Origin of the sequence: Stenotrophomonas sp. FR024, assembly GCF_047500745.2 — a bacterium.
Lineage (GTDB): Bacteria > Pseudomonadota > Gammaproteobacteria > Xanthomonadales > Xanthomonadaceae > Stenotrophomonas > Stenotrophomonas maltophilia_A.
On record NZ_JAXAXM020000012.1, the window covers coordinates 1 to 55,738 of the forward strand.

A 55,738-nucleotide genomic window follows, 5' to 3' on the forward strand; every position below is an offset into this window, starting at 1 on the left:
CTTGGCAGCCGCATCCATGCGGCTGCCAAGCCTACAAGGACGTACTTGCGGCGTCCCCGCACTCCGACACCGCCCCACCACCCCACAGGAAACCCGCCGTTGCTGTTGCTGTTGCTGTTGCTGTTGCTCCAGCTTCCAGCAGGTGCAGGGCTGCAAGCCCTGCCGAACACCATCCTTACCTCAAACGCAGCAGCAGGCTGCCACCCGCGCACACCACCGCCAGCCAGGCCACGCCGTTCCAACCCCACTGCGCCAGCGCCAGGCTGCCCAGCGCACCACCGGCGGCCATGCCGATGAACATGCCCGTGAACAGCAACGCATTGAGCCGGCTGCGTGCCGGCGGCACCAGTCCGTAGACCAACGTCTGGTGCGCCACCAGCGCCGACTGGAAGCCGAAGTCGAACAGCAGCGCGCTCACCACCAGCAGCGGTAGCAGCGCAGCGGCCGGCAGCCACGACTCGGTCAACAGCAGGCCAAAGCCCAGCAGCGCCACCGCGATCGCCAGCCGCGCCACGGCGTGGCAACCCAAGCGATCGGCGAATCGACCCGCAAACGGCGCGGCCAATGCGCCGGCCGCACCGGCAATGCCGAATGCACCCGCTGCGGCACTACCCAGCCCCAACCGTGCATGCAGCATCAGCGCGAGGGTTGACCAGAACGCGCTGAAGCCCACCGCCAGCAGCGACTGGCTGGCCACCGCACGGCGCAGCTGTGGCTGCTCCCGCCACAACGCCAGCAACGAACCCAACAACGCCGGATAGCGCAGTGTGCTGGTCGGTGCGAAGCGCGGCAGCGCACGCGCCATCACCGCGCCCATCGACGCCACTGATACCGCGGCCAGCACGAACTGCGTGCGCCAACCCCACGCTTCGGCCACTACGCCACTGACCACCCGTGACAACAGGATGCCGAGCAGCAGGCCGGTCATCACCCGGCCGACGATCTGGCCGCGCTGCACATCCGGCGCCAGCACCGCTGCAGCCGGCACGATGTCCTGCGCCAGCGTGGCCATCAGCCCGACCAGCAGGCTGGCCATCAGCAGGCCCGGCAGGTGCCCGGCCATCGCTGCGGCGCCCAGTGCCAGCGCCAGCAATGCGGACTTCAGCAGAATGAGGTTGCGGCGGTCGAAGCGGTCGCCCAGCGGTGCCAGCAGCAGGATACCCAGCGCATAGCCGAGCTGGGTCAGGGTCGGCACCAGGCCGGCGGCGCGCTCACCTGCGCCGAGGCCCTGGGCGATCAGGCCCAGCATCGGCTGGCTGTAGTACAGCGAGGCGACCGAGAAGCCGGCGCCGGCCGCCATCGCCAGCACCAACGGGGTGGAAGGCGCGGTCGTTGGTGCCGCAGCGACGGACAGCGAGGGGGTAGACATGGGAGAGTCCGGTGGGGGAAGTGGGCGTATCCTGCCGGTATTCGCGAGGCGTCTGTAGTAGGCTTCCGCACATACACTTCATACGTAAAGCGCATGAATGACCTCGCCACCGGCGCCGATCGTCTGGATCTGCTTCGCACCTTCCTGCGCATCGTCGATGCCGGCAGCCTGTCTGCTGCGGCCGTGCAGCTGGGCACCACCCAGCCGACGGTCAGCCGCCGCCTTCAGGCCCTGGAGCGGCAGTTAGGCCTGCGCCTTCTGCAGCGCTCCACCCACGGCCTGCAGCTGACCGAGGATGGCCTGCGCTGCCAGCGCCATGCGCAACGCGTGGTCGACGAATGGGAGTCGCTACAGGCCGAACTGCACGGCGAACCGGAAACGCTGCGTGGACGCCTGCGGGTGATGGTGCCGCACGCGTTCGGCCAGGCGCAGCTGCTGCCGACCATGCTCGCGTTCCTTGCCCAGCACCCGCAGCTGAGCCTTGAGTGGATCCTTGAAGATCGTCGCCCGGATTTCATCGCAGAAGGCATCGACTGCGCGGTGCGGGTGGGTCCGGTCGACGAACCGCGCATGGTCGCACTGCCGCTCGCCGAAGTGCCGCGCATCGTCGTGGCAGCGCCCTCGTTGGTGGACGCCACAGCAGTCAGTACGCCGGAACAGGCGCAGACACTGCCGTGGATCTCGCTGGTCACCTACTACCGCGAACGCCTGCTGCTGCATGACGCACAGGGCCGCGCGCATACGCTGTCGATCAGCCCGCGCCTGCTCAGCGACAACCTGTTCGTGGTGCAGCAGGCCGCATGTGCGGGGCTGGGCGCAGCGGTGGTCTCGGCCTGGCTGGTGGCCGACGATCTCGCACAAGGGCGGCTGGTGCAGCTGCTGCCGGACTGGCAGGCGCCGGCACTGCCGGTACACGTGGTGTTTCCCGCCGCGCGCCAGCAGCCGCCGCGGCTGCGCGCCTTCATCGATGCGATGAAGGCCGCGCTGCCGCAATTGCATGGAATGCGGCCGGCGCCGCGTTAGGTCATCGGCCGCATCATCCACGCATGGCGTGGATCTACTGATGGTACGGGTAGATCCACGCCATGCGTGGATTCTGCCCCGCCCCGCAATCAGTTGGCCTTGGCCGCCTCGGCATTCCACGCTGCGACCCTGGCCTTGGTGTCGGCCAGCATCTTGTCCAGCGCGGCGCGGTCATACACGTTGCCGCGCAGGATCACGCTGTCGATCTTTTCGGTGGCAGCAATGTCCTGCAGCGGGTTGGCGGTCAGCAGCACCAGATCGGCGGCCTTGCCCTGCGCGACACCCCCGTAACGGTCCATCTGGCCGAACCAGGCCGGGCCGGAACGGGTTGCGGCCGACAGCGCCTGCGGTGCGCTCAAGCCTTCCTTCACGAACAACTGCAGTTCCTGATGCAGGGCGATGCCCGGGAAGTTGAACGAGTTGAGGAAGCCCGCATCGGTGCCCGCAATGATCGTCACACCGGCTTCCTGCAGCATCGGCAGCACCGCCGCGACCTGGTGGTACTGCGCGTGACGCGCTTCGATCTGTGCCGGCGTGGCCTTCGCCGCGCGGTCCACGCGCCACTGGTAGGTCTCGCGCAGGCCAGGGCCGATGTAGGCCAGGTACGGATCGTTGGCGTGGTCATCCTGGTCAAGGAAATCGAGGATGCGGCCACCGTTGAGGGTCGGGGTCACGAACACGCCGCGCTTGGCGAAATCGCGGTAGGCGTGCATCGCCGTGTCACGATCGAAGCTGGCGTCGAGGCGGCGGTTGGCTTCGGCGCGGTCGATGCGACCGGCACCGAAGTCGGCGGCGATCTGCGCTTCGTCCTTGCTGCCGGCCTTGAATGCGTAGTCCAGATGCTCGATCGAGGCCAGGCCCGCATCGACCGCCTGCTCCACGGTCAGTGCCATCGGAATATGCCCCGAGGCCTTGAAGCCGGCCTTGCGCGCAGCACTGGCCGAGTACAGGAACAGCTCCGGCTTCAGCGTGCTGTCGGTGATCTTCACGAAATCAACCTTGTCGTGCTGCAGGCGGGCGATCGCCTTGTCGGCGTCGGCCTCGCTGCCCACTTCGATCGTACCCTTCCAGACCGGCTTGATGCCTTCGATCTTCGCGCCCGAACTGAGCAGGCGCGGACCAAACAGCGTGCCCTTGGCGATCTCGCCGCGCCACTGCAGCACCTGCTCGGGCAGGTCACCGGAACAGTCGCGCACGGTGGTGATGCCGTGCGCGATATATAGCGGCAGCAGCGCCTTGTTCTCTTCGATCAGCGCCGGGCCACCACCGAAGTGCACGTGCATGTCCCACAGCCCCGGAATCAGGTACTTGCCCTTGGCATCGATCTGGCGGGCCACGCTCCATTGGCTGCGCAGCTGCGCGTCCGGGCCGACGGCCACGATATCCTCGCCACGGATCACCACGCTCTGTCCGGCCAGGGTGCTGGCGTGCTCGACATCGACCACGGTGGCATTGCGGATCAGCAGGTCGGCGCGCTCGGCAGCAGACGCCGACAGCGGGGCCACTGCAAGGAGGATGGCAAGGGACAACGGACGGGAACGGAACATGGACAGCATCCTGATGGGCACGACCAGCGTGCGGGGTGGAAGGGAACAGTCTTCAGCGCACCGCGCCGTGCTGGCGCAGCAGGGTTTCAATTCCGGTATAGCCGCGCTGGCGCGCGTGCGCCAGCGGCGTCACACCGTCGCCGTCGGCCAGCTCGGGGTCGGCGCCGGCCTCCAGCAGCAGCTGCACGATCTGCACGTGGCGCGCGCCGCCGTCACCGAGCAGGATCGCTTCCAGCAGCGCGGTCCAGTGCAGGCGGTTGACATGGTCTACAGCGACGCCGGCACGCAGCAGCGTGCGCACGGTGGCGACGTGGCCGCGCTCGGCGGCGGGAATCAAGGCGGTGCCGCCGTAGCGGTTGGTGCTGCGCAGGTCGGCGCCATGCGCCAGGGTCATCGCCAGGATCTCGTCCAGTCCACGCGCGCCGGCGTACAGGTAGGCGCTGTCCTGCATGGCGTCCTTGGCATTGACGTCGGCGCCGGCTTCGATCAGTTCACGCGCGGCGTCTACATTGTTGCCATGCGTGGCCAGCAGCAGCGCGGTACGGCCCTGGCCATCACGCGCCTCCAGCGTGGCGCCATCCTCGATCGCCTGTCGCACCGCATCGGCATCGCCGCGGCTGGCAGCATCGCGCAGGCGGCCATCGACGTCGGCTTTGGACGTTGCGGTGCAGGCCGGGGAGACCATGGCCAGCAGGAACAACAGCAGCACGCGCGCGAACGGCGCAGGCCAGCCAGGGGAACGATGGACGCGCATGACGGTGTCTCCTCATGACCGTCGCCACGGAACGCCGTGCGACGGTAGCAACAGCCGGGCATTGCCGGCCCCTGCCCTGCATGGTAGAAGTCGGCATTGGTATCCAGAAGTGAAATGTTCAAATGCAAGACAGTGCCAAATCGAATAGAACCCTGTTCGAACTGGACCTGCTGCGGGCGCTGGTGATGGTGGCCGACTGCGGCAGCTTCACCACTGCGGCCACGCGCCTGCATTCGACCCAGTCCACGGTCAGTCAGAAGGTGCGCCGGCTGGAGGAACTGGCCGGGCATCGCCTGCTCGAACGCGGCCACCGCGACGTACACCCCACCGATGCCGGCCACACCCTGCTCGGCTACGCGCGGCGCATGCTCGACCTGAACGAGGAAATGGCACAGGCGCTGGCCGGCGCCACCGTGGAAACCGCGGTGCGCATCGGTGTGCCCGAGGACTTCGTCAACGCGCAGACCACACGCATGCTGGCCGCTTTCAGCCGTCGCCACCCGCAGGTGAAGCTGGAGATCAGCAGCGGCCTCAGCCGTGACCTCGCGCAGGGCTTCGACCACGGCGAGCTGGACCTGGTGCTGGTCAAGCAACGCCGCAACAGCCGCCAGGCGGTGCATTGCCGGCGCGAGCCGATGCACTGGATCGACAGCCTGCGCAGCAGCTGCCTGCAGCTGGACCCGCTGCCGCTGGTCACCTTCCCGCCACGCGGGCTGTACCGCGACGAGATGATCCACGCCGTGGAAGCGCTGGGCCTGCGCTGGCGCATCGCCTTCACCAGTTCGTCGCTGAGTGGCATCCAGGGTGCGGTGGCCGATGGCATCGGCATCAGCCTGCTGCCGCGCCGCGCGGTCACCCGCGAACACCGCATCATCGATGGCGAGCGCGAGCTGCCGGTGATCGACAATTACGAGATCGGCCTGCTGCATCGCTCCGATGCCGATGATGCCGTGCGAGCGCTGGCCAGCGAACTGTGGCGGCAGGTGCAGCGCGAACCGGATTGACCACGGTAGATCCACGCCATGCGTGGATGGAAACGAGCATCCGGCATCGAAAAGGGCACTGGTGCGCCAGCAAATACATGCTTGTCGCAAACGGCCCACTGATGGCGTACCCAAAGTCTGGGCGATAGGGTGGTGAACGCCCTTCTCCGGATTACCCCGCCTATGACCAGCACGTACCAGGTTACTTTGACCCCTGCTCCGAAGGACGAAGCCGACATGCGGTTCGATCCGCTGCCACCTGCACTCATCGCGCACATGCAGCAGCAGCGTGCACAGGTTGCTGCCCTCGTCGCATCTGCGTTCCCCACCGTTCCTGTTCAATGGCCGCTGCTGCCGAGCACGCTGCAACGCGTAGTCGATGCAGAACTGATCGATCGCGATGATTGTGACGGTTGGGAAGCACTAGGGGTCGCATTCGGTGACTGTCTAGCACAGCGTGTACCGGAACTTGCCTGGGCCCAGGTAACCGATGCCTGGGGCGTCGATGCGGTTCTCCGCTATGGCGACGCCAATATCATGGTCAGCGCCGGCACCCTGTTGATCAAACGCGTCGAAGAAGGCAAGACCATCGAGATCAACCATCTGCTTGAAGCTCTGGAGGAGTTCGTCATCCAGCAAGCGCGCAAGTCCGGCTGAGCCCATGAGAGAACGATTGAATCGCGCAGAATGACGTATTCGCACATTGATGCTGCGCATGCGGAAGCAATCACAGTTCGCGCACTGATCATCGATATCTGATCAGACCTGCCGCACCAAGGCACTACATCGCAGGCTACAGTCGCCCTAGTTTCCGTGCCCCACGGCGCCTCGCCATGTCCGATGAAATCCCCACCCGCTTCGATCCCCTGCCCGCTGCACTGCAGACGCATCTGCAGCACCAGCGCTTGCTGATCGCTGCGCGCGTGGCCGCCGGCTTTCCGACGTTGCCGGTGCAGTGGCCGCTGGCGGCCACCACGCTGCAGCGCGTGGTCGATGCCGAGCTGATCGACCGCGACGACTGCGATGGCTGGGAAGCACTGGGCGTGGCGTTCGGTGACACCCTGGCCCAGCGCGTGCCGGGCCTGGCCTGGATGCAGGTGACCGATGCCTGGGGCATCGACGCGGTGCTGCGCTATGCCGACAGCAGCCTGCAGATCGGCGCCAGCACGCTGCTGCTCAAGCGCGTCGAGCAGGGCGAGATCATCGACATCGCCCATCTGCTGGCGTGGCTTGAGGAATTTGTCGCCACCCGCGCCGACGATTACGCCTGATTGGTAGATCCACGCCATGCGTGGATGATTGAGACCACGCGATGGTGCCATCCACGCCATGACGTGGATCTACAGCCAACGGCCATCAACTACCACGCGGCGCTCCACCGGCACCCCGGCCACAGCGGCCGGGCCGTGGTCGGCACGCACCGCCACGAAAGTGGCCGGATGCCCTTCCACAAGACCGTACTGCGGCAGCCCGATCACCTGCGCGGCATGGGTGGTCACCATGTCCAGCGCCAGCATCAGGTCGGCATCGGTATGGAAGCCGGAGCGGTAGCCCAGCAGCATCGCCCGCTGCAACAGATCGCCGTTGCCATACGGCCACCAGCAGTCACGGATGTTGTCGTTGCCCGCGAACACGCGCACACCGGCATCATGCAGCGCGCGCAGCGGCGGGAATGGATGATCGCCCGGCGCGTTGCTCATGATCGCCACACCCGCCGTCGCCAGCGCCTCGCCCACCTGCAGCGCGCGTGCCAGCGGCACCTCGCCCAGCGAATAAGCATGACTGACCGCCACCCTTCCCTGCAGGCCGGCGGCCCGCGTCCGCGCTGCGATGCGCAGCAGCTGGGCCAGGCCGGTTTCGCCGGGCTCGTGCAGATGGATGTCCAGCTGCACGCCGTAACGCTCGGCCAGGCCGAACAGCAGCGCCAGCTGGCCTTCGGCATCACCATCGAGCGTGGTCGGGTCGATGCCGCCGAGCACCTCCACGCCCGCGGCAAGCGCCTGCTCCAGTACGGCGGCGGTGCCGGGACAGGACATCACCCCGGCCTGCGGAAACGCCACCAGCTGGATGCGCATGATGCCGGCGCAGCGCAGCGCGGCCTCGCGCACCGCTTCCAGGTGGCCCAGGCCGGTGCTGCCATCGATATCAACATGACAGCGCATCGCCACTGTGCCGAAGCCGCTGCACTGGCGAATCAGCGCCTCGGCGCGATCGACCATCGGCGCCGCAGCCGCCACTGCCGCCTTTTCCACCGCCAGCCGCTCACGCAGGCTGTTCACTGGCTGATGCGGGTGCCAACGGTCACCGACGAAGCTCTTGTCGAGGTGAATGTGGCCGTCGACCAGCCCGGGCAGCACCGAGAAGCCCTTCAGATCGACGCATTCCGCCCCATCGTCGGGCGTGGCATGGCCGTTGAGCCCGCTGATGCGGCCATCACGGATGTGGAAATGCAGTTGCGCGCCGTCGCGGTCGACACCGCCGTGGATGAACTGGAGGGTCATCGGGAACTCCCGAAATGCCAAGAATGGCGCCATCGTGCGCCTCGCCGCAGCCATCGGCCAACGAAATATCTGGATGGCACGCATTCACCAGAACGATGATTCCCCCTGCGACAACCGGTCGCAGCCACGCCGTGCACACCCCTGAACGGGTAACATGGGCGCCTGTTTCCGCTGTGATGCCACATGGGCCCGTCCGACCGCCACGATCGTCTCCGCCGCTGGCAGGCCGCGTCCCTGCTTGCCGCCGCTCCGATCGCCAGCCTGTCCGCCACTGATGCTGCGGCCGCTGCGCCGCTGCAGTCGCCGCCGGGCCAGCAGCGGATCGCCCCGGCTGCGCTGGTCGAGCGCCTGCACCAGCGCGTGCTGTCCGGGCAGAGCGCCACCGCCACGCTGGAACACTGGTGCGCCGAGCACGGCCTGGCCGAACAGGCGCGGGTGCGCGCCGTGCGCATACACGGCCAGGACAAGCCTGCCCCCGCCGACGTGCTGCAGGCGCTGGGCGTGAAGCCGGGTACCGACCTGCGCTATCGCCGCGTGCAGCTGGTCTGCGGCAGCCGCGTGCTGTCCGAGGCCGACAACTGGTACCTGCCTGGTCACCTCAGCCCGGCCATGAACCAGGTGCTGGACAGCACCGACGAACCGTTCGGTCGCGTGGTCGGCCCGCTCGGCTTCCAGCGCCAGACCCTGGCTGACCAGACGTTCTGGCCGCCGCGGGGCGAAGGCGATCACGGCGTGATCCTGGAAGTGCGTGCCCTGCTGCGCGACCGCCAGCAGCAGCCTTTCAGCTACGTCATCGAGTCGTACCTGCAGCAGGCGCTTCCGTAACGCGCCGCGGCGCCGGGCATCCGCCGGCTACGGGCCAGTGATGGCGTTGGCTGCAGGATCCACCGAGAACACGAAGCGCCCACCACGCTGGTCCCTGCCCCATGTCATCGGCGCCGTGGTCAGACTGTAGACCGGGGCCGCCTTGTCCGTGCCGATCGCCTCGGACCAGGCACTGAAATCCTCATCGGTACGGCTTCGGATCTCGCCAACACACAGGCTGTAGCCACAGGCGAAAGACACCAGCGTGCCGTCGCTGCCGATGAGCCGGGTCGCGGCCGTCCTGTAGAGCCGGGTCAGGTCCTGCACTTCCGGGTGGCCAGCCGCATCGCGCTCGAACTGGCTGATCGCCTGCGCGAAAGCCTTGTCGGAACCCAGCAGCGCCTCGCTCTTCTGCACGGACACCGCACCCTCGCTCAGCAGCATGCGCTCGCCCTCGAGGAAGTGCCCCTCCGGTTGCGCGAGCCCAGCGGCAGCCGTCGTGGCACTCGATGCCGTTGCCGCGCGCGATGGCCCAGCGTGCTCCGCTGGCTGCGCGTGAGACTGCGCAGGCGCGGCATTGGCCACCTCCGCGGCATCCTCCACGCTGGCCGCCTGCCTGCCACTGCAACCTGCAATGGCCACCACTGCAATCACACTCCACACCCTGACATCCATGCGCATCCTCCTCCGGGTAGCGCCACAGCATGCCACGCGCGCAGCGGCAACACGGGTGCACTGCACAAAGAAAAGCCCAGCAATGCTGGGCCTTTCGTTCGCCTGCGGGATCAGCGGAACCGGTAGTCCAGCTGCACCCAGTACTGGCGGCCATACGGGTCGTAGTTGCCGACCGGGTAGAACGGCCAGCCGCCACCGTTCTTGTCCGCCGGCGGGCGGCTGTCACGCAGGTTGTTGACGATCACACCCACCGACAGGTTCTCGCCGAACTGGCGGAACACGCTGGCGTTGTACGTCATGTACGGCGCGATGCGGCCACTGCCATCGGTCTTCGGCAGCGAGCCGAAGCGGTTGCCGTACAGCGTGGTGGTCCAGTCACCCTGGTTCCAGGTGATGCTGCCGTTGGCCTTGCTGCGCCACTGGTAGTCATCCAGCGAATTGCGGATGTCACGCTCCGGATCATCGGAGAACTGTCGGTATTTGTGCTCCAGCACCACGGTGTAGGCCAGGCGCGTGGTGAAGCGGCCATAGCTGCCGGCATCGAAACGCCAGTTGCCCTTCAGGTCCAGGCCGCGAACCGATTCGGAGGCCGCGTTGATCGGATTGATCAGCACACGGGTCACCTGGTCCGGCTGCACCGTGGCATTGGACGGATTGCGGATCACCCGCGACAGCGCGTCCTGGCACAGCGGCGAACCGATATCGCGCGCTTCGCCGCCCAGCGTCCGGCCCAGGCGGCAATCGGCCTCATCACGCAGGATGCGGCTGGTATCGAGGCTGGTCACTTCGTTGTCGATGCGGATGTCGTAGTAGTCAGCGCTGAAATCCAGGCCGGACAGCGGCGACCAGACCACGCCGAAACCATACGACTTGGCCGATTCCGGCTGCAGCTGCGCATTGGCGCGGTTGCTGTAATCAATCGACAGGCCGTTGTAGTCGCAGTTGTCGTACGACTGGCCCGCAGTGCGGCAGCGCCAGTAATCGGTCATGCCCGGGTTGTAGCCGCGGGTTTCGGTGGCAAACACGTAGTTCATGTCCGGCGCACGGAAGCTGGTCGCCGCCGTACCACGGATCAGCAGGCTCTCGATCGGACGGAACTCGACGCCGAAACTCCAGGTGGCCTTGCCGATGTGCTCGCCACCGGCACGGTACTGGTCATAACGACCGGCCAGGGTGGTGGTCAGCGACTGCAGCAGCGGCAATTGCAGCTCCACACCTGCAGCGTAGCGGTCACGCTCGCCACCGGCGCCGACGCCTGCACTGGTGTTCCAGAACTCGCCGCTGCCCAGGCGCGGGTCCGGTCGGTTGCGATAGCCCTGGCTGCCGGCCTCGACCACCGCTGCCAACGCCGCATCGCCCCCAGGCAGCGCGAACAGGCGGCCGTTGACGCTGGCGCTGAAGGTCTGCAGCCATGCCGCGTTACGGCTTTCCTGGTAGTCGGACAGCGCCTCGTATTCGTTCGGGGTCAACGGCTGGAACAGGCGCGCCGGATCCGGCGCATAGACCTCAACGCCGTTGCGCACACCCAGCTTCGGGCCGAGCAGGTATTCGTTGATGCCGGCCAGCAGCACCGGGCGGCGGGTGCGGTTCTCGTATCGCGAGCGGCTGTAGACCGCCTCATAGTCCCAGCCGCTGTCGCCGATCTGGCCACGTGCACCGACGTTGAACGACCACGAGTTTTCCAGGAAGCGGTTGGCATTGCGCGGCAGCCCGCCGATTTCCTCCGGCGCGAAGCGGCGGTACCAGCTTTCCAGGTTGCCGGTGGTCTGGTTGTAGAAGTAGTTGCGGGCCGAGGTCCAGGTCGGCGCACGCGTGTTGTTGTAGATCCGCGCGCTGCCCACGGCGACATCGGCAAACAGGTCAGTGGTCTCGTTGACGTGGAAGGTCAGCAGGCCATAGCCATTGAGGTTGCGCTTCTGGGTCTGCACGGTCCAGTAGCTGGCGGCGGCCTCGTTGCTGCCGCAGTACCAGCCCTGGCGAGGGTTGAAGGCGCGGAACACGCTGCCGCCATAGATGTCAGACGCTCCGTCGCAGCCACTGACGCCCGGATCGATGTTGCGGCCGGTGGCGGCATTGCGGCGATAGGCGATCGCGGTCGCCTGCGGCGCCTTGCCGGCCGGATCATCATCCAGCGAATCCATGAAATCGCGCTGGCGTGCGTGGATCGCCTTGCGCACATCGAACTCGAAGCCGAACAGCGCATCCCAACGCTCGCCGGAACTACCACCGACCACCTGCGCGCGCTGGTTGTCGCCGCCGCCCTGCTGGGTGCCACCGGCGCGCACGTTCACATCCACGCCCTCAAAGCGGTCCTTGAGGATGATGTTGACCACGCCGGCGATCGCATCGGAGCCGTATACCGCCGACGCACCTGCCGCCAGGACCTCGATGCGCTCGATCAGCGCACTGGGAATGTTGGCCAGGTTGACCACGTTCACCGACCCTTCGTAGGCCAGCGGGTAGTCGGCCTGGCGGCGGCCGTTGACCAGCACCAGCGTGCGGTTCGGGCCCAGCCCGCGCAGGTTGATGGTGTTGGCGGCCGGGGTGAAGGTGTTGCCGAAGTCCTCGCCCTGTACGTTGCCGGTGTTCTCGGTCAGCGCGCTCAGTGCGTCGAAGGCATTGCGGTAGCCCTGCGCATCGATCTGCTCGCGGCTGATCACCGTCACCGGCGACGGGCCCTCGACACTGGCGCGTGGAATGCGCGAGCCGGTGACCTTCACTTCCTGCAATGTGGTGGGTGCGCTTTCCTGCGCGAAGGCCGGCATCGAGACCAGCATCAGGGACGACAGTGCGAGCACCAGCGGACGCGGGCGCAGCGCCTTGTGGGAGGCGGACATGGGCTTCCTGGGGAGTTGGGCGGGTGGTGGTACGGGGGCAGCGGCCTGTACGGCGCATAACGATCCCGTAACGAAAGTGTCCTGAATGGGGGGTTTCAACGGAAATGACCAGGCCTGATGGCCTTATGCCTGAACCGAATCAGACCCGCAGTGCCATCCACCACACTTTTGCAATGTTTTGAATGGTGCAGGGCTGCAGGCACGGCCATCGTGCCGGGGATGATGACCCCGTACCCCACCTCCCTCCTTCCCCCATTGCGCCCGGTGCTGCGCCGTCACCTGCTGCAGCTGCAGGCCGCACCGGTCACCCTGCGCCCTTTCCAGCGTGCCGACCTGCCGCGCTGGCGCCTGTTCGATGACCGCCGCCGGCGCGGCCGCCGCGATCCGTCCGTCATCGATGAGGAAGCGCGCTTCCTCGCCCACATGCATCGCTCACGCCTGGAACAGGACAACGACCAGCTGCTGCTGGGGGTGTTCGATGACGAGCACGGCAACGTACTGGACCAGCTGCACGTACGGCTGCAATCACTACACGCGCGCAGCGCCGAACTGCTGTCGCTGCAGCATTGGCACCCGCATTCCGATGCCGCGCTGCGTGCACTGTGCCCGTTCCTGTTCGAGGACGTCGGCCTGCATCGCCTGTTCGTGATGCTGCCACCGGACTGCAGTGATCCGTTCGCCACCGCGCTGCGGGCCTTCGGCTTCGAGCAGGAAGGCCTGCTGCGCGACCATCATCTGGATCTGGATGGCTGGCAGGATCGCCAGCTGCTGGCGCTGACCGCACCCATGTGGCGGAGCAAGCACAGGATGCTGGACTAGCGCACCCGCTCCAGCGCGTTGCCGGCACCGGTCAGCACCGAGCAGGCGTGGTCCTGCAGCTCTTCGGCGCTGGCCTCGTTGCCGGTGCCCGCGTCCACACGGGTGGCCAGCAGGATGAAGCCCGGGCCGCCCTGCACGGCGTCCCGGCCCGCCACAACCAGGCTCCACTGGCCGACGTCGTCCACGCCTGCGAGGTCGTAGGCCAGCAGATTGAGCGGATTGGCGGTCAGTTCTGCGCCCGGCAGCAGGCGTGCCTGGTACTGATGGCCGCGCAGCAGCACCGGCAGCGGTGTCCACTGGCTGCCCAGAGCGGCAGCATGCGTGTCCAGCGCCTGCAGCACGTCGGCACGCAGGCAATCCACGTGAATATGCAGCTGGTGCTGCGAGCGGCCATGCGGTGAATTCAGCGCCAGGCTGGCGACGTTGCGCGGCAGCGGTTGGCCCAGCGCCCGTTCGGTGTGGGTGCGGGCCAGCCAGGCCGCGCCGAAGTAGTTGGGTGCACCACGCTGGTACAGGCTGCGGCTCTCGATGCCGCTGACCTTGTCCAGCGGCATCAGCAGGAACTGGTAGTCGCCGTGCGCGTCCTTGACCAGCACATCGCGGCGGTCTGCTGCCGTCTCCACCCGCAGGCAATCGCCACGCGGGCCTTCGGCGCCCTGGCAGTCACGTTCAATCAATCGCCACAATGCATCGGAATGGGCCGGCGGCGGAGGCGCGCTGGCACAGGCAGACAACAGCAGCAGGGACGACAGCAGGAAGGGGCGCAAGGACACGGCACGACTCACGGAGCAGGCACGGCAGACAGCGCCGCGCTGCATTCTAGCCAGTGCAACGCTGCAATCAGTAGGTGCCGAACGGCACTTCAACCACGATCGGGGCGGCACCCTCGCCGGCCTGCAGGCTGTAGCGGTCCAGCGCGCCATCGTCATCGGCGTGCGGCTGGCGCTGGAAATGCAGCGGGTAGCGGCTGTCCCCCAGGCGCACGGCACTGCCGTCGGCCTCCAGCGCGGCACCTTCCGGAATCAGCAGACCGCCCAGGTCGCTGTAGGCGCCAGGTACATCGGCGAAGCTGTAGTCGGCCAGCTCGTCCACCCGCTGCATCGCATAGACGTGCGGCACATAGGGTCGTGCAGGGCTACGGCCATTGCTCAGGTCCGTCACCCAGGCCTGCGGCAGGTGGTACTCCCCGCGCAGCGCAGCGACGCCCAGCGAGGGGCTGGCCACCTGCAGGCAGCACACCGCCCGCTTGCCCTCGCGGTCGAGGATGGCGAAACGGTCGCCGCGGGTGGCCGCCTGCGGCAGCATGGCGAAGGCCAGGTTACGCTGCGCCGGCGCGTAGCCGGATTCGGTCTGCAGGTTGCGCCAGGCGCCGAATACCGGGGATTGGACCTGCTCGGGTTCCGGATCGGCAGCGGAGGCGGCAAACGCCACGCCCAGCAACGACAACATCAGGGCCGTCATTGTCTTGTCCTTGCCGCGGAAACTGCCTGCCGTCATACCGTATCCAACACCTGCGCCGGAAAGGCCCGGCCTGCCCGCTGGCGTACTGCCAGCTATTCCTCCCACTATGCAATGACCACGCTGTGCCGGCAATGACCGGGGCGCTGACGCCTTTCGCACGCTCGGTGCTATCGTTCCCGCCATCGTCCCCTGCGCAGGAGCGCTCACATGTCTGCATTCCGTCTGTCCCTGTTGCTGCCGGCCTCCGCCCTGCTGCTGTCGGCCTGCGTCAGCACCCCTGGCCCGGAAGTCAAAGGCAGTGGCCGCTGCGACGCCAGCCAGCTGGGCTGGGCGATCGGCCAGCCGGCCAACGAGCCCAACATCCGCCGCCTGTCCCGCGAGAGCGGTGCCGGCCTGGTCAACCCGATCGGCCCCAGCACCATCACCACCAAGGACATCCGCCCGGACCGCCTGCGCGTGTTCGTGGACAAGGACAACATCATCACGTCCACCCGCTGCGAGTAAGCGCGGCAGCAGGCTTTTGTAGAGTCGAGCCATGCTCGACTGGTTTTCGGATGGGTCGCGCAGAAAACCAGTCGAGCATGGCTCGACTCTACATTTCAGGGTTCGGTATACCCCGCGCAATCCGGCAGCGCCTGGTCGGGGTGGAATACCCCATCGCTGAAGCGGAACAGCCGCGTGTAGGTGCACGCCGGGTCCTGCTCGGTGCGCAGATCCTGCTTCTTCAACGGCCCCTTGGCCAGCGAATCCTCGAAGCGCGAAACACCGGCCGGGAACCGGGTCGCCACGGTCTGGTAGCGCAGCACCGGCATGCCCTCGGCGACCGTATCCAGCGCCAGCTTCGCCGAGAAGCCGTATTCGTCATGGCAGGCACCTGCGCGCTGCTTGATGTCCTGTTCGCTGAAACAGGCGCGGATCATCGCATTGCCCAGCCATGGCACGGTCAACACGTCGTCGTCCACCTGGATGTCGTCCTGCAGGTGGCGCACGCGTGCCAGTTGCAGCGTGGACGCGTCGGCACCTCCACCGGAGTACATGGCGCTGAACGTGACGATGCCACCCACCAGCACATTCTGGCGGGCGCGCTGCTGCGGGTCGGTCACCGGTTCATCGCTGCCCACGCCAGGTGCCAGCCGCACGATCCACGGCCACAGCGACAGCTCGCTTTCCTGCGGCACGTCGATGCTGACGTGGTAGGTGTGTGGCGTGCCCTGGCCCGGTTCCTTCTCAAGTACTTCCAGCACGGTCGGCCGATCACTATCTTTGGCAACCGGCTGCACGCGCACGCACCAGTTGCCGTCCCGCGTGCAGTCATAGAGCCCCGCCGGCCCCGTCTCATGGGCGATCAGCACCTGCCCCAATGGCTCCATCACGTTGCCCGCAGCGTCACGCTGCTGCGGCAGGATCGAGCCCTGCGCCAGCGCCAGCATCGGGGTGGCCAGCAGTGCAACGCACACGGTCGTGCGGGCAAGGACGGGGGGCATGGATGAGATTCCTGCTCGTGGAATCAAGATGGTAGCGCAGGAATAACGGAACGATCGCGACCAGCCCGGTCAACCGGAACCCAAGCGGCGCACTACCTGTCAGAACGGCGCTCCCAACTACGCCCCTCCAGCAGTACGGAGAATGGCCGGGGGAGCGAAGCCGTCATAAGTTGACGACTCGAGATTCTCACCATCCCAGCTTGCCTGAGTGATCCACTCCACAGCCTTCTCAGCGAAGTCAGCGAAAGTGGGAGCAAGAAGGTACTTGGTGTCTTCATCCGCACCAAAGGCAATCATCTGTCCTTCAGCACCGTCAATGTCGGGGTCGAAATCCAATCCCATGTGATTGCCGCCACCATCGTGAGTCAGCGGTATCCAACGCGCATTGGTATACATCGGCTTCACCCCCCCCCGCAGGACTGGACTTCATGAACTCCGCGCAGTCCTCGTTCATGCCGTCGGCCTCGATCTCACGCCAACCCTGCCACTGCCGTCTGACCTCCATGGACGAGAGCATCTGAGTGCCGAACAGAAGCCCGGCCCCATCCTGCCCGTCGTGAATCATCAGCAGCTGCCTGAGCAGATCTGGCAAAGCGACTCCAAGCTGAGCTTCCAGTTCAACCAACTCGCTTTCGGAAGCTCCCGGCCGCAACTGCACTTCATCCAGACAATTCTTCTCGTGAAGCGACGCTTTGATGGACGCCCATATCTGATCCGCACTCTGCATTGGTTCTGTATCCGTTTCAGCCAAGACCTCAGCCTAGTGCGAACCCGATCAGTGATGAATGCAAGAGATCCGAATTTTCAGAGAGTGCGCCGCTAATGCCCACTACAGTCGCAGCCACCCCACCCTTTCGCCTTCGACGTCTGGCCGATACCCGGGTTGAAGGTATTGCTCGGGTCCAACTGCCTGTAGAACCCGGCCAGCGCAGGCTTGGCCGGGTACAGGTGGCCGACGTTGTGCTCGGCTGGATACTCGGCGCCACGCTGGTCCAGCAACGCCCACATCGCATGCTCGATCGCCATCGGGTCTTCGCCTTTGCGCGCGATGTAGTCCTGGTGGAACACGTGGCACAGGAAGTGCCCGTAATACAGCTTGTGCAGCAGGCGGCCATCGATATCGACCGGCAACTGCTCGAACCAGTCGGCATCATCGCGGCGCAGGGCGATGTCCAGCGCGACGATGTCCTGCACCTGGTCGCGGTGTACCTCGCGGTAGCGCACCGCGGCGCCGGCCACAGCGAAGCGATGCAGGAACGCCTTGCGCCCCTCATCGGCCGTGCAGTGGAAGTAGCCGCCCTCATGGTCGGCGAAGAAGCCGCGCAGCCAGGCCTCGGTTTCCGCGGCGTCCTGCGCGGAGACCTTCAGCAACAGGTGATGCTCATAGCGCTGGCGGAACTCGCCCATGCGCTTGGGCAGGTGCGAGGGCAGCAGGCCGGTCAGCACCTGCATCACCCGGTCGGTCACCCCGCGCAGGCCCAACCGCTCGAACCAGCCATCGACGCGGCTCTTCAGTGCGAAGGCGGCCGGCACGCGGGCGGTGCCGAGGCGGTCGATCAGCAGAAAACTGTCCTTGCCGTAGCGCTCGCCGATGTCATAGGCATCGCGGTGGATGTATTCGCCGGCAATCGGCAAGCGTTCGAAGCCGGTCAGCAGCTGGCGCCGGATCGCGGTGAGGCTGTCGGTGCGGTTGCTGCCGATGTAGAAGACTTCGGCGGCCTCCTTCTCGAAGGTATCCAGGCGCACCGCGAATACTGCCAGCTTGCCGGCAGACCCCGCTGCCTCGAAGTGGCGGCTGGGGTCGGCATTGAAGCGTGCCGGCGTATCGGCATCGACCCGGCGCACTTCCTCGGCGTAGCGTGGATCGGAGGCGGCGCGGCCATCGCCGTCCCCAACGTCGGCAGCAGCATAGTCGCCGGCCTGCAGGCGCTGCAGGATCTGCTCGGGCGTATCACCCAGCGCGATGCCCAGATGGTTGACCAGCTGCAGCTGGCCCTGCGCATCGACCTGCGCGTACAGTGCCAGTTCGGTGTAGGCCGGGCCACGGCGCACCAGCGCGCCGCCGGAGTTGTTGCAGATGCCACCGAGTACCGACGCACCGATGCAGGACGAGCCGATGACCGAATGCGGTTCGCGGCCGAGCGGTGCCAGCGTCTGCTCCAGGCGGTCCAGCGTCGCGCCAGGCAGGCACAGCACCTGGCGGCCTTCGTTCAACAGCTGGATGCCGGTCAGGCGCAGCGTGCTGACCAGCACGATCGGACGCCCATAGTCGCTGCCATCCGGGGTCGAGCCACCGGTCAGGCCGGTGTTGGCCGCCTGCAGGATGATCGCCGCTCCGCCCTGCACCGCCGCCTGCAGCACACGCCACAGCTCCAGCAGCGTCCCCGGGCGCACCACCGCCAGCACCGGGCCGTCGCCGAAACGGTAGCCACGGCGAAAACGGCGGGTGGCCTTGTCGCCGGTCAATACATGGCGGTTGCCGACCGCATCGCGCAACTGCGCCAGCACGGCATCGTGGCCACTCATGGCAGGCTGACCAGCGAATCGCGACCGATGTCGGCGATGCGGCGCGCACCGGTCAGTGTCATCGCCACGCGCATTTCCTTCGCGATCAGGTCCAGCAGGTTGGCCACGCCCGCCTCACCCTGCGCTGCAAGTGCATAGACGAAGGCACGGCCCAGCAGCACGGTATCTGCACCCAACGCCAGCATGCGCACCACGTCCAGGCCAGTGCGGATGCCGGAATCGGCGAGGATCTTCAGATCGCCCTGTACCGCATCGGCAATCGCCGGCAGTGCGCGTGCGGTGGACAGCACGCCGTCCAACTGGCGGCCACCGTGATTGGAGACCACGATGCCATCGGCGCCGAACTTGACCGCATCACGTGCGTCATCCGGGTCGAGGATGCCCTTGATCACCATTGGGCCCTTCCAGAACTCGCGGATCCACTCCAGGTCCTTCCACGAAATGGAAGGATCGAAGTTGCTGCCGAGCCAGCCGATGTAATCCTCCAGCCCGGTCGGGTTGCCGCGGTAGGTGGAGATGTTGCCCAGATCATGCGGGCGGCCGAACAGGCCGACGTCCCACGCCCAGTGCGGGTGGGTGATGGCCTGGCCGATGCGGCGCAGCGAGGCGTTCGGACCGCTCATGCCGGAGTGGGCATCGCGGTAGCGCGCACCCGGCACCGGCATGTCCACGGTGAACACCAGGGTGGTCACGCCCGCAGCCTGCGCGCGCTCCAGCGCATTGCGCATGAAGCCACGATCGCGCAGCACGTACAGCTGGAACCACATCGGCCGCTGGATGGCCGGTGCCACTTCCTCGATCGGGCACACCGATACGGTGGACAGGGTGAACGGGATGCCTCGGCTGTCGGCCGCGCGCGCCGCCTGTACCTCACCGCGCCGGGCATACATGCCGGTCAGGCCGACCGGGGCGAGCGCCACCGGCATTGCCAGCGTTTCGCCGAACAGCTCGGTTTCCAGGCTCAGGTCGGACATGTTGCGCAGGATGCGCTGGCGCAGCGCGATGTCGGACAGGTCGGAAACGTTGCGCTTCAGCGTGTGCTCGGCATACGCGCCGCCATCGATGTAGTGGAACAGGAACGGCGGCAGCCGGCGTTGCGCTGCGGCACGGTAATCGGTGGAGGCGGAGATGATCATGGGGTCAACCGTGTGGGGAAGGTAGACGCGAGGCCCGCGCACGCCGGGCTTCGTTGTCATCGAGGGTGCGCAGCGTGGTGTGCACGAACTCGAGGTGGGCATGCGCGGCGGCGCGCGCGCGTTCGGGGTCGCCGGCAAGCACCGCGTCCATCATCTCGCGGTGCTGGTCAGACAACGGCGAGAAGGTCCTCGCCGAGGTGTAGAGCTTTTCGCGGCTCTGCGAGATGTTGGTCTGCAGCAGTTCGAACAGCCCGCGCATCACCTGCAGCAGCACGAGGTTGTGCGAGGCCTCCGCGATGGACAGGTGGAAGGCCGCGTCGGCCTCCGCTTCACCGGTGGGGTCGTTCTTGCCGTGCGCGTCCATCATGGTCTGGAAGGCCTGCGCGATGCGCGTGCGGTCCTCGTCGGTGGCTCGCAGCGCCGCATGCCAGGCGGTGGCACCTTCCAGCGCGTGGCGGATCTCCAGCACGTCGAAGCGGTATTCCGGGTCGCCCTGGAACAGCGGCAGGTACGGCGCCAGCGGTTCATCCAGCGCCTGCCGCGCGCGCGCCGCCGGTTCGGCCACGTAGGTGCCGCCACCGACCCGTGCGGTCAGCAGGCCCTGGCTGGCCAGCTGCGCGATGGCCTCGCGCAACGCCGTTCGCGAGACCCCCAGCTGCACCGCCAGGGTGCGTTCGGCCGGCAGCCGGTCGCCCGGCTGCAGCCGCTGTTCCTGCACCAGGCCGCGCAGCTGTGCGGCCACCTTGTCCGAAATACGTTGCGTGCTCATGGCGTCATTGTGGCCCGAAGCGCGCAGCGGGTGGTCGGCTGACCGTGCATGGCTCAGGGAATCATCCAGGTCAGCCAGTAAGCCTGGGCCAGGGTGATCAGGCCGACCATCGTGGTGAAGATCAGGCTGTGCTTGACCGTGAAACGGAACAGGTCCGATTCCTTGCCGGCCAGGCCGACCGCCGCGCAGGCAATGGCGATCGACTGCGGCGAGATCATCTTGCCGGTAACGCCACCAGTGGTATTGGCCGCCACCAGCAGCACGTCGGACACGCCGATCTGCTGCGCGGTGGTCGCCTGCAGTGCCGAGAACAAGGCATTGGACGAAGTATCCGAGCCGGTCAGGAACACGCCCAACCAGCCCAGGAACGGCGAGAAGAACGGGAACGCATCACCGGTGTGCGCCAGTGCCAGCGCCAGCGTCGCCGAAAGGCCCGAGTAATTGGCGATGAAGGCGAAGGCCAGCACCATGCCGATCGAGTAGATCGGCATGCGCAGCTCACGCACGGTCTCACCGAAGGTCTGCAGCGCCGAACGGGCCGGCATGCGCAGCGCGATGATGGCGATCACAGCGGCGAGGATGATCGAGGTGCCGGTGGCCGAGAACCAGTCGAACTTGTAGATCGCCTCGTAGCTGAGCGGTGCATCCACGATCGGCGGCATCTTCTGCACCCTCTGGTCCAGGCCCGGCACCGGGAGCTTCAGCACCCAGCTTTCCAGCGGGCCGTCCGCCGCGAACAGCGACTTGAACGGTTTGATGCTCCACAGCGTGACCATCGCGGTGAGGATCAGGAACGGCGACCATGCCTTGGCGATCTGGCCGACGCTGTAGCGCGGCGCCTCCAGCGCCTGTGCGGCCGCCTCGGCGCTGGTTTCGGTATCGAAACGGAAGATCCGCACCGGCTTCCAGCGGCGCAGGAACAGCGTCAGGCAGACCAGCGAGGCCAGCGACGCGGTGATGTCCGGCAGCTCCGGGCCGATGAAGTTGGAGGTCAGGTACTGCGCGATGGCGAACGAGCCACCGGCCACCAGCACTGCCGGCCAGGTTTCCTTGATGCCGCGCCAGCCATCCATGATCGCCATGATCCAGAACAGCACGATGATCGTAAGGAACGGCAGCTGGCGCCCAGCCATCTGGCCGATCTCGAATGCATCCAGGCCGGTGACCTGCCCGGCCACGATGATCGGAATGCCCATCGCACCAAAGGCGACCGGCGCGGTGTTGACGATCAGGCACAGGCCGGCGGCATACAGCGGTTTGAAGCCCAACCCGACCAGCAGTGCCGCGGTGATCGCCACCGGTGCACCAAAACCGGCTGCACCCTCCAGGAAGGCACCGAAGGCGAAGCCGACCATCAGCATCTGCAGGCGCTGGTCCTCGGTGACCGACAGGATCGAGGCGCGAATGATGTCGAACTGCCCGGTCTTGACCGAGACTTTGTAGAGGAATACCGCGCCGATGATGATCCAGGCGATCGGCCACAGGCCGTAGACGAAGCCGAAACCGGCCGCGCCCAGCGCCTGGCTCAGCGGCATGCGGTAGAACAGCAGGGCGACGCCGAGCGCGATGGCCACGGTGATCGTGCCGGCCAGCCAGCCCTTCATGCGCAGCACGGCCAGGGCGACGAAGAAGAACGCGATCGGCAGCAGCGCGATCAGGCTGGACAACCACAGGTTGCCGGCGGGGTCGTACAGGTGTTGCCAGGGCTGCATGGGGGCTCTCGACTGGGGCGGGATGTGCTCCACCGCAGGCGGTGGGTCGCCATGGTCGTCGATTATTGGTATTACCAATAATGATTCGATCAGACCACTTGCAGCGGATTTAACCGCCGCTCCGACGAAGCGCCTATTAGACCATAGGGCTAGATGCCATATTGGTCCGACCATTAAGGTCCCGTGATAGTGCCGACCGCTGGCCGGCAATTCGAGATTCCCTACGAAATCCGCTTCTCCAACCGCCGCATCACCGCCAGCACCAGCACGCACAGCACGCTCACCCCGATGGCAATCACGTACTTGCCGATGCCCACGGCGATGCCGATGGCCGCCGCCATGATCAGCGAGCTTGCCGTGGTCAGGCCGCTGACCTGATCCTCGCGTGACCCACGCAGAATGGTGCCGGCGGCAACGAAGCCGACGCAGGCGACCACGGCTTCGATCAGGCGCACCGGGTCGACCTGCAGCAGGTCGCGGTAACGCTCCTGCTGGAAATGCTCTGCCACTGAATCGCCGAGTCCAACAATCAGCGCAGCAGCGCCGGCAATCAGCATGTGGGTGCGCAGGCCCGCAGCGTGCTTGCCCATCTCGCGCTCGACACCGAGCACGCCGCCGAACAGCATTGCTGCGGCCACGCGCAGCAGGATCGAGACATCCTGGGTGAGTTCCATGGGCAGGCTCCGGGCGTTTCCCGGAGCGTTGCTCGGCAGCCGTGGGATGGCGGTGAAGACGATGGCACGCCCTCTTCACCGCATGCTTCACCGCATGCGCTCATCCACGCATGGCCTGGATCTACTGGCCATCGCCATGCGTAACCTTCACGCACTCGATCATTGCGCCAGATAACCACCATCGATCGCATAGTATGTGCCGGTCGCGAACGAGGCGTCGTCGCTGGCCAGCCAGGCAACCAGCGCCGCCACTTCCTCGGCGGTGCCCAGCCGCTTCAACGCGTGGCGGCCTTCCAGCGTGGCGCGCACCTTGGGGTCCATCTTCTCCAGCAGTGGTGTGCTGATGAAGCCCGGGCCGACCGCGTTGACACGGATGCCGTCGGCCGCATGCTCCCAGGCGGCGGTCTGGGTCAGCCCGACCACGCCGTGCTTGGCCGCCACGTACGCGGTGGAACCGGCATAGCCCACCTGGCCCAGGATCGAGGCCATGTTGATGATGCTGCCACCGGTTCCGGCCGTGCGCATCGCCTGGATCTGCGCACGCTGGCACAGGAACACACTGGTGAGGTTGACGTCGATTACCCGCTGCCAGCCATCGATCGGATAGTCACCGCTGCTTGCGGCCGGCCCGCCGATACCGGCGTTGTTGACTGCCACATGCAGGCCGTCGAGTTCCTTGATCGTGCGCTGCACCGCCGCCTCCACGGCCGCGTCGTCTGTAACGTCCAGCGCAATGCCGATGGCCTGTGCACCGGCACTGCGCAGCTGCGTCACGGTGGCATCGACTGCATCCTGCTTCAGGTCCCAGACCGAAATACGGGCACCGGATGCGGCCAGCGTCTGCGCCACGGCCAGGCCGATACCGGACACGCCGCCGGTCACGATCGCGGTCTTGCCGGTGAGCTGGTAGTCAATCATCTGCGTTCTCCATCAGTGGGGGTATCGATGTGACCTGCAATGGCCAACCGCCCCACCCTACGCGCCCGCTCGTGATGGCCCGGCCGACATCGCGTCTACGGGTGATCGTTCCAGCCATGAAACCTCAACTCAAGTTGATGTATGGAATTGCGTACGGATATGCATGCAAAACGCTGGCGTATGTTCGGCGGCATTTTCACTTTGGCCGTAATCGTCAATCGTTTTGACCATATTGAAATCAAAAGCGCGCGAATCAAGGCGACAATGGGAAACGTTTCCAGTTTCTTCGACACATTCCATTCAACCTGGTGTTCCCCCACCATCCAGCGTGCCCACGCCCCTGCTTCCCAGCATGTCTGCACGGGTAACGACGGGATCTGCATCTGCATTGCAGAGCGCGTGGGCGAGGTAATGCCAGCGTCCACCTCCAAAGCACGTGCCGAGCGATGTCCCGATATTTCACTTTTGCTGATTACCGCCGCTTCGGCCACCGCCATGGCTTCGATTACCGCGCCGACCCGGAACACCTGCGTGACGACCAGTGGGCCGGCCATGGCGAGGTCAACGAGCAGTTCCTGCGCGGCGGCATGAGCCTGATTGCCTCCGACGTCCATAATCGCTTCCCTTATGTCGCCACCGCCCAGCAGAGTCCCGGCCTGGCCATCCGCGTGATGCTGCAGGGCCAGGTCGATGTGCGCATTCCGCGACGTGGTGGTTTCACCCTGCGTGCTGGTACGGCGATGACCGCGCACCACCGCGAACAGGTTGAGATGACCGGTACGCATCCTGGCGAAACGCGCATGCGCGGCGTCAGCGTGATGGTGCCCGGCCAGATCGATCCGGACCTGTTCCAGCTGCCACAGTTGGAGACCGCGCTCAACACCCACCTGGAATGCCGCCACTGGGCCATTCCGCATACCCTGCTGCCGGTGCTGGGCCAGCTGTTCGAAAGCCCATGGGAGGACGGCATCGACGCGTTGTGGCGCGAAGGCGTCGCACTGCAGCTGCTGGCCGTTGGGCTGAAGGCCGAGGATCTGCAGACCGACCATGTACGAACGCTGCGGGCTGGCCAGCGCGAGCGCCTGGAGCGCGTGCGTGCCTACCTGCATGACGATCCCAGCCACGCCCATAGTCTGATCGAACTGGCCCAGCTGGCCTGCATGAGCCCAAGCTCGCTTCGCCGTCATTTCGCCCAGCAGTACGGCTGCTCGGTGTTCGACTACCTGCACGAACAACGCATGCGCCACGCCGAGCAGGGCCTGCGCGAAGACGGCTGGACTGTCGAGCAGGCTGCGGCCGCCAGTGGCTACCGTCACCCCAGCAACTTCGCGGCTGCGTTCCGCAAGCGTTTCGGCCTGGTACCCAGCCGCTGGCGCACCGGCCCATCGAAAGTGGGCTGAAGGCCTCGGTAGGTGTCGACCTTGGTCGACACGCTCTCACACCATCACGGATGCCGGCCAGCGGCCGGCACCATCGCGCACCGCCGGGTATCGCGCACCCGGCGCACCTCATCAACCTCAATACACCGGCAGATCGATGTAACTGGCCTGCGCCGCGCTGTGCCAGACCCGCTGCGTGGCCTTCTGGTAATCGCCGGGCTTGGCCAGGTAGACGTTCGGCACGTAGGTCTGCGGGTTGCGGTCATACAGCGGGAACAGACTGGACTGCACCTGCACCATCACCCGGTGCCCCTTCTGGAAAGTGTGGTTGGCGTTGGGCAGGTCGAAGCGGTACGGCAGCACCTCGTTGGCGGTCAGCGGCTTCGGATCGCTGAAGCTCTCGCGATAGCGACCACGGAAGATCGCCAGCGACACCGGCAGCTCGTAACCGCCCATCTCCGGCGTCGACGCTTCCTGGTCCGGATACACGTCGATCAGCTTCACCACCCAGTCGCTGTCGGTGCCACTGGTCGACGCCTGCAGGTGCACCACCGGTGCGCCGCCGATGCGCAGCGGCGCGGTCAGCGGCTCGGTGATGAAGGTCAGCACGTCCGGGCGGCCATCAACGAAACGCTGATCCTTGACCAGCCAGGTGGTCCACATGTCGCGGTCACCGAAACGGACCGGGCGCGGCACGAACGGCACCGGCTTGGCCGGGTCGGACACGTATTCCTCGAAGTCGCCCTCGCCCGCCGCCGGTGCCTGGAACGCCAGCTTGCCGCCAGCACGCAGGTACAGCGGCTTGCTGCTGGCAGCACAACCCTTGTCGCAGCTGCGTGGCCAGCCCTTCAGGCGATCCCAGTGGTTCTCGCCGGTGTTGTAGATCAGCACCGGCGGCGTATCCGCCTTCGGCGCACCGTCCACCAGGTACTGGTCAAAGAACGGCTTGAGCACATCACGGCGGAACTGCAGCGCGGTATCACCATCGAACTTCAGCGCGCCCAGCTCGCTGCCACTGTAGTTCACCTGGCTGTGCCGCCACGGCCCCATCACCAGATAGTTGCGATTGTTGCCGCTGTCGCGCCCTTCCATTGCCTGGTAGGCGTGGTTGGCACCCCACATGTCCTCCTGATCCCACAGACCCTGCAGCCACATGGTCGGCACCTTCAATGGCGTCTTCGCCATCACCGCGTCCAGCGCCTGGCCCTGCCAGAAGCCGTCATAGGCCGGGTGCTCCACCAGTTTCTTCCACCAGGTCAGCTGATCCACGCCGGTGAAACGCGCGTAGTCGCCAGCCGAACCGATACGCAGGAAGGTGCTGTAGTCATCGTAGCCGAGGCTGGGCAGCGGCGTGCCCTTGCCGCGCTTCTCGGTCTGCATCGCGAAGTAGTTGAAATTGACCTGGCGGAACGCGCCGTAGTTGAGCCAGTCGTCGCCCATCCAGCCATCCACCATCGGGCTCTGCGGCGCGGCCACCTTCAGCGCCGGGTGCGGGTCGGTCAGCGCCATCACCACGGTGAAGCCCTCGTACGACGAGCCGAGCATACCGACCTTGCCGTTGCTCTCCGGCACGTTCTTCACCAGCCAGTCGATGGTGTCCCAGGCGTCGGTGGAGTGGTCCACCTTGGTGTTGTTCAACGGTCCGCGCAGCGGCCGGGTCATCACGTAATCGCCCTCGGAGCCGTACTTGCCGCGGATGTCCTGGAATACGCGGATGTAACCGCCATCGACAAATACCTCGTCGCCCTGCGGCAGCAGGTCGCGCATGCGCGGCGAATCACTGCGGCTGGCGCGACCGGCAGCATCGTAAGGCGTGCGGGTGAGCAGGATCGGGGCATTGCGCGCACCCTTGGGCACCACGATCACCGTATACAGCTTGGTGCCATCGCGCATCGGCACCATCACCACGCGCTTGTCGTAGTCACGACCGACATCAGGGGCAACGAAAGGCTTGCCGCTGATATCCGGGGTCATCGGCGGGGTTTCGGCGGCCAGCACGGTGCTGGACAGGCAAAGGGCAATGGCTACAGCGACGGCACGCACACGCATGGACAACCCCTCCCGGCAGGAAAGCCTCAAGCCTACTCCTGCCTCGTGCCGTGAAGTGTGTGCGTGCTTTGCATTCTGCGGTGGATGCAGGCAGGACTGATGGCACATGTGCGACCAGCTGCTGCGCTCGTCGGCAACCGGTAGTGCCGGCCGCTGGCCGGCAACTTCATCCACCTCGGGCACGGTACGCGGTTGCCGGCCAGCGGCCGGCACTACCGATCAGGCTGCCGTTACCTCATGCAGCGCCAGCCAGCGCCAACGCCCCTCTTCCTGCCGCAGCACCGCCAGCGATTCCCGCCATACGGGCTCGCCGCCATCGATCGCATGCCCTTCGCGATAGCGCAGCACCGCCAGCGGTGAAGGTGCTTCCACCGCCTGCAGTGCGTCGATGGAAATCTGCAGCCCTGGACGCGCGCCATGACCACCCGCGAACAGTGCCTGCACGGCCTTCCGGTCCAGCCTGCGACCCGCGATGCCGACCATGCTGAAGTCCGCGCAGAAATGCGCCATCAGGTCCTCCAGCGCGTCGGTGCCGGCGTCGGCGCGGAACCAGGCCTGCAGCTTGTCGTGCAGGCGGTGGACTTCGTGTTCTGCGGTGGTATCCATCAGGTGTTCTCCGGTTGTGAAAGGGTGAGCAACTGCGGCCGGCGCAGCAGCGCCATCGGCAACAGTGTCAGTACGGCGGCCAGACCCAGCGCCACGCCGGTGGCGCGGGCCGGCAGCCACTGCATGGCCAAGGCCAGCAGCAGCGCGATGGCCGCGGTGCCCAGGCAGAAGCTGAGCTGGCGATTGAGGTTCCAGAGCGCACTGGCATCGCCCAATGCTTTGCCCTCGACCCCATGGAAGGCCAGCGTCTGCGCCGTGCTGCTGCACAGGCTGCCGCCGGCGCCCATCAAGGCAAACAGCAATGCGGCAATGACAAAGACCGGGTGTGGCAGCAGCGCCATCAACAACAGGCCGCAGGCCTGCAGGAGCATGCCCGCACGCAGCACCGAGGCTGGTCCGAAGCGAGCCAGCAGGCGCTTGCTGGCCGTGATCGCAATGGCCGAGGCCAGCGCCCACGGCAGCATCAGCGCGCCGATGCGCGCGGCACTATAGCCGGCCTGGTGCAACTGCAGGGTACTGACCAGCTGGCTGCCGATGAACACACCGGGTACGGCCAGGTAGATCAGCATCGCCAGGCGCAGCCCGCGATGGGACAGCAGCGACCAGCGCAGCAGGGGCTGCGCCTGCTGCCGTGCATGCCGCAGGTGGGCCGCCGCCAGCAGCAGTGCAATCAACAGCAGTACGGCACCGGCGGTCCGATGGCCGGGTTCGCCCAGCCAGGTCAAAGCCAGCAGCAGCGCGCCCAGCGCCAGCATCGCGGTGGACAGCGCATAGGCCTGCAGGCGTGGCGCACTACGCGCGCCGTCGGCCGGCATCCACGCCAGCACCAGTCCAATCGCCACCACGGCCAGCGGCAGGCTGGCCCAGAGCACGCCGCGCCAGGACAACCACTGCACCAGCAGCCCGCCGAGCGCAGGCGCCAGTGCCGGCACCAGCAGCGCCACCAGCAGGATGCGGCGGGTCAGCGCGCCACGCTGGTCCGGCGTGCACTGTCGGTACGCTGCCGCCTGTGCCACCGGAATCAGCAGGCCACCGGCCAGGCCCTGCAGCAGGCGCCAGCCCAACAGCCAGGCGATACCCGGTGCTGCGCCGGCCAGCGCAGCGGCAGCCGCGAACAACAGCAACGCCACCAGCAGCAGGCGACGCTCACCACAGCGCGCGGCCAGCCAGGGCGCCAGCGGAATCACCACGCTCAGGCCCAGCATGTAGGCGGTGCCCACCCAGGCCAGGGTGCTGATATCGGCGTGCATCTCCGCTGCCAATGCCGGATAGGCCACCGTGGCGATGAACATGTTGACCAGATCCAGGGCGAACACCAGCAGGAAGATCGCCTCATGGCGCAGGCGGGGGGACGGCATCGGCGGCGCTCCAGCAGGGAAGCGGCCAGCATGCCGTGCGGGCCTTGTTGGAAAAACACGACAGCAACTGCAACACTGTCAAATCTACTTTGACAATGAATTGCCATGGTCAGCCTCGATCGCTTCGATATCTTCCGCGCCGTGGTCGAGGCCGGCAGCCTGACCGCAGCAGCCGATCGGCTCGGCCTCAGCCGCGCGGTGGTCAGCTTCAACCTGAAGCGGCTGGAGCAGGAGCTCGGCGTGACCCTGCTGTCGCGCAGTACCCGCCACCTGGCCCTGACCGAGGCCGGCGAACAGTTCCTGCAGCACTGCGTGCAGGCGTTGGACGCCGCACAGGCAGCGATCGATGCCGCCCGCCGCGACCAGCACCAGCTTCAGGGCGTGCTGCGCCTGACCACCACGCCGGAGTACGCCCAGCTACGCTTGATTCCTGCGTTGGAGGCGTTCCGTGCGCGGCACCCGGCGCTGCAGCTGCACCTGTCGACCTCACCGGCACCGGCCGACCTGATTCCCGAGCGCTTCGACCTGGCGATCCGCCTCGGCCGCCTGCCGGATTCAGGGCTGCATGCCAGCGAGCTGGAACGCCATCCACTGTGCGCGGTGGCGGCTCCGTCCCTGCTGGCACGCCTGCCCTCTGCCGATGCGGCCAATGACCCGGCCCAGCTGGGCACCCTGCCCCGCCTCGGCTACCCGCGCCTGGCCGACGTGCCGGTGGTCGCGCCCGACGGCAGCGACGCCTTGTTTGCCACCAACCCGGGCAATGCAGTGGTGCGCGTGGATGGTGCCAGCAGCCTGCGCGGCTTCGCCGTGGCCGGCGCCGGGGTCACCGTGCTGCCACGTTGGCTGATCGAGGACGACCTGGCCCAGGACCGCCTGCGCCCGGTGCTGCGCCAGCACCGTTTCCCGCAGCAGAGCGTATACGCGGTCTACCCGCACAGCACGCAGCCCTCACCGAAGGTGCGGCAGCTGATCGATTTCCTGCGCGGGTGGTTTGTCACCTGAAAAAAGGGGACGGAGGGGATTAAGTCGTTTATGCATAAACGACTTAATCCCCTCCGTCCCCTTTTTTGCATGGCCCCTTGCGGGGCCATGCCTTCAGGCATCAGCGCAGCACCTGCTCCACCAGCTGCACATCCACCGTCTGCAGCGGTTCGGCGGCGTTGCGCGACAGCTGCACCTGGTAGGTGCCGCCATCGATCTTCCACTGGCGGGCCTGCGCATCGTAGTGAGCCAGGGTCTTCGGCTCGGCTTCGATGCGGATGCGGCGCTGTTCGCCCGGCTGCAGGGTCACCTTGTCGTAGCCGATCAGGCGGATCGGCGTGGTGCTGCCAGCCGGCAGCTTCAGGTACAGCTGGGCGACGTCGGCGCCGGCGCGCTTGCCGGTGTTGCGGATGTCGACACTGGCGACCAGGCGCGAGCCTTCCACGCTCACCTTCAGGTTTTCATAGGCGAACGAGGTGTAGGACAGGCCATGGCCGAAGGCGAAGGTCGGGGTCAGGCCCTTGGCCGCCATCCACTTGTAGCCGACGTTGGCGCCTTCGATATCGAAATCGAACACATCACCGAACGGCTTGGCCGGCTTGAAGCCGAGGCCGTCGATGTGCGGGCGCGGCAACTGCGATTCGTCCACCACCCAGGTCACGGGCAGGCGGCCGGACGGATTGACCTGGCCGGTCAGCAGTGCGGCAATGCCTTCGCCACCGCGGATACCCGGGTACCAGGCCTGCAGCATCGCCGGCACCTGCGCCAGCCACGGCGTGCGCACCGGGCCGTTGGTTTCCAGCACCAGCACGGTCTTCGGGTTGGCCTTGGCCACCGCGGAAATCAGCGCGTCCTGATTGTCCGGCAGCTGCATGTCCGGCAGGTCCACCGATTCGGCCGCCCACTGGGTGGCGAACACGATGGCCACGTCAGCCTGTGCGGCGGCCTTGGCCGCAGCGGCGGCATTGGTGCCATCCACATACTCGAAAGTTGCATCCGGACGCGCCGCACGCAGCGACTCCAGCGGCGAGGACGGGTGGAAGATCACCGGGCCCGGCCAGGTGGTCGGCAGCACGCCCGGCACCGCGTTGGTGCCCTTGGCGGTCACGCCTACCATCGACGAACCACCACCACCGATCACGCCCTTGTCGGCGTGGCCACCGATGATGACGATGCGCTTCACGCTGTCGGCCAGCGGCAGCAGGTTGCCTTCATTGCGCAGCAGCACGCTGCCTTCTTCCACCGTGCGCTGGGCGACGGCGAAGCCAGCCTCGGCATCGACCTTCTGGTGCTGCGGCGGGTTGTCGAAGTTGCCGTGCAGGAACATCGTGCGCAGGATGCGCGCCACCATGTCGTTCAGGCGTTCCTGCGGCACCACGCCACCATGCACGGCCAGGCGCAGCGGCTCATCAAAAAACACCGCTGCATCGAATACTTCACCGGCAGACTGCTGGTCCAGGCCGGCCAGCGCTGCCTTGGAACCGCTGTGCACGCCGCCCCAGTCGGACATCACGAAACCGGGGAACTTCCATTCCTGCTTCAGCACCTGATTCATCAGGTAGCCGTTCTCGCAGCCGTAGGTACCGTTGATCTTGTTGTACGAGCACATCGCCACGCCCGGGCGGCCGGCGTCCAGCGCGATCTCGAAGGCCAGCAGGTCCGACTCGTGCATGGCTTGTTCGCCGATGCGCACGTCGTGGAAGTTGCGGCGGGTCTCCATGTCGTTCAGCGCGAAATGCTTCATCGAGGAGATCACGTGCTGGCTCTGCACGCCCTGGATCAGCGCGCCGACCATCGAACCGGCCAGCAGCGGGTCTTCACCGGCATATTCGAAGTTGCGACCGTTGCGAGGGTCGCGCTGCAGGTTGACGCTGCCCGACAGCAGGATGTTGAAGCGCTGTTGCCACGCCTCGCGGCCCATCGTTGCACCACCAGCGAAGGCGACTTCGCGGTTCCAGCTGGAGGCGGTGGACGGGCCCGACGGCATTGCCGTGGCGAAGTCACCCGGGCGGATGCCACCCGGATTGGTCACGCCGACGCCGGCATCGGCCGACTGCTGCGACGGAATGCCCAGTCGCGCCACGCCCGGCACGAAACCGGCCGAGCCGACCGCACCTTCCGGCAGCGGGCCACCGTCCTTGCCCAGCCCGAAGTAGCTGTGCAGCATCTGGAACTTCTCATCCTCGGTCATCGCCTTCAGCAGCAGCGCAGCGCGCGCATCGGCATTGAGGGTGGTGTCCATCCACGGCGTTTCGCCGTGCTTGTCGGCGGCATAGGCCAGGGTCAGCAGCGTGGCACGCAGGGCGCTGCCTTCCACCTTGAACGGTGCACTGCTGGCGGCCTGGAAGCCGTCGCTGAAATAGCTGGCATCGGCTTCCAGCGCCACACGTGCCGGGTCGAAGCCTGCGGCCTTGGCCGATTCACCGGCCACTGCGCCAAGCAGCACCGCCGGTGCGCCGAGCCGCGAGCGCGTGACCAGCGCCGGCAGCTGCGCGGCACCTGCACCAGCATCGGTGTACACCGCCACGGTGTGGCGACCATCGTCCAGGCGCAGGTAGTTCAATCCCGGCTGGTCCGGGCCGGACTCAGCGGCAATCGGCAGCCGGGTCAGCACGGCCTGACCGCGCTGGGTCTGGCCATCGTCCTTGCCCGCCGCAATGAAGCGGTACTCGTAGCCCAGGCCGTCGGCCAGCACCTGCAACGGATCGACCTGGCCGATGCCGCGCTGCACCTGGCGCACGCTCACCGCGTCCACCTGCAGGGTCTTCAGCTGGGCGGCCAGGGCCGGCATGGCCTCGGCGGTCGGGGCCTGTTCCAGGGTCAGCACAGTGAACGCGGCGGGGTCGGCCCAGGCCGGGGCGACCAGTGCGACTGACAGGGCCAGGGACAGTGCAAGCGGCTTTGTAAACGTTTTCATCGACAGGCGTAATTCCGTTGCCAAGGCAATCGGTCCAGGGAAAGTGCCGCCGAAGGGTGCAGCGTTCATGCCGCGCAGGGGTTGCCAGGCAACGTCCCGCAGGCCGAAGGACGGGCCGGTCTGCGCCTGGGACCCTCCTCCCGGCGTGACAACCTGCCTGTCCGGGCCGCGCAGGGCGACCCAATCATGTGAAGATTGTGCGAGGGCGTTCACACCTGTCAACAGGACCTAAGTCACAGGCTGCCCCCAGCCACTGGTTATCAGGCCATCACCGGCGGTCATCAGCGCGCCGCGCGAGGCTGCTGATAATGAGGGTCCCTGGCCACGAACCGAGCCCATGACCGTACATCGCGACTTCGACCATCTCTGGCGCGACCGCTGTGACACCTCCAGCCAACGCGCGCCGCGCGTGCTGATCCGGGTGTTCGTGGCCCCGGGTGAGCTGGAGCGCAGCGTGGCGTTCTACGAGCAGTTGCAGGGCGTGGTGGCCGATGCGGGGTTCCCGTTTCCGGAGGCCGGCCTGCGTCTGGCGATGGTCGGTGCGTTCCTGTTGATCGAGGGCAGCGAGGCGGCGCTGGCGCCGTTCACTTCGACCACGGGAACGCTGCTGGTCGACGATGTTCGGCCCTATCACGACAAGCTGGTGGCGGCTGGCGCTGAAATCATCTTCCCGCTGCAGGTGGTACCGACCGGGGCGGCGTTCAATGCGGTGCATCCCGATGGCACCGTGGTCGAGTACGTGCATCATCGGCCGGATCCGCACGGGCGGTGAGGTGACGGCCGGGCTGCGCCCGGCACCCGCGGTAGTGCCGGCCGCTGGCCGGCAACCTCAGAAGCAACAGCCGAAGCAACAGCGGGCTTCCTGTGGGGTGGCGGGGTGGGTCCGGTTGCGGGGGACGGCGCAAGTACGTCCATGTAGCCTTGGTCGCCGCATCCATGCGGCTCACACCCCGCAAACCCACAGTGCCCCGCCTTCGACAGCTGGCTGGTGGCCAGTAGATCCACGCCATGCGTGGATGCTTTTCAAATCAACACGAGATATTCGATTCCGGTGGAGGTCCATCCACGCATGGCGTGGATCTACAATTCCTCCATGTCCTCTCCCGCCCTGCCCTGGAATGGCACGCTGCTGCTGGAGGCTCACGTGGCCGTGCTGCAGGGCCACGCCGGTGGCAGCGATACGCACGCGCACTACGCCCATCAACTGTTGCTGAGCGACGGCGCGCTCTGGCAGGTCGAGGTTGATGGGGTGCGGCAGCAGGGCCAACGGCTGTGGCTGCCGTCATTCCAGCCGCACGCAATCCTGTCGGCGCCGGAAGCGGGCTGTACGGTGTTCCTCGAACCAGCGCATGCCGATCCCGAACAGATCCAGCAGCACCTGCACGCGCTGCCGGGCAACGCGCTGCCGGGCAACGCGCTGGCGCTGCACGACTGGCTGCCACGGCTGAGCCGCCCGCAACCGCTGGACCGCCGCGTGCAAGCCGCGCTGTCCCGTATCGCCCAGCACCTGCCCGGGCCGGTGCCAGCCGCCGATATCGCCGAGGCGGCACATCTGTCGACCAGCCAGCTGCATCGACGCTTCCAGTCCGATCTGGCGGTGACCCTGCGCGGCTGGGTGCTGTGGCAACGGCTGCGCAGCGCACTGATGCATCATCTGCGCGGGCACAGCCTGACCGACAGCGCGCACGCGGCCGGATTCGCTGACCTGGCCCATCTGTCGCGCAGCCTGCGCCGCATGTTCGGCATCAGTGCCGCGCAGCTGCAGGGCCTGCAGCTGCACGCGGCCTGACACGCCCCATCATCCGCGCCTGCGCAGACCTTCCGGCAGCTCCGGCACCTCGCCATGCGGCAGTTCGCGGAACGGCGCCAGCAGCTGTCCGGGATAATCGCGCGGATAGTCCGGCTGGCTGCCGATGCCGAGGTCGCGTTGCTGCAGCCGATAGCCGGGCGCATCGAAGGCGGTCCCCAGCAGGTGATCCCAGACAGTCAGGAACAGGCCGAAGTTGACGTCGCCGGCGGTGCCGTAACGCATGTGGTGGAAGCGATGCAGCGGTGCCCAGGCCATCACCCGGCCCAGCACGCCGGGGCGCATGTCCACGTTGGAATGCTGCAGCAGCAGCTGGATGGCAATGGCGAAGGCCAGCACCGCAGCCACCGGCATCGGCAGGCCCAGCACCAGCAGCGGCAGCACGCCACCGACCGCTTCGGCCGCCTGGTGCAGCGGATGCTTCATCAGTCCGTTGAAACCATACATGCGGGTCACGCTGTGATGCACCGCATGCAGCCGCCACAGCCAGCCGATGCGATGGCTGGCGTAGTGCACCAGGGTGATGCCGAGATCGGCGCAGATGACGGCCAGCAGCACCTGCAGCGCGAATGGCCACTGCAGCGGCCAGGCCTGCCACGGAATGATGGCTGCCAGCAGTGGCACCGCCGCGATCGACAGCAGGTTCAGGCTCTCGTTGACCAGCGCATGCAGGGTGTCACGCAGGCTGTCGCCGTGATCGTGGTTGAACGCGGGGTCATACGGCCAGGCACGTTCGGCAGCGAACGAGACCGCGATGGCAACCGCCAGCAAGGCCAGCAGCCATAGCGGGTCGCCGTGGAGGTGGCCGACCCAGGCGACGGCGGCGGCAACGAAACCCAGCAGGAACAACGGGGCATACAGGCGGAGCATCCAGTGCTTCATGGGCAATCCGGAAAGTAAGGGGCCTGCATGCTGGCGCCGCGTATGGGCCGCCGGCTTGAACAAACGGCGCAACCCGGCGCGCTCCCCGGTGGATGACCATCATGGACGCACCACGTTTCCCACATCCATGCATGGCGTGGATCTACAATGGCGCCCTCATCGCGCCCGGGACCGGCATGGATTCCTTCAACCTGATGCGTGCCTTCCGCCGCATCGTCGAACGCGGCGGGCTGGCCCGCGCCGCCGAAGACCTGGGCATGTCACCGGCCGGGCTGAGCAAGCAGCTGCGCACCCTGGAAGCGCACCTGGGCGTGGTGCTGCTGCAGCGGACCACGCGTCGCATGAGCCTGACTGAGACCGGCCACGCCTATTACCGCGAATGCTGCCGGCTGCTCGACGAGCTGGATGCATTGGAACGCGGCATCGCCGAACAGCGCGGCGACGTGGCCGGGCGCCTGCGCGTCAATGCACCGCAATCATTCGCGCTGAGCACGCTGTCGCCGCTGCTGCCACGCTTCCTGCAGCAGCATCCGCAACTGTCGCTGGACCTTGTGATGGAAGACCGCCTGCTTGATGCGGTCGGCGAAGGTTTCGATGTGTCGCTGCGGTTGCGTGCCGAGCTGGACGACTCGCGGCTGGTGGCGCGCCGGCTGGCCTCGTTGCAGCAGGTGCTGTGCGCGGCTCCGTCCTACCTTCAGCAGCATCCGGCACCGCAGGCAGTGGACGATCTGCAGGCGCACAGCGTGCTGGCCTACAGCCTGTCCGACTCGCCCGGCAGCTGGCCGCTGCTCGGCCCCGACGGCCAGGTGACGATCACCCTGCCGGCGCGCGTCACCGTCAACAACAGCCTGCTGCTGCGCGACCTGCTGGTGGCCGGCATGGGCATCGGCGCCCTGCCCTCGTTCCTGGCGGCACCGGCGCTGGCCCGTGGCGAGCTGCAGCAGGTGCTGCCCGACCATCGCTATCCGCCACGTTTCGTGCATGCGGTCTATCCCACCTCGCGCCACCTGCAGCCCAAGGTGCGTGCCTTCATCGATTTCCTGCACGCCGAGCTGCCCGGCTGCGCCGGCCTGGATTCGTAACCGCCAGCGAAAACTGAGCTGCCCGCGGCGTGCTGTTTCAGACGCGCCGCGCTGCCTAATCTGCCGCCTCCCCTCTCACCGATGGCAGGCAGATGTCTTCCGTTCCTTCCCCCGCCACCGCCGCGCCGGTGGTCGATTTCTTCCACGACGTGGTCTGCGGCTGGTGCTTCGTGCTGGCCCCGCGCCTGCAGCAGGTCTCCGCCGAACTCGGCATCCAGGTGCGTCACCGCAGCTTCGTGCTGCAGGACTCGCGCGCGCAGATGGTCGAGGTGTTCGGCTCGATGGAGCGCGCCAAGGCGATCATCCTGCGCCACTGGACCGACTGCGCCGCGCATGAAGACACCGCGCGCATCGATATCGAAGGCATGCGTGCACAGGACTTCGAGTATCCGTCCGGCTGGCTCGGCGCACTGGCCTGCCAGGCCGCCGGCATGCTCGGTGGCAACGACGCCCATGGCGCGATGTTCGATGCCGTGCAGTGGGCGCACCTGCACCAGCACCGCAACATCGGCGACGCCGAAGTACTGCTGGATATCGCCGAAGCACTGGGCCACCCGCGTGGCGCCTTCGCTGACCACATGCGCAGCGACGCAGTGCGCCAGCGCGTGCAGGCCGACCGTGCCGAAGCCGCGACCCTCGGCATCCGCTCCATTCCCACCGTGATCGGCGGCAACGGCCTGCGCCTGCAGACCCTGCCGCTGCCGCAACTGCGCCAAGCCCTGGCGCACCTGGTCGCGGCCTGAGCCGCACCGTCCCCCACCCTGCAAGGAGATTCCCCATGACCTCACGTACCCTGGCCACCGCGCTGGCCCTGCTGCTGGCCGGCACCGCCGCTTCCACCACCGTATCCGCGCACGAACGCGTTCCCTCCGGCCAGCAGGTCGGCACCAGCCCCTGGGGGCCGAAGGACGAGATCGGCCGCCTCAACCTGATCACCGACGCCTCGCGCGCAGCGATCCTGTCGCGGGTCAGTGGCGGCAAGGCCTATGACCTGGCCACCGAATACTACGTCGGCATGCCCAGCTGGCAGGATGCCGGCGACCCGCACTACCAGTTCTGGATGACCCACACCCCGCGCGGCACGGTGATGGATGATCCGATGGGCGTGGGCGAGACCATGAACCTCACCCGCAGCTACACCGGCACCGCATTCTCGATGTACAGCCACACCGGCACCCACATCGATGCGCTGAACCACTTCGGCATCCACGGAAAGATCTGGAACGGCTTCGAGGCCGACAAGCACCTCGGTGACCGTGGCTGGAACGTCACCGGCATCGAGAAATTCCCGCCGCTGATCGCGCGTGGCGTGCTGATCGACGTGGCCGGCGCCAAGGGCGTGGACATGCTGCCGGACAGCTACCGCGTCACCCGCCAGGACCTGAAGGATGCGCTGGCACGCCAGCAGGTGAAGCTGCAGCAGGGCGACGTGGTGCTGATCCGCACCGGCCGCATGCGCCTGTTCGAACAGCCCAAGGCCTACATGGCCAACCCGCCGGGCATGGGCCTGGACGCGGCGCGCTTCCTGGTGGAGGACAGCGGCGCGATGATCGTCGGCGCCGACAACCTCAGCTTCGAGACCTTCCCCTCGGAGGTGTCCGACGACTACGTGCCGCTGCACACCTACCTGCTGGCCCAGCAGGGCGCGCCGATCATCGAGCTGGTGGCGCTGGACGAACTGGCCCGCGACAAGGTCTATGAGTTCGCCTTCATCGGCGGCCCGCTGAAGATCCGCGGCGGCGATGCCGCGCCGCTGCGCCCGGTGGCGCTGCCGGTGCGCCCGTAACCGGGAGTGCCCGTGCCTGTAGGTGCCGACCCTGGTCGGCACCGTTTTCCCATCCACGCATGGCGTGGATCTACTGGAGAGAACCCTGGTAGATCCACGCCATGCGTGGATGCTTTACCCCTTCAGCAACCTGAAACCCGACCTTCCGATTTCATTAGTAATTCTACTCACAAGGCGAGTAGCATGTCCGGTCTCAGCCCCTGATACCGGCCCGTCGATACTCGCGCCATGCCTGCCGTTTCCGCCCGTTCCTGCCGCTTCAAGCCAACCCGGCGCCTCCCTTGGAGGACCGGCTGATGGGTGCTGTCGTCGCCCTCGACCGGCTGCTGGACGGGCGCCAGCTGTGGCGCGGCCCGGCCCGCCAGGGCCCGGCCAGCGATCACCTGGCCAGCGGCCACCCGGCACTGGATGCGCGCCTGCCCGGCGGTGGCTGGCCGGCCAGCGGGCTGTGCGAGGTGCTGCAGGCCGCGCCCGGCGTGGGCGAGCTGGCCCTGGTCTGGCCGGCGCTGGCGAAGCTGAGCCAGCGCGACCGCCCGATCGTGCTGGTCGCCCCGCCCTATCGCCCGCATGCCCCGGCCTGGGCGGCGGCCGGGCTGGACCTGGCCCAGCTGCAGATCATCCACGCCGCACCGAAACAGGCGCTGTGGGCCGCCGAACAGTGCCTGCGCTCTGCGGCCTGCGCGGCGGTACTGTGCTGGCCACACCAGGCCGACGACCGCTCACTGCGCCGGCTGCAGGTGGCTGCCGACAGCGGCCAGTGCCTGGGCTTCGTGTTCCGCGAGGCGCAGGCAGCGCGCAACCCCTCCCCGGCCAGCCTGCGCCTGCAGCTCGACCACGGCCAGGTGCGGGTGCTGAAGTGCCGTGGCGGCCTGCCACCGGCGCAGCCGTTGCCACTGGCCATCGCCCACTGAGGCCGCGTCATGCATTGGGCCTGCCTGTTGTTGCCGCAGCTGGCACTGGACAGCGTGCTGCGCCTGCAGCCGGACCCGCAGCGGCCACTGGTGCTGCTGCAGGGGCCGGCGCAGCGTCGCGTGCTGCGAGCGGTCAGCCCGTCGGCACGCGCAGCGGGACTGCGCCCGGGCATGCTGCTGTCGGCCGCACAGGTGCTGGTGCAGGACATGCACCTGCACGACTACGACCCGAACGCCGAACAGCACACCCGGCAGCTGCTGGCCAGTTGGGCCTACGCCTACAGCTCGCAGGTCAGCCTCGATTTTCCGCACGCGCTGGTCATGGAGATCGGCGCCAGTCGCGCCCTGTTCGGTGACTGGCTGACGATCGAAAAGCGCCTGCGCGGCGAACTGCATGAGCTTGGTTTCCGCCACCGCCTGGTGGCCGCACCCACCGCGCATGCCGCGCGCGTGCTGGCCAACGTCCACGACGGCCTCGGCATCGATGCGCAGCAGCTGCCAGCGGCACTGGCGCAGCTGCCGTTGCCGCGCTGCGGCCTGCCCAGCGAAGCGGTGACCGTGCTCGGTCGTTCCGGTCTGCGCACGCTGGGTGCGGTGCTCGAACTGCCGCGCGACAGCCTGGCCCGGCGCTTCTCACCCGAGGTGCTGCAGCAACTGGATGCGCTGCGCGGCCTGCCCACCGCGCCACTGCGCTACTACCAGCCACCGGACCGTTTCGATGCACGCATCGAATTCGAATACGAGATCGAATCCAGCCAGGCCCTGCTGTTCCCGCTGCGCCGCCTGCTGCTGGACCTGGCAGCCTTCCTGTGCTCGCGCGATGGCGGCGTACAGCGCTTCGACCTGCACTTCGAGCATGACCTGCTGCCGGCCAGCGTGCTGACCATCGGCCTGCTGGCACCCGAGCGCGATCCCGCGCTGCTGTTCGAGATCGCACGCAACCGCATGGAAGCGTTCGCCCTGCCGGCCGGCAGCCGCGCACTGCGCCTGCAGGCCGAACAGCTGCCACCGTTCGTGCCCGCCGCGCGTGACCTGTTCGATACCCGGCCGGCACAGGCGATGCCCTGGAACCAGCTGCGCGAGCGCCTGCGGGCGCGGCTGGGCGATGACGCCGTGCAGTCGCTGGCCGTACAGGCCGACCACCGCCCCGAGCGCGCCAGCGGCACCCAGCCTGCGGCCAAGCCTCCGTCGTACTGGCCACTGCGTCCGGGCTGGCTGCTGGACACGCCGCAACCGCTGCGTGATCCCCGCCTGCGCATCGTCACCGGGCCGGAGCGGATCGAATCGGGCTGGTGGGACCAGGCCGATGCGCGCCGCGATTACTACGTGGTGGAAACCGCGCATGGCCAGCGCGGCTGGGCCTTCCGTGACCGCAACGATCCACATGCGCCGTGGATGCTGCACGGCTGGTTCGGCTGAGCCGCCATGCACAGCGAACTGCCCGGCTACGCCGAACTGCACTGCCTGTCGGCCTTCAGTTTCCAGCGTGGCGCCTCGATCGCCGAAGAACTGTTCGCGCGCGCAGCTGGCCAGGGCTACCGCGCGTTGGCGATCACCGACGAATGCTCGCTGGCCGGCATCGTGCGTGCCTGGCAGGCCGCCAAGACGCATGGCGTGGCGCTGATCGTCGGCGCCGAATTCCAGGTCGAGGACGGGCCGAAGCTGGCCCTGCTGTGCACCGACCAGGCCGCCTACGCCGGCTTGTGCCAGTTGATCACCACCTGCCGGCGGCGCGCGGCCAAGGGCGAATACCGCTGCCTGCGCGAGGACCTGCTCGGCCTGCCCGAGGGCCTGCTGTGCCTGTGGCTGGACCGGCAACCAGCGGCCACCGATCTGGAACTGTTGCGCGCCGGCTTCGATGATCGCCTGTGGCTGGCGGTGGAGCTGCACCATGAGCATGACGACGCGCGTCGCCTGCAGCAGCTGCAGGCCTTCGGCGAACGCCACCACCTGCCGCTGGTGGCCAGTGGTGATGTGCACATGCACGTGCGCCGCCGCCGCGCCCTGCAGGACACACTGACCGCCATCCGCCACCGCTGCAGCGTGGCCGAGGCCGGCTGGCGCCTGTTTCCCAACGGCGAGCGCCACCTGCGCCCGCGTACCGCGCTGGCCCAGCTGTATCCGCCCGAACTGCTGGCCGAGACCCTGCGCATCGCCGAGCGTTGCCACTTCACCCTGGAGCAGCTGCAGTACACCTATCCGCGCGAGCTGGTGCCCGAGGGCCACGACCCGGACAGCTGGCTGCGCGTGCTGGTCGAGCGCGGCATCCCGTGGCGCTGGAAAGGCGGCATCGAACCGGCACAACGCAAACAGATCGAGCACGAACTGGCATTGATCCGGGAAAAGAACTACGCCTCGTACTTCCTCACCGTGCAGGACATCGTGCGCTTCGCGCGCAGCCAGGACATCCTCTGCCAGGGTCGTGGCTCGGCGGCCAACTCCGCGGTGTGCTTCGTACTGGGCGTGACCGAGATCGACCCGGCACGCAGCAACCTGCTGTTCGAGCGCTTCATCTCCGCCGAGCGCGACGAACCACCGGATATCGACATCGACTTCGAACACGAGCGCCGCGAGGAAGTGCTGCAGTACGTGTTCAAGCGCTATGGCCGCGAGCGCGCGGCGTTGACCGCGGTGGCGATCAGCTACCGTGGCCGCAGCGCGATCCGCGACGTGGCCCGTGCACTCGGCCTGCCGATGGACCAGGTCAACGAACTGGGCGCGGCGATGGACCACTGGGGCGGCCATGTGCCGCTGCCGGAGACCCTGCGCGAGCGCGGCTTCGATCCGGAAACCCCGCTGATGCGGCGGCTGCTGGCGCTGACCGCCGAACTGATCGACTTCCCGCGCCACCTGTCGCAGCACCCGGGCGGCTTCGTGATTTCCGAGCATCCGCTGTCAACCCTGGTGCCGGTGGAGAACGCGGCGATGGCCGACCGCACCGTCATCCAGTGGGACAAGGACGATCTGGATGCCACTGGCCTGATGAAGGTCGACTGCCTGGCGCTGGGCATGCTCACCGCCATCCGCAAATGCCTGGCGATGCTGCAGCAGCATGGCCTGCACGAAGGACGCATGGATGCGATTCCTCCCAAGGATACGAAGACCTACGACATGATCTGCGCCGCCGACACCATCGGCGTATTCCAGATCGAGTCGCGCGCGCAGATGGCGATGCTGCCGCGCCTGCAGCCACGCGAGTTCTATGACCTGGTGATCGAGGTGGCGATCGTGCGCCCCGGCCCGATCCAGGGTGACATGGTCCATCCTTACCTTGAGCGGCGGCGGATCCTGCGTGAACAGGGTCCTGACGCGTTGAACGATCCAGACAATCCACTCTATCCAGCGCGGCTGGAACGCGTGTTCGCGCGCACCCTCGGCGTGCCACTGTTCCAGGAACAGGTCATGCAGTTGGCGGTGGAAGCGGCCGGCTACACGCCGGGCCAGGCCGATGCCCTGCGCCGCTCGATGGCGGCGTGGAAGCGCCGTGGCGGCCTGGAACCGCATCGCGAGAAGCTGCTGGCCGGCATGCTCAAGAACGGCTTCAGCCGCGAGTACGGCGAGCACCTGTTCGAACAGATCAAGGGCTTCGGTGACTACGGTTTTCCGGAAAGTCACGCCGCCAGTTTCGCCCTGCTGACCTATAACAGTTGCTGGCTGAAGTGCCATCACCCGGCCGCGTTCACCGCCAGCCTGATCAACAGCCAGCCATTGGGTTTCTACAGCCCCGACCAGCTGCTGCAGGATGCGCGCCGGCATGGCATCCGCGTGCTGCCGGTGGACGTGCGCCACAGCGACTGGGACTGCACGCTGGATTTCAGCAAGGGCGCGGCGGCGATCCGGCTCGGCCTGCGCCTGGTCGATGGCTGCAACGAACCCGCCGTGCAGGCCATCATGCATGAACGTGCGCGGCGCCCGTTCGACGATGTGGGTGACCTGTGCCAGCGCACCGCACTGGACCGCCGCCAGCAGGGCCTGCTGGCCGATGCCGGGGCGCTGCGTGGGCTGAGCGGCCATCGCCATCGTGCGCGCTGGGATATCTCCGGCGTGGAAAACCGGCTGCCGCTGTTCGACCAGGCCCGCGCCACCGCCGAAGCCCGCGTGCCGCTGCCGCTGCCCAGTGCCTGGGAAGACATGCAGGCCGATTACCGCAGCACCGGCACCACGCTGGGCCGCCATCCGATCTCGTTCCTGCGCGCGCAACTGCGCAACCGTGGCTGCCTGGATGCCGCACAACTGGCTGCCCACGGCCATGGCCGGCGCGTGCGCATCGCCGGCCTGGTGCGCATGCGCCAGCGCCCGCAGACCGCCAGTGGCGTCACCTTCCTCACCCTTGAAGACGAAACCGGCATGGTCAACGCCGTGGTCTGGCGGCACCTGGCCGATCGCCAGCAGCGGGTGCTGGTCGATACCCAGCTGATGCAGATCGATGGCCGCCTGGAACGCGTCGATGGCGTGCAGCACGTCATCGTGCAGCGCATGCACTGCCTGGATGAACTGCTGCAGGGACTGCGCAGCCACAGTCGCGATTTCCACTGACGATACACAACGTCACACAACGAACTGGCCATTGCCGGTCCGCATCCGCTATCGTCGGCACATCCAAGGAAGGACGACCCGATGTCCCGTGCGCTGCTGCTGACCACCCTGGTGGTCTCGACCCTCGCCCTGCTTGTTTCCGGCTGGACCGCCTGGAACCTGCATCGCAGCCAATCGCCACAGCGCATCATCGAGGCACGCGGGCTGATCATCCACGATGCAAGCGGCCAGCCGCGGGTGATTCTCGGCGCACCGGTTCCCGATCCGCTCAGCCAGGGCCGCACCCAGGGGCCGCGCGCCACTGCCTTGTCCGGCCTGATCCTGCTCGGCCCCGACGGCTCTGAACGCGGCGGCTACGGCACCAGCGACCGCGGCGGCGAAGCCCTGCTGACCCTGGACGATGCCACCGGCACCACCGAAGTGTTCAAGGTCGTCGCCAATCCGGACCGTGGCGCCAGTCTGATGGTCAAGCACCAGAACAACACCGGCGCCATGCTCACCTCCTGGCAGGGCAAGCCGGAGCTGATGTTCGTCGATGACAGCGGCCAGTCCTACTACGTGCGCCCGGGCGCCAACGCCGCGCCTTGATCTGCTTCTGTAGCGTCGAACCATGCTCGACTACCGGTCATGTAGAGTCGAGCCATGCTCGACTGCACTTCGCTCCAACGCCGCGATGCCTGATCGAAAAGCAGTCGAGCATGGCTCGACTCTACAGACCACACACCGCCGCCAGGTCATCGGCCAGCTGCCGCAGCTGCGCCGGTCCCAGCGCCGAACACGTAATGCGCAGACCATGGCCCGGTGCCGCCACCGCGAACACTTCGCCGGCGCGCACATGCCATCCGCGCGAGGCCAGTGCCAGCACCTGTGGGTGGCTGTCGGCCGGCAACGGCAGCCACAGGTTCAATCCTTCCATCGGCTGCGGCGTCGGCATGCCATGCGCGCGCAGCAGCTCCTGTAGCGACTGCAGGCGCTGCTGGTAGCGCTCACCCGCCGAGGCGATCTTCGCCCGCTGCGTTGCCGACGCCAGCACCGAAGTCGCTGCATCCTGCAGCAGGTGGCTGACCCAGCCGGTGCCGGACGCCAATCGCAGCCGCAACCGCGATGCGGTCTCCTCATCGCAGGCCAGCCAGGCCAGCCGCAGGTCCGGACCCAGTGGTTTGGACAACGAACGCAGCAGCGCCCAGCGCCGGCCATCCAGCGGCAGCACTGAGTGATAGGCCTGCTGCGAGAGCAGTGCGTAGTGATCGTCGATCAGCACCGCCACCTGCGGGTAGGCCGCCAGCAACTGCCGCAACGCCCGTGCCCGCTTCGCATCCAGGCTGGCCCCGGTCGGGTTGTGTGCCCGCGGGGTCAGCAGCACCGCGCGTGCACCGGCCTCCAGCGCCTGCCGCAGCGAATCGACCTGCATGCCATGCGCGTCCACCGCCACCGGCAACGGCGCGTGGCCCACAGCATTGAGCACATTGAGGCTACCGAGGAAGCATGGATCCTCCACCGCGATGCGGTCTCCTGGCAGCAACCACGCCGCCAGCAGGCGCTCGATGCCATCAACCGCGCCATGGGTCAGCTCCAGCGCATAGCCCTCCGGGCAGTCCGCATCCAGCGAGGCCCTTGCCAGCGCCTGCAACCTCGGGTCGACCGTGCCTACGCCGTACAAGCGCGGCGCGGCCGGGGCCAGGCGCAGGTTCGGCAGCAGGCGCGGATCCGGATTGCCACCGGCCAGGTCCTGCAGCGCCAGCCCGGGCGTACTGCCCTCGCGCGCCAGCGTCGGCGGCAATCCGCGCACCACCGTGCCACGGCGGCCCGCCGTGCTGGCCAGGCCCGCCGCATCCAGGCGCTTGTAGGCAGCGGCCACGGTGTTGCGGTTCACGCCCAGTTGCTCGGCCAGTTCACGCACCGGCGGCAGCACGCTGCCGGCCGGCAGGCGGCCCTTGCCGATGCCGTCGCGGATGCTGTCGAAGATCGACTCGGCGCTATGTCCGGTGATTTTCATTTTGTCCTATGCCAAAATATATCTTGTCCTGTGCCAGTGTATCCCACCCTGGCCATCCTGCATTGGAGGTGCCCGCATGCCCCTTGCCGCTGCCGACTGGCCCGTCGCCCAGTCCGTTGAACAGATCGCCGCCAACCTGGTCACGGTGCGCCAACGCATCACCGATGCCTGCGCGCGCGTCGGCCGGGACCCGGCCAGCGTGCGCCTGCTGCCGGTCAGCAAGACCGTCGATGACGCCCGCATCCGCATGGCGGTGGCCGCAGGCTGCCGCGAACTGGGCGAGAACAAGGTGCAGGAGGCGCAGCGCAAGGCCGAAACGATGGCCGACCTGGGCGTGCACTGGTCGGTGATCGGCCATCTGCAGACCAACAAGGCGCGCTACGTGGCGCGCTTCGCCAGCGAGTTCCAGGCGCTGGACAGCCTGCGCGTGGCCGAGGCCCTGCAGCAGCGCCTGCAACTGGAAGACCGCACGCTGGATGTGTTCGTGCAGGTCAACACCTCGGCCGAGCCGAGCAAGTACGGACTGGAACCCGACGCGGTCGAGGCCTTCGTGCAGCAGCTGCCGGCCTTCGATCGCCTGCGTGTGCGCGGCCTGATGACCCTGGCCATCTTCACCCCCGACGTCGAGCGCGTGCGCGCCTGCTTCGTGCGCCTGCGCGAACTGCGCGACCAGCTGCAACGCAACGCCCCGCCCGGCCTTGACCTGTCGCAGCTGTCGATGGGCATGTCCGGTGATTTCGAAGTGGCCATCGAGGAAGGTGCCACCGTGGTCCGCGTCGGCCAGGCCATTTTCGGCGCCCGCGCCACCCCGGACAGCTTCTACTGGCCGAACAGCGGAGCCCCGGCATGAAGCACGCGGTTGTCCTGCAACACGTTGCCTTTGAAGACCTCGGCACCCTGCAGCCTCTGCTGTTGGCACAAGGCTGGCAGTTGCAGGTGCTGCAGGCCGGCGTCGATGCGCTCGATCCGGCCGAAGTGACCGACCTGCTGGTGGTGCTGGGCGGCCCGATCAGTGCCAATGACACAGCGACCTATCCCTTCGTCACCAACAGCATCGCCCTGCTGCAGCGCCGGCTGCAGCAGCAGCGGCCAACCCTGGGCATCTGCCTGGGTGCACAACTGATGGCCCGTGCACTCGGTGCCAGTGTCGCTCCCAGTGGAGGCAAGGAGATCGGCTTTGCGCCACTGCTGCTGACCGATGAAGGCCAGCGCTCGCCGCTGCAGGCCCTGCAGGGCATTCCCGTGCTGCATTGGCATGGTGAGGCCTTCGAACTTCCGGCCGGCGCACGCCGCCTGGCCAGCACGCCGGCCTGCCGTCACCAGGCCTTCGCCATCGGCCATCACGCGCTGGCCCTGCAATGCCATCCGGAACTGGACGCCCGCCAGTTCGAGCGTTGGCTGGTCGGCCACACGCTGGAGCTGGCCCAGGCCGGCATCGATCCCAACGACCTGCGCGCGCAGGCGTGTCGCTATGGCGCACCACTGGCCGCGGCCGCCACCGCGATGTTCGACCATTGGCTGCAGGACCTGCCGGAGACACCGCGATGAACTATCGATTGCAGATCCACCGCGATGGCGCCTATTGGGGCCACTTCGACTGCAGCGGCCCTGATGCCCTGCAGCGCATGGACGCCATCGCCGCACAACTGCCTGCGGATCAGGGCTTCCAGCTGAAACGGCAGAAGGGTGTTGGCGAAGAGCGCATCCTGTCCAGCAATGCCGACGGCCTGCGCGTACTGGCTTCGCAGATCCAGTACCGCGACCTCTGATGATCGTCACGGTAGTGCCGGCCGCTGGCCGGTACTCGAATCTGCCGGCCAGCGGCCGGCACTACCCCGGCTGTTCGGCCGCGTGCGAAGCTTCACCGATGCTGACCCTGCAACGCGGCAACCACCACGGACTGCTCATCGCCCCGCGCTGGCCCTCCACCCGCATCCAACTGGAAGAAGAGGTACTGCAACGCCTGCTCGACGCGCAGGCAATGCTGCCTGTGGGGCTGCGGCTACTGCTCACCCGTGGCTTCGAACCCAGCCACAGCCGTCTCGGTGGCTTCCGCCGCCTGGTGCGTGGGCTCGGCATCACCCTCTTCCGTGCCTGTTATCCGCAGCGCCAGGATGAAGTCGACGCCATCTTCGGCGCCAACGGCCACGACATCGATGGCCGTCATGTCGATGTCTCACTGGTACTGCACGGCAAGCGGCTGCGGCTGCTGCCCCTGGGCGTGTTCACCCCGCCGCGCTGGCAGCACCGCCGCATCGCCCGGTATGCCGAGCCGGTCGCACGAGCGAAGCGCAGCCTGCAGCACTGCGGCTTCGAGCTGCATCACAACCCCACCGAAGCGCTGCAGATCCACTGCGATTACCCCCCACGATGACCCCCGCGGCTGGCTGCGCATCGTCCGCCGCCCGCCTCGTTGATGCAAATGATTCTCTTTTGCTGTAAGGTGCAGCCGCTGCCCTTGCCGCCGCGGGCTGTTCCCTTTCCCAGTTGTCGCCCGCCCCGTGTCCACGCCTGTCGAACCGACGGATGTCGCGCAGCTGTGTGCGGCCCATTACCGGCCGCTGCACGCCCATGTCCGCCGCAAACTCCCGCAACGCAGCGACGCCGATGACGTCGTCCAGGAAACCTGGCTGCGTGTCGTCAAGGTCGCCGCCAGTGGCTTGCTGAGCAATGGCCGCGCGTACCTGTACCGTGTTGCCCACAACCTGATTGCCGACCATTACCGGCAACGCCAGCGCCGTCGCGAAGAAGCGCTGGATGACACACAGCTGCATGCCATCGCCGATCCTGCGCCGCTGCCTGAACAGCGCCTGCTCGACGCCGAACAGCTGCGCCATCTCGATGCAATCGTCGCCGCGCTGCCACCGCGCTCGCGCCAGGTCTTCCTGCTGGCGCGTGTGGAACAGATGGCTCTGGCCGAGATCGGCCGCCAGCTGGGCATCAGCCGGCAGACCGCGCACGGCCATCTGCTCCGCGCCCTGGTCGCCCTGCAGCAGGTGCCGGGTGCATGAGCCAGGACGCGATCACACGCGAAGCCGCCCGCTGGTGGCTGGATGGACACGATGGCACCCGCGACGAGAACGCGTTCGACCAGTGGTGCCGGGCCGATCCGCGCCATGTTGCGCAGTACCAGCATCTGCAGCAGCTGTGGCAGGCCGGTGCCACGTTGCCCAGCCTGCAACGGCAGCAGCAGCGCAGGCAACGCCGCCGCCTGCGCGAGGCCGGCATTGCCGTGCTGTTGCTGTGCGCGCTCGGGCTGTACAGCCGCCACGCCTCGCCGCCGGCCGCGCAGGTACTGCGCACCGCCGCTGGCGAGATCCGTGATGAAGCCCTGCCGGACGGTTCGCATGTGCTGCTGTCGCCGGGAAGCGAAGTCCATGTGCGCGTCGATGCACAACGCCGCCAGCTCCAGCTGCAGCGCGGCCAAGCCTGGTTCCAGGTCGCCGCCGATGCCGACCGGCCCTTCCAGGTGCATACCCCACAGGGCACCGTCACTGCACTGGGGACCGCATTCGATCTTGCCGTGCAGGGCAACAGCAGCGTGGTCACCGTTACCGAGCATCGCGTGCGCGTGGACAGCGGCAACGTCAGCATGCTGGCTGACCACGGCGAACAGCTGCGCTTCGATGGGCAGGCAACAGCCCATGCAACAACGACCGCCCCCGGAGCATTGGCCTGGCGCGAGCGGCGCCTGCATTGGGTCTCGGCCCCACTGGCCGACGTCACGCAGGGCCTGGACCGCTGGCATGGCGGGCACACGTGGGTCGTCGGCGAGCAGCTGCGCCAGCAGCCGGTCACCCTGCTTGGCAGTGCCGACGGTGCGGCCGGCAATCGCGACCAGTTGGCCACTCAGTTGCAGGTGCGCGTGCTGCGCCTCGGCGCGGGCATACAGGTGTGGCTGCCGCCACGCAGGGAACAGCGTGATGGACCCTGACATCCGGCCTGCGGCTGCGTCTACCCAGGATGACGACGCTCTGCGTCAGCCCTTGGAGCCCCCGATGCTGTGCCCCCGCCCCCTTGTCCTCGCCCTGTCGCTGGCCTGTACCAGTGCCCTTCCGCTGCTGCCCGGCAGTGCCCACGCACAGACCGCCACCCGTACCTACAATCTGCCCGCACAACCGCTGGCGGCCGCACTGGACGCCTACAGCCGGCTGACCGGCGTCGATCTGGTGATCGGCGCAGCGCTGCCCGCGGGCCATTCGGCGCCTGCGCTGCGCGGTGACTTCGACGATGCGCAGGCCCTATCGCGCCTGTTGGCAGGCAGCGGCCTGCGCCCGCGCTTCGTCGATGCGCGTCGTGCCGCCCTGGAGCCGGCACCGGCTGAACGCGCCGATGGCAGCCGTCGCACTGGCCCGCTGCGGGTGCAGGGTACTACCGCACACGGTCAGGCACCGGGTGCCGGCGCCAGTCAATATGTACCGGCCACCCGCGATGGCTTTGCGCCCCCGGTGGGCAGCGAGCGCGTGGCGATGGCCGAACGCCAGGAAGGCAACAGCCTGCTGCGCTCGATGCCCGGCACCCACAGCTTCCATTCGCGCAGCCAGCCGGGCCTGCAGGTCAACATCCGCGGCATGACCGGTGCCGGCCGGGTCAACACCATGATTGACGGTGTCACCCAGACCTTCCGCAACAATGCCGGGCACGGCTCGGGCGGCCCGTTCGCCTATGTCGATCCCTTCCTGCTGGCCGGTGTGGACGTGCAGCGCGGTGCGGTCGCCGGTGGTGATGGCGCCGGCACGCTGGCCGGCAGTGCCAACTTCCGCACGCTGGACATCGACGATCTGCTCGGCGAGGGGCGCGACTGGGGCCTGCGTGCGGGCTACCGCCACGGCAACAACGGCTACGGCAGTGGCCGTACCTTCGCCGGTGCCTGGCGCCACAGCGAAGAGGGTGGCGACCGCCAGTTCGGCCTGCTGGCCGCCGCCAGCAGCAGCCGCAGCAGCGAATACGCGACCGCACGCGGGCAGAAGAACAACGCCGACCCGGGCAGCCAGCAGCCCAGCAGCTGGCTGTTGAAGGCGCGCCTGCAGCCCAGCGACCAGCATCGGCTGGACCTGAGCCACATGCGTTACGAAAACGACTTCTACCACAACTATCCGTGGCAGATTTCCGCGCGCAACCAGGGCGCCAGTTACCACTACACACCCTATTCGCCGTGGATCGACCTGCGTGCGACCTTCGCCAGCAACAAGACCCGGCTGTTCTACCCGCCGGTGGAGGACTCCAGCTACATCGGCCGCCGCACCCACAGCAGCCTTAGCAGCTGGACCGTGGACAACACCAGCCGCTTCGACATCGGTGCACTGCAGGCGCGCTGGAACACCGGCATCAAGCACCAATCGGACATCTATGTGGCCGATACGCCCATCCTGCGCGGTGCCAACCCGCAGGGTCGCAGCCAGCTGGACAGTGTGTTCAGCACGCTGGAGCTGCAGTACGACATCTATGCCCTGACCGCAGGACTGCGCCAGGACCGCTTCGGCATCCGTGGTCACATCCCGGTGTGCTCGGATGTGCCCGGCCAGTGCGCGGAGATCAATGGCGGCGACATCGACGTGCGTCGCACAGAGCGCGCACTCAGCCCGAGCCTGGCGGTTTCACTGCAGGCCACCGACTGGCTGCAGCTGTTCGCCGAGGTCTCGCGCACGTCGCGGCCGCCGCGCGTGCAGGAAATGTTCTTCGAGAAGATCCCGCTGGAGGACGCCAGCGTCGCCGACGGCATCGGCGCCAATCCGTTCCTGCGCCGCGAGCGCTCGCGCAACCTGCAGTTCGGCGCCAACCTCAGCACCGACTCGCTGCTGGTCGACGGTGACCTGGCACAACTGCGGGTCACCCGCTTCGACAACCGCATCCGCGACTACATCAAGCCGCAGTACCTGCTGATCGTGCATCCGCCGGAAGTGGAACCGTTCGTGGTGCCGATCGACAGCGATCCGCAGCTCAATGCCTGGACCGATGTGCTGGACGCCGACGACTTCAGCGCCACCACGCGCTGGATGAACCACCCCGGCGTGGTGCGCATGCGCGGCATCGAACTGGAAGCCCATTACGCCAGCGAGCACTACCACGCCACGCTGAGCTGGACCCGCTCGCGCACCAGCGCGCCGGCCATCGAGTTCGTCAACCTGGAAGACATCACCGCCCTGCCCGACCGCTACTGGACGCTGGACGTGGGCGGCCGCTGGTGGCAGCAGCGCGTGCAGGCCGGCCTGCGCGCCGAGTACTCCGGTCCGACCGAGGAAGGCTACGACTTCTTCCAGACCCGCAAGACCGGCGGCACCGGCGTGCTGCTGGACTTCTACGCCAGCTTCAAGCCGCAGGCCAACACCACGCTGTGGCTGAACATCGAAAACCTGCAGAACAAGGCCTATGACAACAATGCCTCGATCGACAGCATCTTCAGTCCGATCCTGGACCGCGGCAACGGCCGTGGCCGCACCGTCTCGATGGGCGTCAATGTGGCGTTCTAGCCGCCACTGGCTGCCGCTGTGCCTGCTCGCGCTCGCGTCGATGGCCAGCGCGCAGCCGATGCCCGGCACGGTGCTGGACCTCGCCAGCGGCCAGACCCTGGACGAAGCTGCGTTCGTGAAGCGCGCAGCGAACGCTCCGCGACTGCTGCTGGGCGAACGCCACGACCTGGCCGGTGACCACGCTGCCCAGCGCTGGCTGCTGCACGCGCTGCAGCAGCAGCGTCCACAAGGCGCGCTGGTGCTGGAGATGATTGCCAGCGAACGCCAGCCGCGCCTGCAGCGGGTGCAGCGCTGGCTGGCCAAGGGCAACCATGCCGACGGTGCACGCCTGCAGGAGCTGCTGGGCTGGGATACACGATGGCCGTGGACCGCCTACGGCGGGCTGGTGCAGGACGCCACCGTTGCCGGCATCCCCTTGTTCGGCGGCAATCTCGCGCGCGTCGAGGTCAACGCCCACCTGGCGTCCGCTGATGCAGTGCGGTTCCCGGTGCCCGCCGCCCACCAACGCCTGTCGGATGTGGTTCTGGCCCAGCACGCAGACGCGGCACCGATGCTGGAAGGGATGCTGGCCGTGCAACAGGCCCGCGACACGCGCATGGCACAGGTGCTGACCGCAGCACCCGCACCCGCGATGCTGGTAGCCGGTCGCTGGCATGTGCTGCGCGGCACCGGGGTGCCGGGCTACCTGCCACCGGATACGCCTGCGCTGGTGATCGCATTGGCTTCGCCGGGTGAAACCGTCGGTGCTGCTGATGCCGATCTGCTGTGGGTGCTGGACGATGAGTGAGCGCAGCCAACACTGGCAGGCGATCGTGATCACCGTCGTCCTGCACCTGCTGCCCCTGCTGCTGTTGGTGCACTGGGTTGCAATGCCGCCGATGCTGCCACCGCCGGAGCAGGACATGCGCATCAGCCTGCGCCTGCTGGCACCGGCCACGCCGCCACAGCCCGTAGAGGAGCGCCAGGCCGATACCCCCAGCCAGGCGCAGCAGGCGCGTGCATCGCAACCGACAAAGTCGCCGCCACCACCGAAGCCCACCGCCGCGCGCGAGGGCGAGTTGGCCGCCAGCGAAACGGGCGGGACGGGTCGAAAGCCGCTGCCGGTCGCCCCGCCTGCGGCCGCGACCGATGCCAGTCCCGCACCGGCATCGATCACGGCCGCGCCGCCCGCTCCAGACGCGCCACCGGCGGACTTCCAGGCCGGCGCCGCCAGCGACCAGTGGGAAGCCCGCCTGATGGCGCGGCTGGAGCGTTACCGCTATTACCCTGCCGCCGCGCGCTCGCGCCGGCAGCAGGGCACTGCCTGGGTCAGGGCCAGCATCGACCGCGAAGGTCGCCTGCTGGCGCTGCGGCTGGAGCAGTCCAGTGGCCAGCCGATGCTCGATGACGCTGCGCTGCAGACCTTCCGTCGCGCGCAGCCGCTGCCGCCCATTCCCGATGAACTGAAGGCACCACAGGAACTGGTGGTGCCGGTGGAGTACTACCTGCGCTAGGCGGCGTAGGCCTCCGCCTCGATCTCGAACAGCATGCCGTCCAACGCCAGTCGCGGCACCGGGATCAGCGTGCAGGTGGGCGCCGCGCGGTTCGGCCAGCGCCGTCGCACCTGGTGGGCAATGATGCCCAGCCGGTCCTCATCGTGGTCGACCACCAGGATGCGCAGCCGCGCCACATCGGCCAGACTTGCCTGCGCCGATCGCAGCGCGGTCTGCAGGTTGTCCAGCGCCTGCCCGACCTGTTCTTCGAAGCTGGGCGAGAGGCGGCCCTGGGCATCCTCGCCGCCCTGCCCTGCGACATGGATCACCCGCGCCGGCAGGCGCACCACCGCCACGTGTGAGTAGCCGTTGGCCGAAGGATCGTAGAGGCCCGGTGGATTGAACAGTTCCAGCAGGCCATGGCTGAGGTCCGGTGTGGTCAGCAGGTTCATGCCGCGCGCCTCGTGGGGGATGCCGGCAGTCTGTGACCTCAACTCCGGTTGAGGTCAAATGGGTCCTGTGCAACAGAGTAGTCCGCCATGCGCAACGATCGCGCGTTTCCGTGGACTCGAGCCTGCTCGACTTCCACCGACCAGAAGCAGTCGAGCAAGCTCGACTCTACAGAAGCGTGGTCACGTCCACGCTGGGTCTGCGGTGAAATCAATGGTCAACCAGAACGTGCTGCCCCGTGCATCCAGCCGCACTGCAATCTCGTCACGCATCGCATCGACCTCGCCCACTGAACCCAGCGGCGTGGCCGGGTCGGCCAGCACGTGGATCTCGATGAAGCGCATCCGCCCCATCTTCGCCACATGGCTGGTGAAACCGGCATAGCCACGCTCGGCGACGAACGCCTGCATCACCCGCTGCACGCGCCGGTCCAGATCATCCGGTGCCACCTGCAGCACTTCGCGCATGGCCTTCCAGGCACCCCGCGCCGGCACCGGCAACACCGCCAGGCTGATCAACGCCAGCACGATCGAATCCAGGTACGGCACCCAGTGGTGCCACTCACCACCGTGCAGGACCAGCGCCAACACGAAGGCCAGCACCACCGCCAGGCTCATCAACCCGCCCAGCAGCCAGCCGCGCACATCCAGCCACAACAGCGCGGAGCGCAGATGCCGCGCCCGCTGCGCGACGAACGCCGCCATCGCCAGGTTGCTGGCACTCAGCAATGCCGCCCACCACAGCGCGGGCCCGAATTTCACTTCGTGCCCGCCCGTGGTCAAACCGATCACGGCGTTGGCCAACGCGTACACGCAGGCCAGCGACAGGATCACCCCGCCCAGCGCCTCGACCATCGGCTCCAGATGCCAGTAGCCGTACTGGAAGCGCGGGCTCTGTTCCCGCGCCACCAGCCGCAGCACCGACAACGACACCAGGGTCAGGGCGACGTCGACCAGGCTGTACACGCCGTCGAACAGGATGGCCTGCGATCCCACCAGCAGGCCACCGATGAAGCCGACCGCGCTGACCGCCAGGGTGACCCCGATCGAGAACTTCAGGATGCG

At 67.3% G+C, this 55,738-nt stretch carries 53 protein-coding genes (1 of these 53 cut by a window edge); 27 read left to right on the forward strand and 26 right to left on the reverse strand.

Annotation, left to right across the window (positions count from 1 at the left end):
- Nucleotides 1-175: 175 nt before the first annotated feature.
- Nucleotides 176-1,369 (reverse strand): MFS transporter, encoded by a 1,194-nt coding sequence (locus tag ACMZ91_RS13760; protein WP_049463082.1) that lies wholly within the window; start codon nt 1,367-1,369, stop codon nt 176-178.
- 93 nt (nt 1,370-1,462) lie between these two features.
- Here ACMZ91_RS13760 and ACMZ91_RS13765 point away from each other — a divergent pair, with 93 nt between their 5' ends.
- Nucleotides 1,463-2,392, forward strand: coding sequence for a LysR family transcriptional regulator (locus ACMZ91_RS13765; RefSeq protein ID WP_049463083.1), 930 nt, complete (start codon nt 1,463-1,465; stop codon nt 2,390-2,392).
- A gap of 89 nt (nt 2,393-2,481) precedes the next feature.
- Here ACMZ91_RS13765 and ACMZ91_RS13770 read toward each other — a convergent pair whose 3' ends face one another.
- Both ACMZ91_RS13770 and ACMZ91_RS13775 read right to left on the reverse strand, forming a co-directional pair.
- Nucleotides 2,482-3,939, reverse strand: coding sequence for an amidohydrolase family protein (locus tag ACMZ91_RS13770; RefSeq protein ID WP_414578111.1), 1,458 nt, complete (start codon nt 3,937-3,939; stop codon nt 2,482-2,484).
- Between the two features lie 52 nt (nt 3,940-3,991).
- Nucleotides 3,992-4,693, reverse strand: coding sequence for an ankyrin repeat domain-containing protein (locus ACMZ91_RS13775; RefSeq protein WP_121503527.1), 702 nt, complete (start codon nt 4,691-4,693; stop codon nt 3,992-3,994).
- Between the two features lie 122 nt (nt 4,694-4,815).
- Here ACMZ91_RS13775 and ACMZ91_RS13780 point away from each other — a divergent pair, with 122 nt between their 5' ends.
- The 3 genes from ACMZ91_RS13780 to ACMZ91_RS13790 all read left to right on the forward strand — a co-directional run bounded on the left by ACMZ91_RS13780 (nt 4,816) and on the right by ACMZ91_RS13790 (nt 6,947).
- Nucleotides 4,816-5,697, forward strand: coding sequence for a LysR substrate-binding domain-containing protein (locus ACMZ91_RS13780; RefSeq protein ID WP_071229107.1), 882 nt, complete (start codon nt 4,816-4,818; stop codon nt 5,695-5,697).
- Nucleotides 5,698-5,859: 162 nt separating this feature from the next.
- Nucleotides 5,860-6,333 (forward strand): DUF3806 domain-containing protein, encoded by a 474-nt coding sequence (locus tag ACMZ91_RS13785; protein WP_277778514.1) that lies wholly within the window; start codon nt 5,860-5,862, stop codon nt 6,331-6,333.
- Between the two features lie 176 nt (nt 6,334-6,509).
- The gene (locus tag ACMZ91_RS13790; protein WP_257472441.1) at nt 6,510-6,947 is read left to right on the forward strand and encodes a DUF3806 domain-containing protein; all 438 of its coding nucleotides are present in this window, start codon (nt 6,510-6,512) and stop codon (nt 6,945-6,947) included.
- Nucleotides 6,948-7,016: 69 nt separating this feature from the next.
- Here the strand turns inward: ACMZ91_RS13790 and ACMZ91_RS13795 are convergent, their stop codons facing one another.
- On the reverse strand, nt 7,017-8,177 hold the full coding sequence (locus ACMZ91_RS13795) for an amidohydrolase family protein (RefSeq protein ID WP_414578114.1): 1,161 nt from the start codon (nt 8,175-8,177) through the stop codon (nt 7,017-7,019).
- Between the two features lie 183 nt (nt 8,178-8,360).
- Here ACMZ91_RS13795 and ACMZ91_RS13800 point away from each other — a divergent pair, with 183 nt between their 5' ends.
- Nucleotides 8,361-9,002: a hypothetical protein gene (locus ACMZ91_RS13800; protein WP_049398456.1), complete on the forward strand. Its 642-nt coding sequence runs from the start codon at nt 8,361-8,363 to the stop codon at nt 9,000-9,002.
- A gap of 27 nt (nt 9,003-9,029) precedes the next feature.
- Here the strand turns inward: ACMZ91_RS13800 and ACMZ91_RS13805 are convergent, their stop codons facing one another.
- Together ACMZ91_RS13805 and ACMZ91_RS13810 are read right to left on the reverse strand one after the other, a co-directional pair.
- Entirely contained in the window at nt 9,030-9,656 is a 627-nt protein-coding gene (locus tag ACMZ91_RS13805; protein ID WP_049398455.1) for a hypothetical protein, read from the reverse strand.
- Between the two features lie 110 nt (nt 9,657-9,766).
- Nucleotides 9,767-12,493, reverse strand: a complete 2,727-nt coding sequence (locus tag ACMZ91_RS13810) for a TonB-dependent receptor plug domain-containing protein (protein ID WP_414578116.1) — start codon at nt 12,491-12,493, stop codon at nt 9,767-9,769.
- 219 nt (nt 12,494-12,712) lie between these two features.
- Between ACMZ91_RS13810 and ACMZ91_RS13815 the strand changes: the two genes are divergently transcribed.
- Nucleotides 12,713-13,312 carry a GNAT family N-acetyltransferase gene (locus ACMZ91_RS13815; RefSeq protein WP_277778517.1) on the forward strand — a complete coding sequence of 200 codons (600 nt, stop codon included), beginning with the start codon at nt 12,713-12,715 and terminating at the stop codon, nt 13,310-13,312.
- Here ACMZ91_RS13815 and ACMZ91_RS13820 read toward each other — a convergent pair.
- On the reverse strand, nt 13,309-14,085 hold the full coding sequence (locus ACMZ91_RS13820) for a CDP-diacylglycerol diphosphatase (protein ID WP_049463101.1): 777 nt from the start codon (nt 14,083-14,085) through the stop codon (nt 13,309-13,311). The genes ACMZ91_RS13815 and ACMZ91_RS13820 overlap by 4 nt on opposite strands.
- A 67-nt stretch (nt 14,086-14,152) precedes the next feature.
- On the reverse strand, nt 14,153-14,809 hold the full coding sequence (locus ACMZ91_RS13825; RefSeq protein WP_049463092.1) for a hypothetical protein: 657 nt from the start codon (nt 14,807-14,809) through the stop codon (nt 14,153-14,155).
- A 171-nt stretch (nt 14,810-14,980) separates the two neighbouring features.
- On the opposite strand from ACMZ91_RS13825, the gene ACMZ91_RS13830 reads away from it, so the two are divergent.
- Nucleotides 14,981-15,277 (forward strand): I78 family peptidase inhibitor, encoded by a 297-nt coding sequence (locus ACMZ91_RS13830; protein WP_006373100.1) that lies wholly within the window; start codon nt 14,981-14,983, stop codon nt 15,275-15,277.
- A gap of 95 nt (nt 15,278-15,372) precedes the next feature.
- Here the strand turns inward: ACMZ91_RS13830 and ACMZ91_RS13835 are convergent, their stop codons facing one another.
- The 10 genes from ACMZ91_RS13835 to ACMZ91_RS13880 all read right to left on the reverse strand — a co-directional run bounded on the left by ACMZ91_RS13835 (nt 15,373) and on the right by ACMZ91_RS13880 (nt 24,381).
- Nucleotides 15,373-16,257: a hypothetical protein gene (locus ACMZ91_RS13835; RefSeq protein ID WP_049463093.1), complete on the reverse strand. Its 885-nt coding sequence runs from the start codon at nt 16,255-16,257 to the stop codon at nt 15,373-15,375.
- A gap of 117 nt (nt 16,258-16,374) precedes the next feature.
- The gene (locus ACMZ91_RS13840) at nt 16,375-16,653 is read right to left on the reverse strand and encodes an SMI1/KNR4 family protein (RefSeq protein ID WP_258013837.1); all 279 of its coding nucleotides are present in this window, start codon (nt 16,651-16,653) and stop codon (nt 16,375-16,377) included.
- Nucleotides 16,571-16,984 carry an SMI1/KNR4 family protein gene (locus ACMZ91_RS13845; RefSeq protein ID WP_258013836.1) on the reverse strand — a complete coding sequence of 138 codons (414 nt, stop codon included), beginning with the start codon at nt 16,982-16,984 and terminating at the stop codon, nt 16,571-16,573. The genes ACMZ91_RS13840 and ACMZ91_RS13845 overlap by 83 nt, the downstream gene beginning before the upstream one ends.
- 92 nt (nt 16,985-17,076) lie before the next feature.
- Nucleotides 17,077-18,783 (reverse strand): D-lactate dehydrogenase, encoded by a 1,707-nt coding sequence (dld, locus tag ACMZ91_RS13850; protein WP_049463094.1) that lies wholly within the window; start codon nt 18,781-18,783, stop codon nt 17,077-17,079.
- Nucleotides 18,780-19,919, reverse strand: coding sequence for an FMN-dependent L-lactate dehydrogenase LldD (gene lldD, locus ACMZ91_RS13855; RefSeq protein WP_014037557.1), 1,140 nt, complete (start codon nt 19,917-19,919; stop codon nt 18,780-18,782). Before lldD ends, dld begins: the two co-directional genes overlap by 4 nt.
- A gap of 4 nt (nt 19,920-19,923) precedes the next feature.
- Nucleotides 19,924-20,688, reverse strand: coding sequence for a transcriptional regulator LldR (lldR, locus tag ACMZ91_RS13860; protein ID WP_005410034.1), 765 nt, complete (start codon nt 20,686-20,688; stop codon nt 19,924-19,926).
- A 53-nt stretch (nt 20,689-20,741) separates the two neighbouring features.
- A complete protein-coding gene (gene lldP / locus ACMZ91_RS13865; RefSeq protein ID WP_049463095.1) occupies nt 20,742-22,400 on the reverse strand; it encodes an L-lactate permease in 1,659 nt (552 codons plus the stop codon).
- Nucleotides 22,401-22,621: 221 nt separating this feature from the next.
- A complete protein-coding gene (locus ACMZ91_RS13870; protein WP_005410036.1) occupies nt 22,622-23,074 on the reverse strand; it encodes an MgtC/SapB family protein in 453 nt (150 codons plus the stop codon).
- Between the two features lie 159 nt (nt 23,075-23,233).
- Nucleotides 23,234-23,992, reverse strand: coding sequence for an SDR family NAD(P)-dependent oxidoreductase (locus ACMZ91_RS13875; RefSeq protein WP_049398446.1), 759 nt, complete (start codon nt 23,990-23,992; stop codon nt 23,234-23,236).
- A gap of 95 nt (nt 23,993-24,087) precedes the next feature.
- On the reverse strand, nt 24,088-24,381 hold the full coding sequence (locus ACMZ91_RS13880; protein ID WP_125894599.1) for a hypothetical protein: 294 nt from the start codon (nt 24,379-24,381) through the stop codon (nt 24,088-24,090).
- 57 nt (nt 24,382-24,438) lie between these two features.
- Between ACMZ91_RS13880 and ACMZ91_RS13885 the strand changes: the two genes are divergently transcribed.
- Nucleotides 24,439-25,392: a helix-turn-helix transcriptional regulator gene (locus tag ACMZ91_RS13885; protein WP_049463096.1), complete on the forward strand. Its 954-nt coding sequence runs from the start codon at nt 24,439-24,441 to the stop codon at nt 25,390-25,392.
- 117 nt (nt 25,393-25,509) lie between these two features.
- On the opposite strand, the gene ACMZ91_RS13890 is transcribed toward ACMZ91_RS13885, so the two are convergent.
- The 3 genes from ACMZ91_RS13890 to ACMZ91_RS13900 form a co-directional block, all read right to left on the reverse strand.
- Nucleotides 25,510-27,420 carry a CocE/NonD family hydrolase gene (locus ACMZ91_RS13890; protein WP_049463097.1) on the reverse strand — a complete coding sequence of 637 codons (1,911 nt, stop codon included), beginning with the start codon at nt 27,418-27,420 and terminating at the stop codon, nt 25,510-25,512.
- A gap of 219 nt (nt 27,421-27,639) precedes the next feature.
- Nucleotides 27,640-28,026, reverse strand: coding sequence for a DUF4440 domain-containing protein (locus ACMZ91_RS13895; RefSeq protein ID WP_049463098.1), 387 nt, complete (start codon nt 28,024-28,026; stop codon nt 27,640-27,642).
- On the reverse strand, nt 28,026-29,384 hold the full coding sequence (locus tag ACMZ91_RS13900; protein WP_049463099.1) for an MFS transporter: 1,359 nt from the start codon (nt 29,382-29,384) through the stop codon (nt 28,026-28,028). The genes ACMZ91_RS13895 and ACMZ91_RS13900 overlap by 1 nt, the downstream gene beginning before the upstream one ends.
- A 105-nt stretch (nt 29,385-29,489) precedes the next feature.
- On the opposite strand from ACMZ91_RS13900, the gene ACMZ91_RS13905 reads away from it, so the two are divergent.
- Entirely contained in the window at nt 29,490-30,386 is an 897-nt protein-coding gene (locus tag ACMZ91_RS13905; protein WP_049463100.1) for a LysR family transcriptional regulator, read from the forward strand.
- Between the two features lie 100 nt (nt 30,387-30,486).
- Here ACMZ91_RS13905 and ACMZ91_RS13910 read toward each other — a convergent pair whose 3' ends face one another.
- Nucleotides 30,487-33,282 (reverse strand): beta-glucosidase family protein, encoded by a 2,796-nt coding sequence (locus ACMZ91_RS13910; protein WP_414578027.1) that lies wholly within the window; start codon nt 33,280-33,282, stop codon nt 30,487-30,489.
- A gap of 337 nt (nt 33,283-33,619) precedes the next feature.
- Between ACMZ91_RS13910 and ACMZ91_RS13915 the strand changes: the two genes are divergently transcribed.
- Together ACMZ91_RS13915 and ACMZ91_RS13920 are read left to right on the forward strand one after the other, a co-directional pair.
- Nucleotides 33,620-34,054, forward strand: coding sequence for a VOC family protein (locus tag ACMZ91_RS13915; RefSeq protein ID WP_021204492.1), 435 nt, complete (start codon nt 33,620-33,622; stop codon nt 34,052-34,054).
- Between the two features lie 297 nt (nt 34,055-34,351).
- Nucleotides 34,352-35,071 (forward strand): AraC family transcriptional regulator, encoded by a 720-nt coding sequence (locus tag ACMZ91_RS13920; protein ID WP_049461584.1) that lies wholly within the window; start codon nt 34,352-34,354, stop codon nt 35,069-35,071.
- Nucleotides 35,072-35,080: 9 nt separating this feature from the next.
- Here ACMZ91_RS13920 and ACMZ91_RS13925 read toward each other — a convergent pair whose 3' ends face one another.
- Complete coding sequence (locus ACMZ91_RS13925) at nt 35,081-35,971, reverse strand: sterol desaturase family protein (protein ID WP_032970910.1); 891 nt, start codon at nt 35,969-35,971, stop codon at nt 35,081-35,083.
- A gap of 131 nt (nt 35,972-36,102) precedes the next feature.
- Here ACMZ91_RS13925 and ACMZ91_RS13930 point away from each other — a divergent pair, with 131 nt between their 5' ends.
- From ACMZ91_RS13930 to ACMZ91_RS13960, 7 genes are all read left to right on the forward strand, one after another.
- Entirely contained in the window at nt 36,103-37,053 is a 951-nt protein-coding gene (locus ACMZ91_RS13930; protein ID WP_180862776.1) for a LysR family transcriptional regulator, read from the forward strand.
- Nucleotides 37,054-37,145: 92 nt separating this feature from the next.
- On the forward strand, nt 37,146-37,796 hold the full coding sequence (locus ACMZ91_RS13935; RefSeq protein WP_121503545.1) for a DsbA family oxidoreductase: 651 nt from the start codon (nt 37,146-37,148) through the stop codon (nt 37,794-37,796).
- 35 nt (nt 37,797-37,831) lie between these two features.
- The gene (locus ACMZ91_RS13940; RefSeq protein ID WP_121503546.1) at nt 37,832-38,839 is read left to right on the forward strand and encodes a cyclase family protein; all 1,008 of its coding nucleotides are present in this window, start codon (nt 37,832-37,834) and stop codon (nt 38,837-38,839) included.
- A 296-nt stretch (nt 38,840-39,135) separates the two neighbouring features.
- Nucleotides 39,136-39,750 carry a translesion DNA synthesis-associated protein ImuA gene (imuA, locus tag ACMZ91_RS13945; RefSeq protein ID WP_012511391.1) on the forward strand — a complete coding sequence of 205 codons (615 nt, stop codon included), beginning with the start codon at nt 39,136-39,138 and terminating at the stop codon, nt 39,748-39,750.
- 9 nt (nt 39,751-39,759) lie between these two features.
- Nucleotides 39,760-41,169 (forward strand): Y-family DNA polymerase, encoded by a 1,410-nt coding sequence (locus ACMZ91_RS13950; protein WP_414578030.1) that lies wholly within the window; start codon nt 39,760-39,762, stop codon nt 41,167-41,169.
- A 6-nt stretch (nt 41,170-41,175) separates the two neighbouring features.
- On the forward strand, nt 41,176-44,286 hold the full coding sequence (locus ACMZ91_RS13955; protein WP_414578032.1) for an error-prone DNA polymerase: 3,111 nt from the start codon (nt 41,176-41,178) through the stop codon (nt 44,284-44,286).
- 81 nt (nt 44,287-44,367) lie between these two features.
- On the forward strand, nt 44,368-44,874 hold the full coding sequence (locus ACMZ91_RS13960) for a hypothetical protein (RefSeq protein ID WP_012511394.1): 507 nt from the start codon (nt 44,368-44,370) through the stop codon (nt 44,872-44,874).
- 121 nt (nt 44,875-44,995) lie between these two features.
- Here the strand turns inward: ACMZ91_RS13960 and ptsJ are convergent, their stop codons facing one another.
- Nucleotides 44,996-46,282, reverse strand: a complete 1,287-nt coding sequence (gene ptsJ, locus ACMZ91_RS13965; protein WP_049398433.1) for a MocR-like B6 salvage transcription factor PtsJ — start codon at nt 46,280-46,282, stop codon at nt 44,996-44,998.
- A gap of 76 nt (nt 46,283-46,358) precedes the next feature.
- On the opposite strand from ptsJ, the gene ACMZ91_RS13970 reads away from it, so the two are divergent.
- The 9 genes from ACMZ91_RS13970 to ACMZ91_RS14010 all read left to right on the forward strand — a co-directional run bounded on the left by ACMZ91_RS13970 (nt 46,359) and on the right by ACMZ91_RS14010 (nt 54,245).
- Complete coding sequence (locus ACMZ91_RS13970; RefSeq protein ID WP_414578034.1) at nt 46,359-47,132, forward strand: YggS family pyridoxal phosphate-dependent enzyme; 774 nt, start codon at nt 46,359-46,361, stop codon at nt 47,130-47,132.
- Nucleotides 47,129-47,830 (forward strand): glutamine amidotransferase, encoded by a 702-nt coding sequence (locus ACMZ91_RS13975; RefSeq protein ID WP_414578036.1) that lies wholly within the window; start codon nt 47,129-47,131, stop codon nt 47,828-47,830. Before ACMZ91_RS13970 ends, ACMZ91_RS13975 begins: the two co-directional genes overlap by 4 nt.
- Nucleotides 47,827-48,051 (forward strand): hypothetical protein, encoded by a 225-nt coding sequence (locus ACMZ91_RS13980; protein WP_125894569.1) that lies wholly within the window; start codon nt 47,827-47,829, stop codon nt 48,049-48,051. The genes ACMZ91_RS13975 and ACMZ91_RS13980 overlap by 4 nt, the downstream gene beginning before the upstream one ends.
- A gap of 98 nt (nt 48,052-48,149) precedes the next feature.
- Entirely contained in the window at nt 48,150-48,656 is a 507-nt protein-coding gene (locus tag ACMZ91_RS13985) for a hypothetical protein (protein WP_414578038.1), read from the forward strand.
- Nucleotides 48,657-48,783: 127 nt separating this feature from the next.
- Nucleotides 48,784-49,293, forward strand: a complete 510-nt coding sequence (locus ACMZ91_RS13990; RefSeq protein ID WP_164080209.1) for an RNA polymerase sigma factor — start codon at nt 48,784-48,786, stop codon at nt 49,291-49,293.
- On the forward strand, nt 49,290-50,216 hold the full coding sequence (locus ACMZ91_RS13995) for a FecR family protein (RefSeq protein WP_414578041.1): 927 nt from the start codon (nt 49,290-49,292) through the stop codon (nt 50,214-50,216). The genes ACMZ91_RS13990 and ACMZ91_RS13995 overlap by 4 nt, the downstream gene beginning before the upstream one ends.
- Nucleotides 50,217-50,280: 64 nt before the next feature.
- On the forward strand, nt 50,281-52,752 hold the full coding sequence (locus ACMZ91_RS14000; RefSeq protein WP_414578043.1) for a TonB-dependent receptor: 2,472 nt from the start codon (nt 50,281-50,283) through the stop codon (nt 52,750-52,752).
- A complete protein-coding gene (locus tag ACMZ91_RS14005) occupies nt 52,739-53,539 on the forward strand; it encodes a ChaN family lipoprotein (protein ID WP_149908562.1) in 801 nt (266 codons plus the stop codon). The genes ACMZ91_RS14000 and ACMZ91_RS14005 overlap by 14 nt, the downstream gene beginning before the upstream one ends.
- Entirely contained in the window at nt 53,532-54,245 is a 714-nt protein-coding gene (locus tag ACMZ91_RS14010; RefSeq protein ID WP_149908563.1) for an energy transducer TonB family protein, read from the forward strand. Before ACMZ91_RS14005 ends, ACMZ91_RS14010 begins: the two co-directional genes overlap by 8 nt.
- Here the strand turns inward: ACMZ91_RS14010 and ACMZ91_RS14015 are convergent.
- Entirely contained in the window at nt 54,242-54,676 is a 435-nt protein-coding gene (locus ACMZ91_RS14015; protein ID WP_134951330.1) for a RidA family protein, read from the reverse strand. The two genes, ACMZ91_RS14010 and ACMZ91_RS14015, sit on opposite strands and share 4 nt — an antisense overlap.
- Nucleotides 54,677-54,856: 180 nt before the next feature.
- Nucleotides 54,857-55,738: the 3' portion of a cation diffusion facilitator family transporter gene (locus ACMZ91_RS14020; protein WP_049398424.1), read on the reverse strand. Its footprint extends 21 nt past the window's final position; the window shows 882 of its 903 coding nt (coding positions 22-903); its start codon lies off the right edge, out of view — the gene reads right to left on this strand; the stop codon is at nt 54,857-54,859.

Coding starts and splice junctions, on each gene's coding strand:
- ACMZ91_RS13760 (WP_049463082.1), bottom strand. CDS start 1,369: ATGTCTACCCCCTCGCTGTCCGTCGCTGCGGCACCAACGACCGCGCCT.
- ACMZ91_RS13765 (WP_049463083.1), top strand. CDS start 1,463: ATGAATGACCTCGCCACCGGCGCCGATCGTCTGGATCTGCTTCGCACC.
- ACMZ91_RS13770 (WP_414578111.1), bottom strand. CDS start 3,939: ATGTTCCGTTCCCGTCCGTTGTCCCTTGCCATCCTCCTTGCAGTGGCC.
- ACMZ91_RS13775 (WP_121503527.1), bottom strand. CDS start 4,693: ATGCGCGTCCATCGTTCCCCTGGCTGGCCTGCGCCGTTCGCGCGCGTG.
- ACMZ91_RS13780 (WP_071229107.1), top strand. CDS start 4,816: ATGCAAGACAGTGCCAAATCGAATAGAACCCTGTTCGAACTGGACCTG.
- ACMZ91_RS13785 (WP_277778514.1), top strand. CDS start 5,860: ATGACCAGCACGTACCAGGTTACTTTGACCCCTGCTCCGAAGGACGAA.
- ACMZ91_RS13790 (WP_257472441.1), top strand. CDS start 6,510: ATGTCCGATGAAATCCCCACCCGCTTCGATCCCCTGCCCGCTGCACTG.
- ACMZ91_RS13795 (WP_414578114.1), bottom strand. CDS start 8,177: ATGACCCTCCAGTTCATCCACGGCGGTGTCGACCGCGACGGCGCGCAA.
- ACMZ91_RS13800 (WP_049398456.1), top strand. CDS start 8,361: ATGGGCCCGTCCGACCGCCACGATCGTCTCCGCCGCTGGCAGGCCGCG.
- ACMZ91_RS13805 (WP_049398455.1), bottom strand. CDS start 9,656: ATGGATGTCAGGGTGTGGAGTGTGATTGCAGTGGTGGCCATTGCAGGT.
- ACMZ91_RS13810 (WP_414578116.1), bottom strand. CDS start 12,493: ATGTCCGCCTCCCACAAGGCGCTGCGCCCGCGTCCGCTGGTGCTCGCA.
- ACMZ91_RS13815 (WP_277778517.1), top strand. CDS start 12,713: ATGATGACCCCGTACCCCACCTCCCTCCTTCCCCCATTGCGCCCGGTG.
- ACMZ91_RS13825 (WP_049463092.1), bottom strand. CDS start 14,809: ATGACGGCAGGCAGTTTCCGCGGCAAGGACAAGACAATGACGGCCCTG.
- ACMZ91_RS13830 (WP_006373100.1), top strand. CDS start 14,981: ATGTCTGCATTCCGTCTGTCCCTGTTGCTGCCGGCCTCCGCCCTGCTG.
- ACMZ91_RS13835 (WP_049463093.1), bottom strand. CDS start 16,257: ATGCCCCCCGTCCTTGCCCGCACGACCGTGTGCGTTGCACTGCTGGCC.
- ACMZ91_RS13840 (WP_258013837.1), bottom strand. CDS start 16,653: ATGTATACCAATGCGCGTTGGATACCGCTGACTCACGATGGTGGCGGC.
- ACMZ91_RS13845 (WP_258013836.1), bottom strand. CDS start 16,984: ATGCAGAGTGCGGATCAGATATGGGCGTCCATCAAAGCGTCGCTTCAC.
- dld (WP_049463094.1), bottom strand. CDS start 18,783: ATGAGTGGCCACGATGCCGTGCTGGCGCAGTTGCGCGATGCGGTCGGC.
- lldD (WP_014037557.1), bottom strand. CDS start 19,919: ATGATCATCTCCGCCTCCACCGATTACCGTGCCGCAGCGCAACGCCGG.
- lldR (WP_005410034.1), bottom strand. CDS start 20,688: ATGAGCACGCAACGTATTTCGGACAAGGTGGCCGCACAGCTGCGCGGC.
- lldP (WP_049463095.1), bottom strand. CDS start 22,400: ATGCAGCCCTGGCAACACCTGTACGACCCCGCCGGCAACCTGTGGTTG.
- ACMZ91_RS13870 (WP_005410036.1), bottom strand. CDS start 23,074: ATGGAACTCACCCAGGATGTCTCGATCCTGCTGCGCGTGGCCGCAGCA.
- ACMZ91_RS13875 (WP_049398446.1), bottom strand. CDS start 23,992: ATGATTGACTACCAGCTCACCGGCAAGACCGCGATCGTGACCGGCGGC.
- ACMZ91_RS13880 (WP_125894599.1), bottom strand. CDS start 24,381: ATGCAGATGCAGATCCCGTCGTTACCCGTGCAGACATGCTGGGAAGCA.
- ACMZ91_RS13885 (WP_049463096.1), top strand. CDS start 24,439: ATGTCCCGATATTTCACTTTTGCTGATTACCGCCGCTTCGGCCACCGC.
- ACMZ91_RS13890 (WP_049463097.1), bottom strand. CDS start 27,420: ATGCGTGTGCGTGCCGTCGCTGTAGCCATTGCCCTTTGCCTGTCCAGC.
- ACMZ91_RS13895 (WP_049463098.1), bottom strand. CDS start 28,026: ATGGATACCACCGCAGAACACGAAGTCCACCGCCTGCACGACAAGCTG.
- ACMZ91_RS13900 (WP_049463099.1), bottom strand. CDS start 29,384: ATGCCGTCCCCCCGCCTGCGCCATGAGGCGATCTTCCTGCTGGTGTTC.
- ACMZ91_RS13905 (WP_049463100.1), top strand. CDS start 29,490: ATGGTCAGCCTCGATCGCTTCGATATCTTCCGCGCCGTGGTCGAGGCC.
- ACMZ91_RS13910 (WP_414578027.1), bottom strand. CDS start 33,282: ATGAAAACGTTTACAAAGCCGCTTGCACTGTCCCTGGCCCTGTCAGTC.
- ACMZ91_RS13915 (WP_021204492.1), top strand. CDS start 33,620: ATGACCGTACATCGCGACTTCGACCATCTCTGGCGCGACCGCTGTGAC.
- ACMZ91_RS13920 (WP_049461584.1), top strand. CDS start 34,352: ATGGCGTGGATCTACAATTCCTCCATGTCCTCTCCCGCCCTGCCCTGG.
- ACMZ91_RS13925 (WP_032970910.1), bottom strand. CDS start 35,971: ATGAAGCACTGGATGCTCCGCCTGTATGCCCCGTTGTTCCTGCTGGGT.
- ACMZ91_RS13930 (WP_180862776.1), top strand. CDS start 36,103: ATGGCGTGGATCTACAATGGCGCCCTCATCGCGCCCGGGACCGGCATG.
- ACMZ91_RS13935 (WP_121503545.1), top strand. CDS start 37,146: ATGTCTTCCGTTCCTTCCCCCGCCACCGCCGCGCCGGTGGTCGATTTC.
- ACMZ91_RS13940 (WP_121503546.1), top strand. CDS start 37,832: ATGACCTCACGTACCCTGGCCACCGCGCTGGCCCTGCTGCTGGCCGGC.
- imuA (WP_012511391.1), top strand. CDS start 39,136: ATGGGTGCTGTCGTCGCCCTCGACCGGCTGCTGGACGGGCGCCAGCTG.
- ACMZ91_RS13950 (WP_414578030.1), top strand. CDS start 39,760: ATGCATTGGGCCTGCCTGTTGTTGCCGCAGCTGGCACTGGACAGCGTG.
- ACMZ91_RS13955 (WP_414578032.1), top strand. CDS start 41,176: ATGCACAGCGAACTGCCCGGCTACGCCGAACTGCACTGCCTGTCGGCC.
- ACMZ91_RS13960 (WP_012511394.1), top strand. CDS start 44,368: ATGTCCCGTGCGCTGCTGCTGACCACCCTGGTGGTCTCGACCCTCGCC.
- ptsJ (WP_049398433.1), bottom strand. CDS start 46,282: ATGAAAATCACCGGACATAGCGCCGAGTCGATCTTCGACAGCATCCGC.
- ACMZ91_RS13970 (WP_414578034.1), top strand. CDS start 46,359: ATGCCCCTTGCCGCTGCCGACTGGCCCGTCGCCCAGTCCGTTGAACAG.
- ACMZ91_RS13975 (WP_414578036.1), top strand. CDS start 47,129: ATGAAGCACGCGGTTGTCCTGCAACACGTTGCCTTTGAAGACCTCGGC.
- ACMZ91_RS13980 (WP_125894569.1), top strand. CDS start 47,827: ATGAACTATCGATTGCAGATCCACCGCGATGGCGCCTATTGGGGCCAC.
- ACMZ91_RS13985 (WP_414578038.1), top strand. CDS start 48,150: ATGCTGACCCTGCAACGCGGCAACCACCACGGACTGCTCATCGCCCCG.
- ACMZ91_RS13995 (WP_414578041.1), top strand. CDS start 49,290: ATGAGCCAGGACGCGATCACACGCGAAGCCGCCCGCTGGTGGCTGGAT.
- ACMZ91_RS14000 (WP_414578043.1), top strand. CDS start 50,281: ATGCTGTGCCCCCGCCCCCTTGTCCTCGCCCTGTCGCTGGCCTGTACC.
- ACMZ91_RS14005 (WP_149908562.1), top strand. CDS start 52,739: ATGTGGCGTTCTAGCCGCCACTGGCTGCCGCTGTGCCTGCTCGCGCTC.
- ACMZ91_RS14010 (WP_149908563.1), top strand. CDS start 53,532: ATGAGTGAGCGCAGCCAACACTGGCAGGCGATCGTGATCACCGTCGTC.
- ACMZ91_RS14015 (WP_134951330.1), bottom strand. CDS start 54,676: ATGAACCTGCTGACCACACCGGACCTCAGCCATGGCCTGCTGGAACTG.